We start from the raw sequence: 57,128 nt of genomic DNA, 5'->3' as shown, positions 1-57,128 counted from the left end.
GTTCCTCTGTCCGTTGCTGGGGGGCCAGGCCGCTCCCACGACGGTCCGGCTGGGCCTGGTGCTGGCGCTGTCGCTCTTCCTGCACATCGAAGCGGGAGTGGCGTTCAGCGGCACGGTGGAGACGCCGGTGGTGATGGCGGCACTCGTGGTTCGCGAGCTGGCCTACGGAGTTTCCGTGGGGCTCGTCTCCGCACTGCCCTTCGACGCGGCGAGGATGGGGGGCCGCTTCATCGACCTGTTCCGGGGAACCTCCGCGGAGGCGAGTCTGCCGCAGGCGGGAAGCCGCGAGTCCGCCACGGGGGATGTGCTGTACCACCTGCTGGTGGCGAGGGTGGTGACGGGGGCGCTGTTTCCAGTGGTCATCTCGGCCTTGCTGCGCGGCTTCGGGGTGGTTCGGTTGGGCGCCTACGTACCCACGGAGGCTTCGGCCCTGCACGTAGTGGTGATGGTGGGCGGCGCCATGGCCACGGGGCTCGCGGTGGGGGCCCCGGTGGCCGCCGCATCGCTCGCGGTGGATTGCTTCCTGGGCATGGCCTCCCGGGCCGCGGCGCAGGTGAACCTCCAGGAACTGGGGGCGCCTCTGCGCATCCTCGGAGGCGGGGCGCTGCTGTGGCTGGGCGTGGGACTGCTGTGTGAGCGGCTGCTCGCGGGCGTGGCCTCGACGGAAGGGGCGCTGGCGCTGCTAGGCGAGGTCTCCCGATGAGCGGCGAGAAGACGGAGCAGCCCACCGCGAAACGGCTGCGGGATGCGAGGCGCAAGGGCCAGCTTCCTCGCAGCCGGATGTTGTCCTCCAGCGCGGCGACGCTGGGCGGACTGCTGGGCTTCATCGCGTTCGCACCCGAGGGCTTCGCGCGGCTGCGGGACTGGGCCGCGCGGCTGATGCTGGAGCAGACCCTCGCGGGCGCATGGGAGGAGGGGGCCTGGATTGCTGCCCGGCTGTGCGGCCCTGCCCTGGGCGGAGCCTTCGTGGCATCGCTGGCCGTCTCTTTCACCACCGTGGGCTTCGAACTGGACGCGCGCCATGCCGCGCCGAAGCTCGAGCGCATCAACCCCGCCGCGGGTTTCAAGCGACTCTTCAGCGTCCGGCCGTTGGTTGAGTCGGGTAAGGCGCTGCTCGTGGCGGCACTGCTGGGCCTCATCGTCTGGAACGAGGTGGAGACGGTTGGCCCTGATGCCCTGCGGTCCGCGTGGCTCGATGGAACCCGCGGACTGGAGTTCCTGATCGGCAGGCTGGCGGCGCTGGTGACGCGACTCGCGTGGGTGGTGCTGGGGTGCGGCGCCGTGGACTACGCGCTCGCCCGACGAAGGCACCAGCGCGAGCTGATGATGACCCGCGAAGAGGTCAAACGGGAGCACAAGGAAAGCGAGGGCGACCCGCGCCACAAGGGGCAGCGGAAGGCCCTGCATCGGCAACTGGCTCAAGGCGGTCCGGCACGCGGGGTGCAGAAGGCCACCGCAGTGATCGTCAACCCCACGCACATCGCGGTCGCGCTCCGCTACGACGCGGGCGAATGCGACGCGCCCTACCTCGTGGCCAAGGGCCGCGAACAGGACGCGCTCGCGCTCAAGGAAGAAGCTCGCCGGCAGGGCATCCCCGTGGTCCGGGACGTGCCGCTGGCCCGCAGCCTCATCCACTTCGACGTCGGAGAGTCCATCCCCGAGGAGCTGTACCAGGCGGCGGCCGTCGTGTTGCGGACCGCGATGGAGTTGCGCGAGCCGGACGACCGTCCACGGAGCCAGACGTGATGCCGCCATTCCTGAAGGTCTTGCTGAAGGCCCGCCAGTCCTCGGACGTCGTGCTCGCGGTGGCCATGGCCGCGGTGCTGGGGGCGCTCATCATCCCGCTGCCCGCGTGGCTCCTCGACGTGGGGCTCGCGGTGAACCTGGCCGCGGCGGTGGCGCTCCTGGTCGCGGCGCTGAATGCGAAGGACGCGCTGCGGGTGACGTCGTTCCCCACGTTGCTGCTCTTCACCACGCTGTTCCGGCTGTCACTCAACGTGTCGTCCACGCGGCTGGCGCTCTCCGAGGGCCATGCGGGCGAGGTCATCCAGGCCTTCGGCGAGTTCGTGGTGCGCGGCGACTACGTGGTGGGCGCGGTGGTGTTCGCCATCCTCACGCTGGTGCAGTTGCTGGTGGTGACCAAGGGCGCCGAGCGGGTCGCGGAGGTGTCGGCCCGCTTCACGCTGGACGCCATGCCCGGCAAGCAGATGTCCATCGACGCGGACCTGCGCGCGGGCGCCATCGACCAGACGGTGGCCCGGCGGCGCCGGCGCGACCTGGAGCGAGAGTCCCAGATGTTCGGCGCCATGGACGGCGCGATGAAGTTCGTGAAGGGAGACGTCGTCGCGGGGCTCGTCATCGTCGCGGTGAACCTGTTGGGGGGCACCCTCATCGGCGTCCTGCAGAACGGCCAGTCCTTCTCCGAGGCCGCCGCCACCTTCGCCCTCATCGCCATCGGCGACGGGCTCGTGTCCCAGGTGCCCTCCTTGTGCATCGCGGTGGCCGCGGGCCTCGTCGTCACGCGGGTGGCGTCGGAAAAGGAAGAGGATTCGCTCGGGACGGAGATTGGTTCCCAGTTCTTCGGCGACTACCGCACGCTGACCACCGTCGCGGGCCTGTGTGTCGCGCTGGCCTTGATGCCGGGCATGCCGCACCTGACCTTCCTCGCCCTGGCGGCGGGCCTCGGAGGGCTCGGGTATGCGCTGCGGCGTAAGGCCCAGGCGCCGGAGAAGCCCGCGTCGAAGGACGGCACCGCCCAGGGGGGCGCGGAGGCGGCCGGAGCCGCGGGCAGGCCGCCGGAAAGCGCGAAGGCGCCGGTCGGGGTGACGCCGCTCACGCTGGACCTGTCCGCGCAGCTGACGCCGCTCGCGGAGGCCGACGGAGGCGCCTTCGTGCATACGGTGCTGAACGCCGTGCGCGACGAGCTGTTCTTCGAACTGGGCGTACGCATCCCCGGCATCCGGGTGCGCACCCACGCCGCCTACCTGGGGCCGGGCGAGTACCGCATCCTCCTGGACGAAGTGCCCGCGGGTGGCGGCGTGGTTCAGCCCGGCGCCCTGTACGCGCTCGTGCCTCCCGGTGAGCTGGCCTTCCTGGAGGTCCAGGCGGAGGCGTCGGTGGAGCCCGCCAGCGGACGGCCCATCAGCCGCGTGGGGGAAGGGGCCCGCTCCCGGCTGGAGCTGGCCCAGGTGCCGCTGCGCAAGGCTTCGGAGCTCATCGCGGACCACCTGCGGGCCGTGCTCCGCCTGCGGGCCGCCGCACTGCTGGGACTCCAGGAGGTGCAGGGGCTGCTGGAAGGGCTTGAGGCCCAGTCACCCGTGCTGGTGAAGGAAGCACTGCAGAAGGTGCCGCTGCCGCTGCTGGTGGACGTGCTGCGGCGGCTCGTGCAGGAGCAGGTGAGCATCCGCGACCTGCGCGCCATCCTGGAGGCGCTCGTGGCGCCTACCACCGAAGGGGACGCGACCGCCCTGGCCGAGCGCTGCCGTCAAGCCCTGCACCGCTACCTGAGCCACCAGTTCGCGCCCACGGGCCCGCTGTATGCGTACCTCGTGGATCCGGAGGTGGAGGAGGTGCTGCGCGCCAGCGGTCCCCGGGGGCCCGCGCCGGAGCCGGAGCGCATCATGGAGATTCTGGAAGGGGTGCGGCAGATCGCCAACGGGGGCCGGGCGGTGCTGCTCGCGGCCCCGGACATCCGCCGCCCGCTGCGCAAGCTGTGCGAGGGCCCGTTCCCGGACGTGGCGGTGCTCACCTACGGCGAGCTGGACGGGGACCTGCAGATTCGCCCCATCGGCCGTCTGGCGCCGGTCGCCGTGGGGCGGTGAGGCCTAGAGGGTGCCGGTGCCGCTGCTGCCCTTGAACTCGGAGGAGGGCGGCAGATCCGACTGGGCCTGCAGCGGCGCGGGGCGGTTGACCCGGTCGCGCAGCTCCTTGCCGGTGCGGAAGAGCAGGCCGCGCTTGGGCTTCACCGGGATGACCTGACCCGTCTTCGGGTTGCGGCCCTGGTATCCCTGGTAGTTCTTCACGTGAAAGGCGCCAAGCCCGCGGATCTCGATGTTCTCCCCGCGGCAGAGGGCGTCCTTCATCGACTCGAAGATCGTCTCGATGGTCGCCTCCGCCTGCTTCTGGGTCACGCCTCGTTTGGCAACGAGGATGTTGATCAGATCGGACTTGAGCATCGGACGCTCCCGCAAACCCCGTGACCCCTTGGTGACAGGGCTCTCTGGCCCGTGGTCGAGTCGCGAATACATAACAGAACACCTCCTCCTTGCAAGCCGGGTGGGCTCCCAACCCTCTAAAAACGTTACGGATTTCCGCCAGCGACCGCTGCCTTGGGGGCCTCGGGGGCGGGCGGGGCAAGCAGCCCCGGTCGCAGCGGTATCACGAGGTCCAGCCACCGGGTGCGGCGCAGCAGGTCGACCCCGGCACAGTCGGCTGCCTGGAACAGGGGTTCGAACTGTTCGAAGCCCGGGGCCTTGGGACCCGTCCAGGTCTCCGGGCCGCCGGTGATCATCACCCCGTGCACCGCGAGCGTGAGGTCGGCGAGCGTGAGCTCCGCGGGGTCCTTCGCAGGGCGCAGGCCGCCCCGGCGCCCTCGCTCCAGCAGGCGGGCCTCCACCATCCGGTCCACCACTTCGTGCACCAGTGACTCCGGCACGCGCAGCCGCGTGGCCAGCTCCCGCGGCAGGGGCGGCGTGAGCCCATCCACCCAGCACAGGGTGACGTCCTGGGCGACGCGTGCGCCCACCAATTCATGCGCGCGCGGGTGGCTGCCAAAGGCGAAGAGGGAGCCTCGGAAGGAGACGTGCTCCACCGCGTAGGACAGCCGGGCGCCGAACAGCATCACCAGCCAGCTCACGTACACCCAGGCCAGGAACAGGGGCAGGGCGCCCAGCGACGCGTAGAGGGGGTTGTAGAGGAAGCTGCGCGCGGCGAACTCGGCGTACACCTGCTTCGCCAGCATCCATCCCAGGCCGGCCACCAGTCCGCCCGCCAGCGCCGAGCGCACGCGCACGTGGGCGTAGGGCGTCCAGAGGTACAGCAGCGTCAGGCTGCCCATGGCGATGAGCGTGGTGCCCACGGCGATGAACAACGACGCCGAGGGCGCGTAGGTCTGCAGCAGCACCCGGACACGGCCCGTGCCGGAGAAGGAGATGGCCAGGAAGATGGGGCCCAGGAGCAGCAGCCCCGCGTAGATGGACAGGCGCGTCAGCCACGGGCGCTGGCGGCGGATGCCCCACAGCTCATTCACCGCGCCGTCGATGTGGCGCAGCAGCGAGCCCGCGGACAGCAGCACCGCGAGGAAGCCCACACTGCCCACCGCGATGGAGTCGCCCGGGTGAAGGAACCGGTCGAGCAGGGCGGCGGACTCCTCGCTGACCCCTGGCGCCAGCACTTCGGAGATGACGAAGCGCAGCTTCCGCTGGAACTGATCCTGGTGGAGCGTGCGCAGCAGCACGATGCCCACGGTCAGCAACGGCACCAGCGAGAACATGCTGATGTACGTGAGCGCGGCGGCACGCAGGCGCAGGTTCTCGCCCATGAAGCCGCGCGCCACGGTGCGCCCCGCGATGAAGATGTCCGCCGCGAAGCGGCCCGCTGACGTAGCCCCGATGGGCGCCCACAGACGGGTCGCGGTCTGAAGCGCCCACGCTCGCGCTCGGACCAGGGGACGGCGGACGCGCCAGGACAGCTTCCGGAACATCCTCACCGCTGCCTCCTGGCGTGCTTCCAGCCGGGTGCGGCCAGGTCGCGGGAGTCCAGCAGCGTGCGAAGGCGCGGAGGCAAGCGGTTCATCCCAGGCGATTCAAATGGGCCGGGGAGTGGACGACCCCCGGTGTGGAACTGCCACCGTAGCCAAACTTCGCCCCGGCGAACCAGCCCGCCCCCAGTGCTGGAGCGGACGTTGTCGGCACATTCACGGGCCTCGTCCGCCTGCCTGCCCACCGTGCGGGAGGCCTGCGTCTGGCTCGATGCGCCTCGCGGTCATCGGTCCAAACCCGGAAGGGCTGGCTCCAATGCAGAAGGCCCGGCGGGGTGTGCACCCACCGGGCCTTCGCTGTCACTCACGGACCGGACTCATCGGGTCCGGTGCCGCTCACGGGCTCAGCCTTCGCTGCCCCCGCCGGACGGCTCCGATGAGCCTCCACCGGACGACGCGGGAGGCGTACCCCCGCCATTGCCGCCGTTGTGGCCACCATTGGAACCGCCTCCGCGCTCGCCGCGCTCGGACCGCTCCCCACCCCGGTTCTCACCGCCGCCGCGCTCGCCGCCACGGCCCTCACCGCCGCGGCGCTCGCGGTCTCCGCCCCGGTTGCGTTCGCCGCCGCGCTCGCTGCGCTCGGGACGCCGGCCCTCGCGACGGTCTCCGCCGCCGCGCTCGCCTCCGCTACGGTTCTCACCGCCACCGCGGTTCTCACCACCACCGCGGGCCTCACCGCCGCCACGGTTCTCACCGCCGCCGCGCTCACGGTCGCGGTCCCGGCCGCCGCCACGACGGCCCTGGTCCTGCCGGCCGCCGTAGTTGTTCTCCGGACGGCGCTGCTGCATCGCCAATTCGCCGTCACCGGAGCCCGGCGACGAGGCCACCATGTGCTCGGGGCCCGTGGCCGACCGGCCGTAGATGTCGTACTGCTCGCGGTGGTAGTTCTGCTGCGCCTTCACCTGGATGGACTTGTTGTACCGGTCCATCAGGTGCCGCAGCTCGTTGCGCTCCTCGCCCTGGAGCAGCCGCGCGACCTCCGCGTTGCAGTTGATGACGAGCGTGGAGTCCTTGTAGCCCGGCGCCTCGCGGCGGATCTCCCGGAAGATTTCGTACGCGACCGTGGTCGCCGTCTTCACGAAGCCCTTGCCGTCGCAGTACGGGCAGTCCTCGTGCAGCACGCGGCCAATGGACTCGCGCACGCGCTTGCGCGTCATCTCCACCAGACCCAGCTCGGAGATGCGCAGCACGTTCGTCTTGGCCTTGTCGCGGCCCAGCGCTTCCTGCAGCGACTTGAAGACCTTGTCGCGGTTCTGCGCCTTCTCCATGTCGATGAAGTCGCAGATGATGATGCCGCCGATGTTGCGCAGCCGGAGCTGGTAGACGATCTCCTTGGCTGCCTCGACGTTGATCTTGGTGATGGTCTCCTCGAGGCTCTTCTTGCCGACGTAGCGTCCCGAGTTGACGTCGATGGCGGTGAGCGCCTCCGCCTGGTCGATGATCAGGTAGCCGCCGCTCTTCAGCCACACCTTGCGCTGGGTGGCCCGCTGCAGCTCCTGCTCAATCCCGTAGGCGTCGAAGACGGGCTCGTCCGTTTCATGCAGCACCACGCGGTCGCGCAGCGCGGGGTCCTGCGCGGTGACGAAGCCCTGGATGCGCTCGTACTCCTCCGCGTCGTCCACGACGAGCTTCTCCACGTCGTGGGCGAACAGGTCGCGCGTGGCGCGCAGGATGAGGTCCAGGTCCGGGTGCAGCAGGCCCGGTCCGCCGCGCTTCTCGTTGCGGCGCACCACCTGGTTCCACACCTCGATGAGGAACCGGATGTCGCTCTCCAGCTTCTCCTGGGGAACGTTCTCCGCCACGGTGCGCACGATGAAGCCCGTGCCGGGCGGCCGCAGCCGGTCCACGATTTCACGCAGCCGGCGGCGCTCCTTCTCGTTGGAGATGCGGCGGCTGATGCCCACGTGGTCCACCGTGGGCATGAACACCAGGTGACGGCCGGGGATGGAGATGTGCGACGTGAGCCGCGCGCCCTTCGTGCCGATGGGGTCCTTGGAAATCTGGACCACCACCTCCTGGCCCACCTTCAGCAGGTCTTCAATCTTGTCCGTCTTGCGCTGCTTGGGCTTCTCCTTCGCTTCCTCGTCGCGCTTCTCGCGGCGGGGCGGCTCCTGGCGGCGCTTGTCCTTTTCCTTCTCGCGGCTGCGCGGCTCGCGGGCCTCGCGCGCTTCACGAGGCGTGCGGCGGCGGCTCGGCGGCACTGCCCTCCGTGGGCGCGGCGCCGGACTCGGCGAGGGTGGCGACGGTGACGCTCTCCGCGGGCGTCTCCTGCACCACCGCGGGGGCTTCCAGCTCGGGCGAGCCGTTCTCCGTCAGCGGCACCGCCACGGCGGCGGTGGACACCGCGACCTGCGGCTCCTGCGCGGCACCTTCGGCCGGGGCGGCCACGGGCTCGGCGGACGCGGCGGGCTCGGACGAAGCCTGGGCCTCCACCGGCGTCGGGGCGGCCTCTGGAGCCGGCTTCACGGCCTCGGGCGCGGCCTCATGCGGCTCGCCCTGGGGGACGGCGGCCTGGGCCTGGACGTCCAGGGCCAGCGCGCCGTCGTGGGCCAGCACCGGCTCCGGGGGGGCCGGAGCGGCCTCCGTGCCGGCGGGCAGGGCGTGCGTGGCGTCCGGGACGGTGGCGGCCGCGAGCTCCACGGCGTCGGCCTCGGACTCCGTGGGGACCTCCGGGGCGTCCTCGTGCTCGCCCTCGGTCAGCTCGAACTGGGCGCGGGCGAAGTCCGGGTCGTAGACGACGTCGCTGACATACAGGAAGGCGGCCTTCTCCAACCCGATGTCGACAAAGGCCGCCTGCATGCCGGGGAGCACCCGGACGACGCGACCCTTGTAGATGTTTCCGACGACGCCCTTGTCCTTCTTACGCTCGAGGTAGAACTCCGCGATATGGCCGCCCTCGACGAGCGCCACCCGGGTCTCCCGACCCGCGGCATTGATGACGAGCACACTGCTCATGGATGAATCCTGGTAGCGCGCGCGGTAGGGGGGACCTCACCGGACGGGAGGCGGCGAGACGCCACACCTCCGAGCACGCTGCGATGGGGGAGGCGGCCAGAGGCCCCCCGGCGTGTGCACGCCACCCGGAAGACCCGGAGGGAGAACGCATCACCTGGGTGGGGGCCGAGGACATCGCCGCCTGCTCCTCCGAGTTCATGTCGCCCCGCATTGCGACCGGCACCGTGCCGGGGGGGCTGCTTCTCTTCACGCGCTCGAGGCTTCCCCCACGCCCGTGCCGTCCGCCCCCTCTTCCACACCCGGTCGGTGCCCGTCATGTGGGTCACCTTGGGGGGGCGTCTGGGGGCCCCGGAGCAGCAGGGGCATCCGGAGGAAACCGGAAGCGCAACCCGTCGAAATTCCTGCCTGGGCCTGATGTCCCGCCAACGCGGGGCGTCACACAACCACCCAGAAACACGGAGAGTTTTCCACGCCCCTCCAGGTGTGTAAAGGCCCGATGCGCCCGTTCATCCACTGTCGGGCAGATGGAGGGCAGGCCCACCCGCCGGGTCCCCGGGCGCTCGGAAACGGACGTTCAGGCCTGGGCAGGGGCCTGCTTGCGCCCTTCCGGCTTGTCCAGCTTCCCTCGCGGACGGCGCACCAGCCGCAGGCCGGTCCAGGTCTCGTCGATGATGCAGATCTTGTTGTCCACGAGGCCAATGTCGAGCGCCGCCTGGCGCACGAAGTCCTCGGACAGCCGCGTCTTCACGCCCTCGCCGGCGGGCCAGCAGACCCAGATGCCGCCGTTGAGGGTGGTGGCGCGCGACAGCGCGGGCAGCCGCTGCACCAGCTCCGTGGCGTCGGAGGTGAAGAAGAGGATGACGTCCAGCCCCGTCTGGGCCGTGACGAGGAACTCCACCCCGTCCGGCAGCGGGTTGAGCTTCTGCACGAAGCCCCGCGGGGGGTTGATGACGGAAACCTTGGTGCCGGACCGGATGCCCAGCATGGCCGGCAGGGAAGCCAGGGCGTAGGGCGTCATGATGTGCGCTCCACGGTGAAGGTGCGGAACTCGCCAGTGGATTGCCCGTCAGTGCGCGCCACGTCCGTGACGCGCGCCATGCGGGGACCTGAGTGACACCAGCGGATGAAGTCTTCCAGCGCGCCCGGTTCGCCTTCCACCGTGGCCTCCACGGAGCCATCGCTCCGGTTGCGCACCCAGCCTGACAGGCCGAGGCGCAGCGCCTCCTGGCGGGCGCTCTCCCGGTAGGAGACGCCCTGGACCGTGCCCTGGATGCGCAGGGACACCCGGCGCTGCGTGCTCATGCCTCTGGCCTCATGCTCTGACGTCCCCTTCTAGCAGCTTCAGGAACGCCTGCTCATCCAGGATTCTTACCCCCAATTCCTGCGCCTTCTTCAGCTTGGTGCCCGCGTCCTCGCCGGCGACGACGAAATCGGTCTTGCGCGAGACACTTCCGGAGACCTTCCCCCCGCGCCGTTCGATTTCCTCCTTGGCCTGCTCGCGCGCAAGCCCCGCCATGGTGCCGGTGAGCACCACCGTCTTGCCCACGAAGGGGCCGCCCGTGGCGACCGCCGGGGGCGCCGGCCGCACGCCCGCGTCCAGGAGTGCCTGGATGGCGGCCTGGTTCTGCGGCTCCTGGAAGAAGGTGTGGATGACCTGCGCCATCACCGGACCCACGTCCTTCACCCGGCTGATGTCCTCCAGGCTGGCCGTGAAGAGCGACTTCACGTCCGGGAAGGCCTCCGCCAGGGCGCGCGCCGTGGAGTCGCCCACGTGGCGGATGCCCAGTGAATACAGGAAGCGGCGCTGGGTGGTGTCCTTGCTGCCCTCGATGGAGGCCAGGATGTTGTCCGCGCTCTTCTCCCCCATGCGCTCCAGCTTGAGCAGCGAGTCCCGGGTGAGCGCGTACACGTCCGCGAACGTCTTCACCTGCCCGGACGTCACCAGCTGCGTGGCCAGCTTGTCGCCCAGGCCCTCGATGTCCATGGCGATGCGGCTGGCGAAGTGGCGCACCTTCTCCACCAGCTGCGCGGGGCAGGACGCGCCCGTGCAGCGGATGATGGCGCCATCCTCGTCCTTGGCCGCCACCGCGCCGCACACCGGGCAGTGGGTGGGGAAGGTGAAGGGCTGCGAGTCCTCCGGGCGCTTGGACAGCACCACGGAGACGATCTCCGGAATCACGTCCCCCGCGCGGCGCACGAAGACGGTGTCGCCCTTGCGCACGTTCTTGCGGCGCAGCTCGTCCTCGTTGTGCAGCGTGGCGCGCGACACCGTCACGCCGCCCACCTTCACCGGCTTCAGGTGCGCCACCGGCGTGAGCGCGCCCGTGCGGCCCACCTGGATGCCGATGTCCTCCACCGTGGTGGACTCCTCCTCCGGCGGGAACTTGTAGGCCACGGCCCAGCGCGGGCTCTTGGACACCTGGCCCAGGCGGCGGCGCAGGTCCTCGTCGTCCACCTTCACCACCATGCCGTCCACTTCGAAGGGCAGGGCGTGGCGGCCCTTCATGGACTCGTCGTAGCGCTGGCGCACCCCGTCGGCGCCCTCCGCGGGCTGGTAGCGGTTGATGGGCAGGCCCAGCGTCTTGAGGTACTCCAGCTTCTGCGTGTGCGTCTTGAAGGCGGGCACGCCGTCGCCGGGCACGCATTCGTAGAGGTAGACGGACAGGGGCCGGGCGGCGGTCTCCTTGGGGTCCAGCTGGCGCAGGCTTCCCGCGGCGGCGTTGCGCGGGTTGGCGAAGAGCGACTCGCCTTCCTCCTCGCGCTTCTCGTTGAGCTTGCGGAAGTCCTCCTTGCGGATGAAGACCTCGCCGCGCACCTCCAGCCGCTTGGGCACCTTCACGCCGTCCTGGGGGAACAGCTCCAGGGGCAGGCTCTTGATGGTGCGCAGGTTGGCCGTGACGTCCTCGCCGGTGGTGCCGTCGCCGCGCGTGGCGCCCTGGACGAAGCGGCCACCCTCGAACCGCAGCGAGATGGCCAGGCCGTCCAGCTTGGGCTCGCACACGTAGCCCACCTGCGTGAGGCCCGTCAGCTTGCGGATGCGCTCGTCGAACTCCACCAGCCCGGCGTCATCGAAGATGTTCGCCAGCGACAGCATCTGCGTGGTGTGCACCACCTGCCCGAAGTCCTCCACCGCCGCGCCGCCCACGCGCTGGGTGGGCGAGTCCGGCGTGGCCAGCTGGGGGTGCTTCTCCTCCAACGCCTGGAGCTCACGCATCAGCGTGTCGTACTGCGCGTCGCTGATCTCCGGCGCGTCCAGCACGTAGTAGCGGTGGTTGTGGTGGGCCAGCTCCTGACGGAGCGCTCGGGCGCGGGCTTCGGCTTTCGGGAAGGTGTCCACGGGGTGTGTCCTTACCCCAATTCAAGGGCGCGGCCAGTTGCGCACGCCCCGCGTTGGAGGAGCACCACTCTACCGGCCCCACCTGACACGCCTGCCTGCCCTCACGGGAAGGGGAACCCGGGGACGCGTGTTGCAGCCAGGAAGGCGCATCCGCCGCCCCATTAGGCCCGGATTTCAGCTACATAGCGGATTCCCTGTTCGCAATCCCCCCGCCCTCCAGTGCAACCCCCTGAAAAACGGGACAGAGCCAGGCACGGATGCCTTGACAGCTCTGGAGGCGGTCAATAGTTTCCAGCGCGGTTCCTGGCGCAGGGGTTCCCCCGGCGCCGTCTCTTCCCAACCACAGGCCCACGCGCCCTCCGGTCCGCTCCCAGGACTTGGGTGGTGCTGCCCCCTGGAAGGTGCTTCCGAGCGCCGCGCGGACGGACCGCCGTCCCGCGTACAGCCTGCCCGAGCCTTCGGGCGATTCCCCCCCTTTTCCGTCTGTAGACCGTCATGGCCAAAGCCCGTTCCCCCCGAGAGAAGGTAGTCGAGCCCGCGTTCACCGCGGAGGAGAAGCCCCGCCGCAAGCGCGCGGCCGCGAAGGAGGCGGAGAAGCCCGCGCCCCGCTCGCGCCGTGCGCCCGCCCGTCGGGAAGAGGCTCCCGCCGAGGAGGCCGAGGCTCCCGAGGTCGTCGCGGAGGCGCCCCGCCCGGTGCTCACGCCCATCTCCCGCCCGGTGCGCGACGATGAGCTCCAGGAGCTGCGCGGCACGGAAGAGGAGCCGCACGCCGAGGAGGCCGCTCCAGCCGCGCCGCAGGAGTCCACCGAGTCCCCCGCCATCACGGAAGTCGAGCGTGACGGCACCCCGATGCAGGTCATCCGGCTCAATGACCTGAAGCGGATGAAGATCACCGACCTGTCCAAGATGGCCCACGACACGGGCATCGAGGGCTACCAGGGGCTGAAGAAGCAGGACCTCATCTTCGCGCTGCTGGGCGGCATCGCGGACAAGCGGTTCGAGGTGCACGCGGAAGGCGTGCTGGAGCTCTTGAGCGACGGCTTCGGGTTCCTGCGCAGCGCGGACAGCGACTACCAGCCGTCCCCGGACGACATCTACGTGTCGCCGTCGCAGGTGCGCCGCTTCAACCTGCGGCCCGGCGACACGGTGACGGGCCCCATCCGCCAGCCCCGCGAGGGCGAGCGCTTCTTCGCGCTGCAGAAGGTGGACAAGGTCAACTTCGCGGACCCCATGTCGGACGCGGCGCGCGAGCGCATCCTGTTCGACAACCTCACGCCGCTCTATCCGACGCGCAAGCTCAAGCTGGAGCACGAGTCGTCGGAGATGACCACGCGCATCATCGACATGTTCTGCCCCATCGGTCTGGGCCAGCGCTGTCTCATCGTGGCGCCTCCGAAGGCCGGCAAGACGGTGCTGCTGCAGAACATCGCGCACGCCATCAGCCGCAACCACCCGGACGTCTACCTCATCGTGCTGCTCGTGGACGAGCGCCCGGAGGAAGTGACGGACATGGAGCGCAGCGTGCGCGGTGAGGTGGTGTCCTCCACCTTCGACGAGCCCGCCACGCGTCACGTGCAGGTGGCGGAGATGGTCATCGACAAGGCGAAGCGCCTGGTCGAGCAGAAGTACGACGTGTGCATCCTGCTGGACTCCATCACCCGTCTGGCGCGCGCCTACAACACGGTGGTGCCGGCGTCCGGAAAGATTCTCTCCGGCGGCGTGGACGCCAACGCGCTCCACAAGCCCAAGCGCTTCTTCGGTGCGGCCCGCAACATCGAAGAGGGCGGCAGCCTCACCATCATCGGCACGGCGCTCATCGACACCGGCAGCCGCATGGACGAGGTGATTTTCGAGGAGTTCAAGGGCACGGGTAACTCCGAAATCGTCCTGGATCGGAAGTTGATGGAGAAGCGCATCTTCCCAACGCTCGACATCAACAAATCCGGTACCCGCAAGGAGGAACTCCTCTTGTCTCAGGCGGACCTGGTGCGCATTACGGCGTTGCGCCAGGTGCTCCACCCCTTCACCCCCATCGACGCGATGGAGTTCGTGCTCAAGCACATGCGTCCGACGGCGGCGAACACGGAGTTCCTGGGCTCGATGAACCGGTAGTCACCTCCGGCCCAAGGAGCCCCATATGCGTCGTGCCCACCTCCTGCGTTTCGTCGCCCGCGCTGTCGCGGGCCTCACCCTGGGGTTGCTGCCGGGGTGCGACATCGGGGTGGAGGACCTGCCGCTGGAGGACACCCCGCCGGTGCTCTCCAGCCAGGTCTGCTACGACGACTCGGACTGCGTGGCGAACACGTGCTGTGGTGAGGGCACCGCCATCACCCACCGCGACGTGGGACCGAACTGCGCGGGCGTGCGCTGTGACGGGACGTGTCCTCCCAACAGCGTGGACTGCGGCCGCTGCATCCCGACGTGCCGCGAGGCGCGCTGCGCCGCCGCCTGTCAGTAGCGGGCGCCCGCACTCCCCGGGGTTTCAGCCGGTCAGGCCGCTGGGGCCACGTCCACCGGCGGGTCGCGCAGCGGCAGCGTCACGCGGAAGGTGGTGCCGCCGCCCGGCGTGTCCTCCACGTCGATGCGGCCCTGGTGCGCCTCCACCACCTGACGTGACACCCAGAGCCCCAGGCCCAGGCCGCCGTAGTGGTGCGTGGACACGGCGCGCTCGAAGCGCTGGAAGATGCGCTCGCGGTCCTCCGGCTTGATGCCGATGCCGTGGTCCACGACGGACAGGCGCACCACCTCGCCGTCCGGTTGCAGCGTCACGTCCACCGGCCGGCCCCGGCCGAACTTCAGCGCGTTGGCGACCAGGTTGTGCACCACCTGGGAGATGCGTGACGGGTCGAAGGCGCCCATCACCGGGCCCTTCACGTCCACGGTGAGCGGCGTGCCGTCGCGGCGCGCCTCTTCCTCCGCGAAGCGCGTCACCTCCACCAGCAGGTCGCCCAGGTCCACGTCCGTGCGGGTGAGCTTCAGCCGGCCGCTGGTGATTTGCGACACGTCCATCAGCACGTCCACGAGCGTCGCCAGCCGCCGGATGAAGGACCGGGCCTGCTTCAGGCGCTCCAGGGCCTTGGCGGGCGCGTCCTTGCCCAGGCCCCGCTCCACCAGCTCCAGGTGCAGCTGGAAGGCCGCCAGCGGCGTGCGCAGCTCGTGCGCCGCCACGGAGAGGAAGTCGTCCCGGGCGCGCAGCGCTTCGGCCAGCCCTTCCGCGCGGGCGCGCTCGTCGGCCATCTCCCCGCGCATCCTCGCGAGCTTGAGGTTGGACGCGATGCGCGCGAGCAGCTCGCCGGCGGAGAAGGGCTTCACCAGGTAGTCGTCCGCGCCGGACGTCAGGCCCTGCACCGTGGCCTCTTCGCCGGCCTTCGCGGACAGCAGCAGGATGGGCAGCTCGCGCGTGCTGGGCGCGGCACGCAGCGCGCGCAGGAGGCCCATGCCGTCCAGCTTCGGCATCATCACGTCCGACAGCACCAGGTCCGGCGGCCGGGCCAGCGCGGACTCCAGGCCCTTCTCGCCATCCGTCACCGCCTCCACGTCGTACTCGGAGGAGAGCACGCGCTGGATGTAGTCGCGCATGTCCCGGTTGTCGTCCACGAGCAGGATGCGCGGGCGGGGCGCCGGGTTCGAGGCCTGGTCCTCCGCGGACGGCGGGTGGTGGTGCGAGGACTGGGTGCGGTCCTTGGGCTTGGAGACGCTCCACAGCAGCGCCTCCTCCACGTAGGCGGACGTGGCCTCGCGCGCCGCGGAGCGCGGCCGGGCGGTGGTGCGGATGCGCTCCGGCGGCAGGTGCGCATGGCCCAGCGGCAGCTCCACCGTGAAGACGCTGCCCACGCCCTCCGTGCTGCGCGCGGACACGGCGCCGCCGTGCAGCCGCGCGAACTCCTGCACCAGCGCGAGCCCGATGCCGCTGCCCTCCACGGTGCGCGACGGCGAGCCCGGCACGCGGTGGAAGCGCTCGAAGAGGCGGGGCAGTTCGTGCGCGGGGATGCCCGAGCCGGTGTCCTCCACCTCCAGCGTCACCCGCTGCCCGGACTCGCGCAGCCGCAGCGTGACGCCGCCCTGGAGCGTGAACTTGAACGCGTTGGATACCAGGTTGAGGACGATCTGCTCCCACAGGTCCGGCGCCACGTAGACGGGCTGGGACAGGGGCGGACAGTCCACCGTGAGCTTCAGGCTCGCGCGTTCCATGGCGGAGCGGAAGCTGGCCGCCGCGTCCTTCGTCAGCGCGGACAGGTCCGCGGGCACGAAGCGCTCCTCCTTGGGGCCCGCCTCCAGCTTGGACAGGTCCAGGAGCGCGTTCACCAGCTTGAGCAGGCGCCCCGCGTTGCGGTGCACCCGCTCCATCTCCTTGCGGACCTCGTCGGACAGCGGGCCCGCTCTCCCGGCGAGCAGGTCCTCCGTGGGGCCCAGCATCAGCGTCAGCGGCGTGCGGAACTCGTGGCTGACGTTGGCGAAGAACTCCGACTTGAGCCGGTCCAGCTCTCCCAGTTGCTCGTTCGCGACGCGCAGCTGCTGGTTGGCCTCTTGAATCTGCTGGGCGCGCCGGAAGATTTCGCCCTCCATCTCATCCGCGCGGGCCCGGAGCGCGGCGTGCTGGCGGCTCTGCTCGTCGTCCGGGTGTCTCTGGTGGATGAAGTCGGTGACGTCCTCCACGCGGTGGATGATGTGGCGCAGCGTGCCGTCCTCGCCGAACACCGGGGAGTTCAGCGGGCTCCAGTAGCGCAGCTCGAACCCGCCCTCGGCCCCGAGGCGGGGGATGTCGTACTTCTGGACCGCCATCGCGTCCGGGGCGCCCGTCTTCACCACGCGCTCCAGCGACGCGCGCAGGTTGGTCACCCCGCTGGCCCCCGCTTCCTGGGGGTTGTCCGGGAAGACTTCGAAGATGTGGCGGCCCAGGATGTCCTCGCGCCGCGTCCCCGTGGCGTGCAGGTACGAGTCCGTCACCGCGACGATGACGAATCCCGGCGTCAGCACCAGGTACGGGTTGGGCGAGGCTTCGAACAGGCTCCGGTAGTCCGGGGCCGGTGAGGGGCTGGGGGGCATCACACGTCCTCAGATGCGGAGGAGTGCCTGGAATTAGTCATCCGGCCCCGGGATGGCCAGGGGGGAAAGTGGGAGAAAACCCCCTGTTTTCAACCGTGGACGCTTCAGGCGGCGGGGGCCGCGTCCGTGGAGGCGACCGCCTGCTGGGAGACGGTGGCCACCAGCGGGGGCGGCTGGGCCTTGATGCGCGCGTAGTCGAAGCAGGCCACCGCGATGGAGGCCACCGGCACCGCGAACAGCGCGCCCCAGAGGCCGAAGAGCTTCTCGCCCGCGATGAGGGAGAAGGCCACCACCACGGGGTGGATGCGCGCGGCCTCGCCCATGATCTTCGGGTTGAGGAAGTACGCCTCCAGCGCGTGGATGCCGATGATCCACAGGAGCAGCGCCACGCCCTTCTGGAACCCATCCGCCAGCGCGATGAGCACGATGGGCACCGAGCTGATGATGGTGCCGAAGATGGGGATGAGGCTGAAGAGCGTGGCGATGGTGGCCAGCAGGAAGGCGAACTTCACGCCGAACAGCAGCAGGCCCACCAGCGTGAGGCCGCCGTTCACCAGGCAGATGGTGACCTGGCCGCGAACGACGCCGGACAGCGACTTGTCGATGCGGGCCACCAGCGTCTTCGCGTCAGGCAGGAACTCCGCGGGGATGAGCGTGCCGAAGTAGCGGCGGATGGCCTGCGCGTCGATGGAGAAGAACGCGGCGACCATCAGGATGAAGAACAGCATGAAGACGCCGGTCAGCACCTCCGTGACGATGCGGCGCGACACGTTGACGATGTCCCCCAGGTTCTCCTTCGCGAACGACGTCGTGCGCGCCACCGCGTCCGTGAACATCTGCTCCAGGTCCAGCGCCAGGCTGAATCCGCCGGTAGCGCCCGCCGCGCCCTCCATGGCCCGGTCCGACAGGGCCACGGGGATGCCATACACGTTGAGCCACTCTTCCGCGCGCTGCGCGAGCGTCTGCACGTGCTCCGGCGTGAGCGCGCTGGCGAAGCCGGCCATCTCGCGGCTGATGCGCGCCACCTCGCGGTAGAGCTGCGGCACCAGCGCGATGAAGAAGAGGTACACCGCGAGGAAGAAGCCCGTGTAGATGAGCAGGATGGCCACCCAGCGCGGCACGTAGCGGCCGGCCACCTTCAGCCGCGTGATGCGCGCCACCAGCGGCTGCACCAGGTACGCGATGAGCGCCGCGCCCGCGAAGGGCATCACCACCGAGCGCAGGGCGAAGAGCGTCACCGCGAGGGCCACCCACAATCCGGCGAGGAGGAGCAGGCGCTTGCGGCGTTCGTCGGGGGCGGTGGCTTCCACGGGCTGCGACATGCACCCGGGCTTAGGGCAGCAGCCTCCCTCCTGACAAGCTCCCGACTTAAAGCTTCTGGTGGGCCCGGGCTCCTATGCCCCCCAAGGGTCGGGAATGGCCTGGAATGGACTCAGGCAGCCGGTCAGGCCTGGGGCAGCCGGGCCCGCTCGCCCAGCCGGGCCTCCAGCCGGTCCAGGCAGTCGCGCATCAGGGGGCGCTTGATGCGGCCCTGGGTGGCCTCTCCCAGGCCCAGCATCTGCTCCGTCAGCCAGCGAGTGAGGAAGAGCAGGGGGACGCGGTCGTCGGGGACCAGGCCCCGCTCCAGGTAGCGCTTGTTGCGGACGTAGTCGTCGAAGGCGTCGAACTCGCGCGCCAGGTCCCACTTCGCCAGCCGCAGGGCCTCCGTGTAGACGGCCGGGTCGGGGCGCCGGGTGGCTTCCTGGAACAGCGGGGCGAATTCCCCCAGGGTGGCCGGGTCCAGGTCCTGAACGGGCGGGGGCCAGGACTCCAGGTCCTTGGCCAACAGCCGTGACACCTCCTCCAGCAGGTGGTCCAGGAGGGTGACGGGCTTGAGGTCGAAGAGGTGGTCCCAGCGCGAGGGCATGTGTCAGGGGCTGGCTGCGGCGGCGGGCAGGGCCACCGGAAGGAGAGGGGAGGGCAGCGCCGTGACGGACGCGGGCGCCGGGGCGTCAGCATAGCCCAGGGCCAGCTCGCGCTGGATGACCTCCCACACGGCCCGGCGCGTGAGCAGCTCGCCGTGGGGCACCACGCCGGACAGCTCCACGTTGAAGACGTTGGGCTGGCCGTCCACGTCCAGCACGGAGGAGGGATAGCGCGCGATGACGTCGTCGCGCGAGTAGATGGACGTGAGCCGCACGTGGCGCGGGAAGGCGCCCACGCTCAGGTCCTTGATGAAGCGCGATGACGGCGTGAGCTGCCACATGCTGCGGCTGAACCAGCCCAGCGTCGCGCAGCCCAGGTAGGCCATGCGCGTGCCCCGGTGCGGTGTGCCCAGCGTGATGAGGCTCTTCACCCGGGCATCCCCGCCCAGCCGCTTCACGTAGTACGTGCCGATGAGGCCGCCCTTGGAGTGGCCGATGATGGTGAGCGGCCCCATGCCCGGGTGGCGCTCGTAGAGCCGGTCCACCTTGCCCTGGACCTTGCGCGCCAGCTCGTCGATGCGGTGCGTGTTGAAGCGGTCCATGGTGCCACCCAGGTGGATGGACCAGACGCAGTAGCCCTCGCGGCGCAGGCGGTGCTCCAGCACCTCCAAAACTCGGCGCGTGCTGAAGAAGCCGTGCAGGAGGAGCACCGGCTTCTGGCAGTGCTTGAAGTCCGTGCGGCGCACGACCTGGTTGCCGCGTGGATCCAGATCCACGTAGCTGGCCAGGTACTTCAGGTGGCACTTCAGCCTTCGGTACTGCATCACGAACGGATTCATCCCCAGCCCCCGTCCTGGAACACGGAGCAAGCTAGGGAGCGGGTCACCCCACGGCCCGGATCAGCGCGCGTCCGGTCAGGTGAAGTGTTGAAGGAAGTTCATCAGCACCCGGTGCGCGAACGGCGTCGGGGTGATGCCGGACAGGAGCCGGGGGACGTACTCGCCCCCGGGGACGCCCTTTTCTTGTGCGAGCGCGTCCAGCTTCTCCTCGCGGGCGAGGATGACCGCGCGCATGGCGTCCGTGGGCATCTCCGGGTGGAACTGCACGCCGCGCACGTTGGGGCGGAACGCGAGCGCCTGGTTCGCGGTGTTGGCGTTGCCCGCGAGCACCGTGGCGCCTTCTGGCAGGCGCGAGACGATGTCCTCGTGCGTCGCCTGCACGGCGAAGCGCTCCGGCAGGCCGGTGAACAGCGGATCCGCGCGCCCTTGCGGTGAGAGCGACACCTCCACGGTGCCCGTCTCGCGGCCGTTGGGATTGCGCGCCACCTTGCCGCCGTAGGCTTCAGCGAGCAGCTGTTGGCCAAAGCACACGCCGAGCACGGGGATGCCCTGCTCGCCCGCCTCCACCATGAAGGCGCCGGCCCGCTCCATCCACGGCTCGCGCTGCGTCACCGACAGGGGGGAGCCCGTCATCATCACCGCGTCGTAGCCCTTCGCGTCCTTCGGCAGGGGCGCGCCCTTGTGCACCGGAAGGATGTCGAAGCGTTGGCCCGACAGTCCGATGGTTTGCAGAAACCACCGCTCATAGTCGCCCACGGAGAGCTGGACGGAGGTCGCCGCGTCGCCGGCTTTCAGCAGGAGGACGTTCTTCATGGGGGCAGCTTGCCGCGTCATGCCCTCATTCCTACCGTGTCGAGCCGTCCGTGTCCGGTGCCCGCCACTTCCAGGCCGCTTGTGCGCCGTGCTCACCCGAGGCTTCGCCATGACCGACGCTCGTTCGCTCACTCCCAAGCTCCCCGTGCTCAAGCTGCTCATCGACGGGCAGCAGGTGGACCCCATTGAAGGGGGCACCTTCGCGGTGGTGAACCCCGCCACCGGCCAGAAGCTGGCGGACGTGCCCGCCGGCACCGCCGCGGACGTGGACCGCGCGGTGAAGGCCGCGCGCCGCGCCTTCGAATCCGGACCGTGGGGGAAGATGACCGGCCGCGAGCGCGGCAAGCTCATCCGCAAGCTGGCGGACCTGCTCTACGAGCGCCGCGAGGAGTTCGCGCTCGTCGAGTCGATGAACAACGGCAAGACGTTCAAGGACGCCATCCGGGGGGACGTGGCGCCGGGCGCCGCGACGCTCGCGAACTTCGCCGACCTGGCCGGCACCATCATGGGCGAGGTGCTGCCCGTCGACGGCCCCTTCCACACCTACGCGCTCAAGGAGCCGGTGGGCGTGGTGGGCATCATCGTTCCGTGGAACTACCCCACGTGCATGCTGGGCTGGAAGCTGGGGCCCGCGCTGGCCTCCGGCTGCACGGTGGTGGTGAAGCCGTCCGAGTACACGCCGCTCACCGCGCTGAAGCTGGGCGCGCTGGCGCTGGAGGCGAGCTTCCCGCCCGGCGTCATCAACGTCGTCACCGGCCTGGGTGACCCCGCGGGCGAGGCGATTGCCCGGCACCCGGACGTGGACAAGATCTCCTTCACCGGCTCCGGACGCACCGCGCGCCGGCTGCTCCAGGCGTCCGCCGCGAGCAACCTGAAGAAGCTGACCCTGGAGCTGGGCGGCAAGAGCCCGCAGATCATCTTCCCGGACGCGGACTTCGACCGCGCGGTGGAGGCGTGCTTCTGGGGCATCTTCGGCAACAAGGGTGAGACGTGCAACGCGGGCAGCCGCGTGCTGGTGCACGAGAAGGCCTACGAGGCGTTCGTCGCGAAGCTGGCGCAGAAGGCCGGCACCATGAAGGTGGGCGATCCGCTGGACGCGACCACGGAGATGGGCGCGCTGGTGAGCCAGAAGCAGATGGACATGGTGCTGGGCTACATCGAGAGCGGCAAGCAGCAGGGCGCGAAGCTGCTCGCGGGCGGTGTGCGCGACACGGAGGGCTTCAAGGCGAAGGGCTGCTTCGTGAAGCCCACCATCTTCGGCGACGTGAAGCCGGACATGAAGATTGCCCAGGAAGAGATTTTTGGCCCGGTGCTCAGCTGCCTGCGCTTCCGCGACGACGCGGAGGCGATGACGCTGGCCAACAGCACGCAGTACGGCCTGGCCGCGTCCATCTGGACGGGGGACGTGGCCAAGGCGCACGCGCTGGCGAAGCAGGTGAAGAGCGGCGTGGTGTGGATCAACTGCTTCAACGAGTTCGACGACGCGGCGCCCTTCGGTGGCTACAAGGAATCCGGCTGGGGCAAGGACCTGGGCCACCACGCGCTGGACGGCTACCTCCAGACGAAGGCCGTGTGGACGAAGCTGCCGTCCCCCTGACTTCCGCGCGCTCTTTTCCATCCACCGCTCCACCGCCGCATGACGAAGAAAAGGAAGGTCCCGATGGCATCGCGTCCCAAGGCCAAGGTGCTCACCCATCCGGCGATGGCCCGCCGGGCTCGCGCGAAGGAGCGCGGCGAGGGCGTGCCGCGCGCGGTGCCCGCTCAGCAGGGGGACATGGACTCCCTGCGCCGGTGGATGGACGAGAAGGGCGTCCGCAAGGTGAAGCTGGGCGCCATCGACGTGGATGGCGTCTTCCGCGGTAAGTACGTCTCGCTGGAGAAGTTCTACAGCGCCGCGAAGAGCAACATGGGCTTCTGCGACGTCGTCTTCGGCTGGGACCTGGGCGACGAGCTCCTGGACAACACCAAGGTCACGGGCTGGCACACGGGCTACCCGGACACGCCCGCGAAGGTGGACCTGTCCACCGCGCGCATCATCCCGTGGGAGCCGGACACCGCGGCCTTCCTGCTGGACTTCGTGAACCCGGACGGCACGCCCTTCGAGGCGAGCCCGCGCCAGCTGCTCCAGAAGATGGGCCAGCGCGCGCGCAAGCTGGGCTTCCTGCCCAAGTTCGGCGCCGAGTACGAGTTCTTCCTCTTCAAGGAGGGCCCGCAGAGCCTGCATGAGAAGGGCTTCAAGAACCTCACGCCGCTGACGCCGGGCATGTTCGGCTACTCGTGGCTGCGCACGTCCATGAACGCGCCGCTGGTGCACGCGCTCATCGACGGGTGCAACGCGTACGGGCTCAACATCGAGGGCTTCCACACGGAGACGGGCCCCGGCGTCTTCGAAGCGGCCATCCGCTACGACACGCTGGAGCTGGCGGCGGACCGCGCGGCGCTGTTCAAGACGGTGGTGAAGGAGATCTGCGCGAAGCACGGCGTGTCCGCGTGCTTCATGGCGAAGGTGGACCCCAAGCTGCCCGGCTGCTCCGGCCACGTGCACCAGTCGCTGTGGAACCTGAAGGGGGAGGACAACCTCTTCCACGACCCGTCCCAGAAGCACGGAATGAGCAAGCTGATGCGGCACTACATTGGCGGGCAGGTGGCGCTGATGCCGGAGCTGACGGCGCTCTACTGGCCCACCATCAACAGCTACAAGCGCAGCGTGGAGAACACCTGGGCGCCCACCACCGCGACGTGGGGCCTGGAGAACCGCACCTGCGCCATCCGCGTCATCGGCGACAGCGGCAAGTCCATGCGCATCGAGTACCGCCAGCTGGGCGCGGACATGAACGCGTACATCGGCATGGCGGTGAGCCTGGCCGCGGGCCTGTGGGGCATCGAGAACGAAATCGAGCCGCCCGCGCCCGTGCTGTCCAACGCCTACGAAGCGAAGAACACGAAGCCGCTGCCCCGGAACCTGAAGGACGCGGTGGCGCTCTTGAAGAACAGCGAGCGCGCCCGCGAAATCCTGGGCGAGGGCTTCGTCGACCATTTCGTGCGCACCCGCGAATGGGAGGTGCGCCAGTACGAACGGGCGGTCACCTCCTGGGAGCTGGAGCGCTACCTGGAACTCATCTGAAGGAGGACCTTCCATGAAGCCTTTCGACATTCCCTCGGAGCCGCGTGTCACGGAGATGTCGTGGCCCACGCGCATCGTGTTTGGCGCGGGCGCGCTCCAGCGGTTGCCCGCGCACGCCTCGCGGTTGGAGATGAAGCGCCCGCTGCTGGTGACGGACGCGGGCGTGGTGAAGGCGGGCGTCGCCACGCGCGTCACGGACGTGCTCAAGGCCGCGGGCATGGACTGCGCGGTGTTCGACCGCGTGGAGCCCAACCCCACGGAGCGTGACGTGTTCGCGGGCCTGGAGGCGTACCGCGCGCACAAGGCCGACGGCATCATCGCCCTGGGCGGTGGCAGCGCGCTGGACGCCGGCAAGCTGGTGCAGTTGCTCACCACGCACGAGCCGCCGCTCAGCCGCTACGACGACGCGAAGGGCGGCGACCAGTACGTGCGCGACGACCTGCCTCCGCTCATCGCCATCCCGACGACGGCGGGCACGGGTTCGGAAGTGGGCCGCTCCGGCGTGGTGACGCTGGCGGACACGGGCCGCAAGACGGTCATCTTCAGCCCGTACCTGCTGCCGAAGGCGGCGGTCATCGACCCGGAGTTGACGCTGGGCCTGCCCCCGTCCGTCACGGCGGCCACGGGCATGGACGCGCTCACCCACTGCATCGAGGCGTACGTCGCCAACGGCTTCCATCCGCTCGCGGACGCGGTGGCCATTGACGGCGTGATGCGCGTGGGGCGCTCGCTGGTGACGGCGGTGAAGGAGGGCCGCGACCTGGCGGCGCGCACGGACATGATGGTGGCCGCGATGGAGGGCGCCATGGCCTTCCAGAAGGGCCTGGGCGCGAGCCACGCGCTGGCGCACGCGCTCACGCCCATCTCCAACGTGCCGCACGGCCTGGCGAACGCCATCGTGTTGCCCGCGGTGATGGAGTTCAACCGCGCGGCGAGCACGGCGCGGCTGGCGCGCATCGCCACGGCGCTGGGAGACACGTCCAACGCGCGCGAGGAGGTGCTCGCCGCGAACGCCATCGACCGCGTGCGCAAGCTGGCAGCGTCCGTGGGGATTCCGGCGCGGCTGCGCGACGCGGGCGTGCAGGAAAAGGACCTGGAGCACATCGCGCAGAAGGCCTTCCTGGACGCGTCTCACCAGGGGAACCCACGCTCCGTGACGGAGGCGGACCTGCTGGCCATGGCCCGCGAGGCGTACTGAAAAGCGGCTTCACGCAGGCTTGATTTCAGAGTGTTTCAGCGGGGCCTCTTCCGAGGGAAACGGGAGGGGCCCCGTGCCTTTGGAGCGGTGAATCAACCCGGGCCTCCCCCGTCAGTAGGTTCAGAACGCAGCACAACGCGGTTCACGGAGGCAGGTCATGAAGGCAATGCTCAAGAAGATGGTGGTGGCTGTGGCGCTCGTCGCGAGCTCCCCGGTGATGGCGGCGGACTTCCACGCTGCCACCCCCCTCGTGAGCCGCCAGGACCAGTCCCGCATGGAGCGCGAGCGTCAGGAGCGTGAGCGTCAGGCCCGGCTGGAGCGCGAACGGCATGAGCGGATGCGTCAGGAGCGCGAGCGTCAGGCCCGGCTGGAGCGCGAGCGGCAGGAGCGGGAGCGGCAGGCGCGCATGGAGCGCGAGCGCCAGGAGCGCGAGCGTCAGGCCCGGCTGGAGCGTGAGCGTCAGGAGCGCGAGCGGCTGGCGCGGATGGAGCGTGAACGGCAGGAGCGGGCGCGGTTGGCCCGGCTGGAGCGCGAGCGGCTGGCGCGGCGTGACCGGGCCCCCGCGTACAACGGTGGCTGGCTGAACTAGGCAGCGCCAGCGTCACAGCCTGAAGCAGCGCGGAGGCCCGGGGGCGGAGATTCCACCCTCGGGCTTCTTCGCGTCTGGAGGTCAGTGGGCCGTGGGTTCCACGGGCCGCTCGCGCGTGCCCGCGTCTGGAGCGGTGCCGGCGTCGGACGTCACCACGACGCCCGTTGCCTCGGGTTCAACCGTCTCCGGCGTGAACTCCAGTGTCTCCATGTAGATGCGCCCCGGCAGCCGCAGGTCCATGGCGGTGATGTGCTCGCGGTCGCGCAAACCATAGAGCTGTTGCGCCACCCAGCCTGTCGGCACGGGTTCATCGGAGAAGACGACGTAGACGCGGACCTTCCCCTCCTGCACCGGCACGCGGAAGCTGGTGTTCGCGACGGGCCGGTTTGCGTCGCAGCGGATGGAGCGCTTCTCGCGCGTGAGCGTGAGCTGCCGGATGACGCCTTTCTCGGACGTCGTGAAGAGCATGCAGTAGGGGAGTTGTCCCCCAAGGGGGATGATCTCCATCGTCGTGGGGCCCGTCCGTTTCACCTGGGCACGCATCAGCTTCACGGGCGGCTTCGCGTCGTCGCAGCTCACGAAGCCCGCGCCCAGCGCCATCACCGTCAGCAAGCCCGCCCAGCGCGTCACGTGTTCCTCCCCCGGGAAGGTGGAATGGCAGATACCGCGAGCCTGCCCTGACCTAACACGGCGGGCGTGTGCGGTGGCCATCGGCGGCATGGCGGAGGCGGACCCGCTGGCCCATGGCCCGCGAGCGGCTGGCGCGGCGTGACCGGGCCCCGGCGTACAACGGCGGCTGGCTGAACCAGGCCGCTGCGGCGACACAGACTGAAGCAGCACGAAGGCCCGGGGGCGGAGGTCCACCCTCGGGCTTCTTCGCGGCTGGAGGTCAGTTGTCGGCGGGCTCCACGGACAGCGTGCTGGTGCCCGCATCCGGGGCCGTGCCTCCGTCGGAGGTCACCACGCCGCCCGCGCCCACGATGACGCCCGTCGCTTCGGGCTCGCCCGTCTCCGGCGTGAACTCCAGTGTCTCCACGAAGATGCGCCCCGGCAGCCGCAGGTCCATGGCGGTGACGCGCTCGCGGTCGCGCAGGTCGTAGAGCTGCTGCGCCACGGAGCCCGCGGGCACGCGCTCGTCGGAGAAGAAGATGTAGACGCGCACCTTCCCCTCCTGCACCGGCACGCGGAAGCTGGTGTTCGCGACGGGCCGGTTCGCATCGCAGCGGATGGAGCGGTTCTCCCGCGTGAGCGTGAGCTGCCGGATGACGCCCTTCTCGGACATCGTGAAGAGCATGCAGTAGGGGAGCTGTCCCTCGACGGGGATGATCTCCATCGTCGCGGGGCCCGTCCGCTTCACCTGCGCCCGCTCCACCTTCGCGGGCGGCTTCGCGTCGTCGCAGCTCACGATGCCCGCACCCAGCACCATCACCGTCAGCAAGCCCGTCCAGCGCGTCATGTGGTTCTCCCCCGGGAAGGTGGAATGGCCTACACGGCGAGCCTACCCCGGCTCCACGCCTTCCCGTCCTGTCCGCTTTTCGTGGAAGCCTGGGGGGCCGCCGAGTGCACGGTCGTGCACATGGCTTCCTGCGTCATCACCGCCCGGGACTACTCCGGGCGCTGGTAGACGATGACCTGCGGCGTTTCGTCCAGGTACAGCCCGGTGACGGGCGTGCGCGTGCCGAAGGCCTGCCACGTGAGGAACTCGTGCTCGCGGAACTCCTGGTGGTACTGGTACGCGACGATGTCCGCGTCGAACGGGCTGTTCACCGGCCGCACGTCCGGACGCAGCATCCCGTTGCGCTGGTAGTCGCGGAACGAGAAGCCGTTCACCTCGTGCAGGTAGATGCGTGCACCCGGCTTCGCGTGTTCGTTGATCCACGGCAGCACGCCGGTGACGTGGCTGGACCAGAACTGCCGCTGCATCCCCAGCGTCGCAGCGCCCGGCAAGCCGCCCGCCAGCTCCGAGTACGCGGCCGTGCCGTACGGGAACACCCGCACCGACCCCAGCAGCGCGGGCACGAGCAGCAGCGCGAACACCGGCACCGTCACCGCCAGCGGTGACACCGAGGGACGCCGGGCCTTCAGCACCTCCCACACCGCGAAGCACCCGCGCGCCACCGCCGCGCCCGCGAGGATGCCCAGGAAGGTCATGGACGGGAACCAGTGCTTCACCCCGCCGAAGTGCGGCACCTGCGGGTGGCTGATGATGAGGATGGACGTCACCGCGTTGACGCCCACCAGCGCCTCGGAAGCCGTGGGCATCCGCACCCACTCCCGCGTGCGGGCGCTCAGGCTCAACAGCGCCCGGCCCACGAGCGCGACGAAGCCCGTCACCATGGGCGCGAAGAGGCTGGTGGGCACCGTCAGCGCCGTCTTCACCAGCACGTAGGTGAGCGGGAAGGGCGGCCCGCGCATCAGCGTGCCCAGGTAGAACCAGGCGTAGTGGTTGTGCGTCGCGTGGAAGGCCAGGTACCACGCGGTGCGGTCCACCGGCGCGTGCCAGAGGTAGGGCCAGTGCAGGTAGAAGAGGACGGGGCCCAGCACCGCCATGGCCGCCAGCGGCACCAGCGCCCGCGTCACCGGCAGGCTCACGTGCTTCAGGTCCCGCAGCAGCACCCCGCTGCCCACCGCGAGGCCCACGAAGAACAGCGTGTGCGGGCTCAGGAGCAGGAACTTCTTCTGGAACGCGGCGGGCCCGCCCAGGAACACCACCAGCAGGCCGTAGAGCACCGCCACCGCGGCGTACAGCCCCACGAAGCGGACCGCCCGTACGCGGGCCTCCGGGACGCCCTCGCTCACCTGCCACGCGCGCCACAGCGCGAACGGTGACAGCACGAAGGGCATGAAGAGGGCGTTGTGCTTCGTGGCGATGGCCAGGCCGAATGCCACGCCGCACGCGATGCCCCAGCGGGTGCTCTCCAGTGCGCGCCAGAAGCAGTACACGACCAGCAGCCACATCGCGGCCACCGGCAGGTCGAAGCACGCCAGCTCCGCGTTGAAGTACTGGCGGGGCACCAGCAGGAAGGAGAGGGCGGCGAACCACCCCGCGGTGCGGCCGTACAGCGCGCTGCCCAGGAGGAAGCACAGCGCGGGCACCAGCGCCGCCATCGCGAACGCGGGCAGCCGGTACGCCGTCGCGTCGCGCATGAGGCCCAGCGTGTCGTGGAAGAGCAGGTGGCTCAACCCGAACAGCGTCTTCATCAGCACCGGGTGCTCGTGGTTGTAGTCCCACGCGCGCACGATGGCGCTGTCCGTGAACGCCTGCGCGGGCGAGTGCAGCAGCAGCCGGAACCACTGCGAGTAGCCCTCCGCCGCGGCGAAGTAGACGCTCTCGTCACGCGTGAAGCCCACGGCGGCTTCCGTGCTCCACAGCGCCGCGAACGCCAGCACCCACAAGGCCAGGGCCGTGAGCTTCTCCTCGCGCGTGGCGGGGCGTCCCGTCAGCGGGAGTGACACCGGAGCCTGCACCGGAGCTGTCATGGCCTCACCCCCACCGCGGGCTCCAGCGCCATCACGTCCAGGCACACCTGCCGCGACTCCGCGTTGTCCGCCTGCACCCAGACCTTCACCGTGCGCGGCGGCCCAGGTGGCAGCACCACCTCCGCCTTCTGCACGCCCTCGCGGCCCGGGGGAATGGGCACGTTCAACAGCCGCTCGCCCGTGGCCGCGTCATCCACGCCCAGATAGGACGTGCTCAGGCGCGGGTCCTTCGGGTGCGCGAACTCGAAGATGATGCCGCCCTCCAGCCTCAGGCCCATGCCGGACGGCACGTTGGCGAACTCCGCCACCAGCCGCTGCGCGCCTCCCGGCGCATGCATCCACAGGCAGTGCCGGGGCTCGTAGAGGATTTCGTGCCACTCCGGCGCCACGTACAGGTGCGGCGGGCCGGGGCAGCGGTGCACCTTGCCGTCGAAGGGGCAGTCCCGGCGCGAGCCGTCCGGCTGCTCCAGGTACACGCGCGCCGCGCTCACGGCCTCGCTCGCCACCCAGTGGCGGGGACGGTAGCGGCCGTTCTCGTAGAGGCGCAGCGACAGCGGGCCCATGCGGGCTTCGGGGTTCAGCGCCTTGCGTCCGGGGAGGAAGGCCGCGTCGAACGCGCCCACGTCGGAGCGGGGAAGCTCCGGCTGGCCCAGCACCCAGATGCGCGGGTGCGCGCCCAGGTCCGCGCCGTCCGACTCCAGCCACCCGTACACAGGGACGGATGGGGGCACGAAGAGACGGGCGCGCTCGGTCCACCAGGGAAAGAGCAGCACCGCGTCCCCGGGGCGTGCGTCGCGGGCCAGCACGTCCGCCACGGCGCGCTCGTCCGCGTCCGTGGGCAGCCGGCCTGGAAGCCGCAGCTGGAAGACGAGGCACCACAGCGCGACGAGCAGCAGGGCCCCCAGTTCCACCAGGGGCAGGGCGCGCAGGGCCTTAGGACTTGGCAAGACGGATCTTCTGCTCGCTCTTTTCGCGGCAGAAGGTGCAGAAGATGTGGTCGCCCTGGTTGAAGGACGGCGTCCAGGGTGGGTACATCGAGCAGCGCGGATCCAGGCAGTGGTGCAGCTCCCAGAGCGTGCCCAGCTGGTGCAGCGCGTGCCGCGCGATGGGCTTGAAGTCCTTCTCCAGGTCCTTGAACGGCGCGATGGAGAGTACCGCCCGGTCCTTGCCGTACCTCGCGAAGCCAGACGTGGGCGCCTTGCCGCTGGGCAGGTCCCGGTCCTTCAGCTTGCGCGAGGTGAGCAGCAGCACCTTGTCGTCCTTGTAGGCCCGGATGCCCTTCACCTCTTCCAGCAGCTTCTCCGCGTCCAGGGGCTCGGACATGCCCGCGGGGACTTCCGCGGAGCCGCTGTGCTCGCTGCCCACGCCGAAGGCCGTGTAGAGCGTGCGGTTGAACTTGGCGAGCTGCTTGTCGTCGAAGGGGTCCAGCGTCACGACGCGAATCACGGGGCGTCACCTCGGCGGGAAGGCCCTCGCGGTGCCGGGTGCGCGCTTGAGGCGCGACGCGGGCACCGGGAGGGCCGTGGAGTCCTGCGGTTCACTCGTCCTCGGCCGGCTTGGCCTTGGGCGGACGGCCGCGCTTCTTGGGAGCGGCGGGCTCCGCGGGCGCGGCGCCTTCCGGCGGCCTGGCCTTGGGCGGACGGCCACGCTTCTTCGGAGCGGCGGGTTCGGCGCCCTCCGCCGCCACCCCTTCCGGCTTCGGCTTGGGCGGACGGCCGCGCTTCTTCGGGGCGGCGGGCTCGCCACCTTCGCCTTCGGCCGGCTTGGCCTTGGGCGGACGGCCGCGCTTCTTCGGAGCGTCCTCGGACGACTCCTCGCCGCCTTCCTCCTCGGCACCCTCCTCGGAGGACTCCTCCTCGGATTCGGACTCGGCCTGCGGCTCCTCATCAGAGGGCAGGTCCAGCTCTCCGCCCTCCAGACCCATGAGGTCGCCGTCCAGGTCCATGTCGTCCTCGTCGCCACCGGGCCGCGCGAACTCCGCGGCGGTGCGCTTGGGACGCTCCTTCCCGGGCGGGAAGAGGACGATGTCGATGGAGTCCTCGGCGTTGGCCTCGGCGGTGCCCAGCGCGGCGGCGACCTCCGATACCAGCAGGTGCCGGGCATTGTCGTAGAGCTCGCGCTCCTTGGTGGGCAGCGGACGCAGCTCACTCAGGACCTGGAGGCCCTTGACGACCTCCGCCAGACCCAGGATGCCGCCCTGGGTCATGCGGTCCAGGTTGGTGCGCGCGCGCTGCTTCCAGTCGAGGTCCGCCTTGTCGCTGTCCGAGCGGAGGAATGAGTAGATCTCCTCCACGTCCGACGGACTGGCGACCTTGCGCACACCGATGGAAATGATTTTTCCCTGCGGCACCATCACGACCGCGCCGTCTTCCTCGCGGCGCATGGTGACGAAGGTGAGGCTCTGTCCCGCCACTTCCTTCACATCGATGGCGGCGACGCGACAGACCCCCTGGTTGGGGTAGACGACCCGGTCTCCAACCTGGAGCTGGAGTGCAGCGGACCCTTCTGGCATGGCCCCCTCGTGGGCGGGTGGATGATCACCGAAGCGAGCGACCGGTCGTAGCACCGTGCCTCGCCGGATGCCACGAGATTACCGGGGAAGCATTGTCATCCGGTTGGCATTGCGCTGCGCTTCCAACAGCTTGGCCATCACCTCGTGCGCCTGCGAGTCCAGAACAGCGTCGATCTGGGCGTCGGTCGGCCCCTCGTCCGCCGTGCTTCCGGGCCGCGCGTCCACGCGGGTGGAAAGTCCCACCGTGGCCATCACCGCGATTCCCAGGCCCAGCACCGCCAGCAGCTTCTTCATGAGCGTCCTCCGTGGCGGCCCAGGGTAGGGGCGGCGCCCGGATGATCAATTTTTCGGCTACAGGCCGCGGGCATCCTGTAGCGGCCCGTCGCGCGCGCTACTGGTGCAGCGGCGCCACTGGCGTCACCTCCAGCGTGAGGCCGCCGGCGTTGTCGTTCACGTCGTCGTCCGGGAACGCGAGCCGCAGCCAGCTGGCGCCGCGCATCACCGTGGGCTGGTTGACCTCCAGCACCTCCAGCGTGCCCGGGGCCATGGCCGGGGACGGTCCCGCGCCGTGCAGCGCGAGCACGCCGCCCACCTCTCCGCCGCCGAAGCCCCGCGTGCGCGCCGGTTCCTGCGCCGCGCGCACGACCACGCGGTAGGTGGTGGACGGATCCAGCTCCCTGAGCGTGAAGCCGTCGTGGGGGGACAGCGAGACGGCGTGCCGGCGCGCGTCCAGCAGCAGCGTGGTGATGGCGCCGCTCGCCTGTTCCCGCACGTGCACCTGGAGGGCGCCGCGGTTGTCGTCGGGCCGGTCGTCCCAGAGGAACACGTAGAGGACGGAGGCGTCGCGCACCAGCACCTCGTCCGCGCCCACCAGGCCGAAGCTGTCGCGCGCGGCCAGGGCCGTGCCGCCCTCCAGGAAGTAGACGGCCTGGGCCACCGGCAGCGGGCCGCCCACCGACACGCGGCCCTCCACGCGCAGGCCGTAGGTGCGGGAGGGATCCAACCGCATGCGCGCGGCCTGGGACGGGGGCACGCGCAGGGCATGCGCCACCGCGCTGAGCGCGAACGGGCCTCCCGTGGAGTAACGGGCGCCGGAGACGGGCGCGTCGTCCTTCCCCGCGCGGGGCGGGGCGCGCGCCGCGGCCGGATGCTTCGGCCCGAGCCGGGCGTGGACCGCCAGCGTGGTGCCGCGTTCCGCATGCACGCGCTGGCTGAAGGGCACCATGCCCGGCAGCAGCACCTCCAGCACGTGCTCGCGGTCCGACGGCAGCTGGGTGATGAGTGTGGGCGTCGTCTCCGCCAGCGTCCGGCCATCCACGCGGATGGTGGCGCCCGCGGGCGAGGAGCTGAGCTCCACCGCGAACGTGTTGGGGCCGCCCATGACCAAGCCCAGCCACGTGGCCACGAGCGCGGCCACCACCACCGGCGCGCCGCGCACCGCCCAGCCGCGCAGGGAGCGGTGCCACGCGGGCGGCGGGATGGGCGGCATGGCCTGCGGGGGCAGGGGCTGCGTCGTCAGGTCGCCCCGGGGTTCGCCATGGGGCTCCCCCCAGGCTTCGGAGACGTGGCGGGGCAGCTCCGGCGGCGTCGGCACGGGCGGCGGCTCGGCGATGCCGCTCCAGCGGCCCACCCGCGCGATGAACTCACGCGGCAGCTGCACCGGGCGGCCGGCCTCCACGAGCTCCGGCTCGAAGAGGTAGCCCATGAAGTGGCCCAGGTCGCTGGCGGACACGTCCGGCGCGGTGACGTGGAGCTGCCGCGTCAGCGCCTCCGCGAAGGCCTGCGCGGTGGAGTAGCGCTGCTCCGGGCTCGTGGCCATCGCGGTGAGCAGGATGCGCTCCAGCGTGGCCGGGATGCCCGGCGTCCACTCGCGAGGCCGGGGGAAGTCGCCCTGGGCAATCTTGCGCAGCACGTCCTGGAGTGAGCCCTCGAAGGGGCGCCGCCCGCAGAGCATCTCGTAGAGGACCGTGCCCGCGGCGAACACGTCCGTGCGCGCATCCAGCGCCTCGCCGCGCGCCTGCTCCGGCGCGAAGTAGACGTACTTGCCCTTCGCCGGGTCTGGCTTCGTGTCGCTGCGTCCGGCGAGCCGGGCCCGCGCGATGCCGAAGTCCACCAGCTTCACCTGCCCCTCGAAGGAGAGGAGCACGTTCTGCGGGCTCACGTCCCGGTGGACGATGTGCAGCGGACGGCCGTTGTCGTCCAGCCGCGTGTGCGCGTACGCAAGGCCGCGCAACATGTCGATGGCCACCAGCACCGCCAGCGGCGGCGGCAGCGCGGGCAGCCCCTTCTCCCGCGCGCGGCGCAGCACGTGCGAGAGCGGGTGGCCGTCCACCCACTCCATCGCGAGGAAGTACTCGCCCTCCACCTCCCCGAAGTCGAAGATCTGCGCGATGTTGCCGTGCGACAGCCCCAGCGCGATGCGTGCCTCGTTGATGAACATGGACACGAACGCGCTGTCATCCGCGTAGCCGGGGAGGATCTTCTTGATGACCACCGGCTTCGTCACGCCCGCCACCGCCGTCATCCGCGCGCGGTAGATCTCCGCCATGCCGCCCGTCGCGATGCGCTCGAGCAGCTTGTACTTTCCGAATTGGAAGCCGGCGGAAGGCTGCGGCACGTTCGAATCGGCTCCTGTGGAGGGGAGGCCTTCGGAAAAACCGCGAGAAGCTATCATGAGGCCATTCAGACGCTCCGGGTGGAATATTCCGCTACGCTCGCCAGCCTGTTCCCGTAACCCTGCATTCTTCCTCCTGCTCATGGGCTGCCTGTCATCGGGCGGCTGTCGCGAGCCCTCGCCCCCGGAACCGGCACGCGCGGCGTCCGCGGAGGCCCCACTCCGCGAGGAGGCAGGGGCCCGTCCGGCGGCTTCCACGGACGCAGGCACCTGGGCGAACGCGACCGTCGCGCCCGTGTCCGCGCCCGCCTATGGCGAGCCCCTTCCGGACGACGTCGTCCGGTTGGAGCTGGCGGGAGACGCGGTGCGGCTGGGCAAGGAGACCTTCGTTCCTGCACGGGAGGCGGGCCGGTTCGCGGAGCGGGTGCGGGGCAGGGACGTGCTCATCGGGGTCGAGGACGCGGACACGTTTCTCGCACAGGTGTCCGACACGCTGGCGGCGCTGCGCACGCAGGCGGCGGACGTGTGGCTCCAGCATCCGGATGCGCCCGTGGCCTACCGGCTGGTGCTTCGTGATGAGCAGGGCTTCCGTGCGTGGCTGGAGGAGGTGGCGCCCGGCAAGCTGCGCATCATCCAGCGCGCGGACGGCTTCGAGCTGACCACCAGCGTGGGCAAGCTGCCGGGGCCGGACCGCAACGGCCCGTCCGTGCCGGTGCGCGGTGGGCGCCAGGACATCGCGGCGTTGCGACGGGAGCTGGCCCGGCTGAAGGGACGCTTCACCACGTCGGACGACCTGTGCCTCGTCCCCTCGTTCGGCACGGAGGTGGTGCAGGTGGCGCGGGCGCTCGGCGGTACGTACGTCGCGCCGGAAGAGGGGCTCTTCGACACGCTCTGCCTCGTGTACCCCACGCCGAGGGCCGCGCCGGATGCGGGTTCCCCGTAAGCAAGGGCGCTGAACCCTCCGGCCTGGCTGCCGGGCACGCACCCTGCGTGGATTCCTCAATCTGTTGAGGGGGTGGGGCCGAGCCGCTACTACCCCTGGCGGTCCGCGCGCCCTAATGTGCCGCGCGCCTTTTTTCTGAAGGCATCGGAGGGCAATGCTCCCTCCCCGGAGGTCGTCGATGGTCGCCGCAACCGAGCCCGCTTCCCGTCCCCAGGATGTACTCGCTGGGGCGACGTTCCTGTTCCAGGAGGTGGGCGCCACCCGCATCCTCACGCCGGAGGCGTTCTCCGAGGAGCAGCGGCTCTTCTTCAAGACGGCGCTCCAGTTCTGCCGTGAGCAGGTGCTGCCCCAGGCCGCGCGCATCGAGGGCAAGGACAACGCGCTCTTGCGCGACCTCTTGCGCCGCGCGGGCGAGCTGGGCCTCTTGAGCGTGGACATCGCGGAGACGTACGGCGGCACGGGCCTGGACAAGACGACGTCGCTCCTGCTCGCGGAGGCCATGAGCCTGCAGGGCTCCTGGTCGGTGACGTCCAGCGCGCACACCGGCATCGGGTCGCTGCCCATCGTGTGGTTCGGCAACGAGGCGCAGAAGGCGAAGTACCTGCCCAAGCTCGCCACGGGCGAGTGGGTGGCGGCGTACGCGCTGACGGAGCAGGGCAGCGGCAGCGACGCGCGCGGGGCGAAGACGAAGGCGGTGAAGTCCGCCGACGGCAAGCACTACGTCCTCAACGGCTCCAAGCTCTACATCACCAACGCGGCCTTCGCGGACGTGTTCGTCGTCTTCGCGCAGGTGGACGGCGACAAGTTCACCGGCTTCATCGTGGAGAAGGACACCCCGGGCCTCACCGTGGGCCCGGAGGAGCACAAGATGGGCATCCGCGGCTCGTCCACGTGTCCGCTCTACTTCGAGGACGCGCAGGTGCCCGTGGAGAACCTGCTGGGCGAGCTGGGCAAGGGCCACCGCATCGCCTTCAACATCCTCAACTACGGCCGGCTCAAGCTGGGCGCGGGCGTCATCGGCGGCATGAAGCTGCAGCTGCAGAACGCGCTCAAGTTCGCGCAGGAGCGCAAGCAGTTCAAGGCGCCCATCGCCACGTTCCCGCTCATCCGCGAGAAGCTCGCGCGCATGGCCTCGCTCGTCTACGCGGTGGAGAGCATGACGTACCGCACGGCGGGCCTCGTGGACGGGCGCCTGGCGTCCAAGGAGCGCTCGGACGCGGACTACGACGCGCACGTCATCGCCGCCATGGAGGAGTTCGCCACCGAGGCCTCCATCATGAAGGTCTTCGGCTCGGAGGCCCTGGGCCACCTGGTGGACGACGCGGTGCAGGTGCACGGCGGCGCCGGCTACATCGAGGAGTACCCGGTGGAGCGCGCCTACCGCGACGCGCGCATCAACCGCATCTTCGAGGGCACCAACGAAATCAACCGCATGCTGATCACCGGCATGCTGCTCAAGCGCGCGGTGAAGGGGGACCTGCCGCTGTTCGCGCAGGCGCGCTCCGTGGCGGAGGAGCTCAGCCGGGGCGAGCGTCCCCGCGCGGGCCGCCAGGACGCGCTGGCCCACGAGGAGATCGCCGCCGAGTGCGCCAAGCACCTGGCCATCCACGGGATGCGCCTGGCCGCGGAGACCTTCGGCACGGAGCTGGACAAGCACCAGGAGGTCATGGCCGCGCTGGCGGACGTGGTGATGGACGCGTACGCCCTGGACTCCATGGTGACGCGCACCCGCCAGGCCGCCACCGGCGGCGTGCTGGACCCCATGCGCGTGGCGCTGGTGCGGCTGTACGCGATGGAGTCCACCACGCGCGCCTTCGAGCGCACCCGCCGCGCGCTCTGCGCCACGCTCAAGGGCGACGCGCTCGCGCTGGAGCTGAAGCGCCTGACCGCGCTGGACGCCTTCACGCCGTATGACCCCGCGGAGCTGCGCGAGACGATTGTCGCGGGCCTGGAAGAGGCCGGCGGCTACCCGTACAACCCGCTGTAGGCCGCGCGCCGGAGCGCGGGTGCCCTGGACGAAGCGTCAGGGCATCCGCGACACGGCATCCAGGCCGAAGCTGACCCGGGCCCGCCAGGGCGCGGGCGGCAGGTGCTCCAGCACCATCAGGGCCTCCAGCCGCTGGAGCATGTCCGGCCGCAGGCGGCCGAACGTCGCGCCGAAGCCCGGCGTCACCGCCTGCGCCACGCCCTTGCGCGGCACCGTCGACGTCCACGCCACCTCGCCGTGGAGCAGCAGCGGGCCCTCCTGCATGTCCATCTCCATGAGGAAGGGCGTGCCCACCTGCACCTCGCGGGGCAGGGTGGGGGCCTCCACCTCCAGGCCCACACCGCCCCGGGAGATGTCGCGCACGAAGAAGGAGGGGACGCGGGCGTCGCCTTCCAGCGCGCGCACGTGCAGCGGGATGCGCGGGAAGCGGCGCAGGCCGTTCTGCTCCTCCTGGGCGAAGATGTGCTGGAGCACCGCGTCCAGCGGGCTGCGATCCTGTGAGCCGTCGTAGCGCACGGTGAGCAGGAAGCGCTCGCCGGGGCGCGGCTCCACCCGGATGACCTCGCCCAGCACCTCCACCGGACGCGGCATGCCGGCCGCGTGCAGCTCGAAGGTGAAGCGGGTGCCCGGCGGCAGGGCCTTGCGCGTCTCCAGGGTGACGCCGCCTTGACCCACGCTGCGGGTGTACTCGCCGACCAGCGACTGCGGCGTCTTGTAGGCCACCTTCAGTCGAACGTTCGTGTTCACGCGTCCGGCACTCTCAGCCTGGGAGCGGAAAAACTCAAGTTTACCCCACCCCCAAAGGTAGGCCGTCCGGCACGTGCCCTGGGGGATGTCCGGCGCCGGGCGCGCGGTGTTCCAGCCTGTTGCGCGCTTTCTTGACCCCCCTGGGGGGGGCGCGTATGTATGCCGGCCGTTGAGGGGTAAGAAGTGGGAAGGAGTGGTGGTCCGTCCCGTGCTGGGCTGAAAAGGTGGATCGTCCCGCGTGTTCCGAGGCGTCTATGAGCACCAGATCGACGCGAAGGGGCGCACCAGCCTCCCGGCCAGGCTGCGGGAGACGTTGGTGGGCGCCTACGACGAGCGGCTCATCGTCACCACGGCCCTGGACCCCTGCCTCCACGCCTATCCGGTGCGGGAGTGGGAGGCGTTGGAGACCGCGCTCGCCCGGCGCAACCCCATGGAGCCGGGGGTCAAGACGTTGATGCGGCTGTACGTGGCCAGCGCGCAGGAGTGCCCGTTGGACAAGCTGGGCCGGTTGCTCATCCCGCCGTCGCTCAGGACGTACGCGAAGCTGGAGAAGGAAGTGGTGTGGGCGGGGATGGTGAAGGTGATTGAGCTTTGGAGCCAGGAAGGCTGGGCGAAGGCGCAGGAGGACGCGCGCCAGGAAGCCACCTCCCAGGACGTGTTGAGGGTGCTGGGCGAGCTGCGCCAGCCGTAGCCAGGAAGTCGACAGCCTCGAGTTCGCAGGAGAAGGGTGGGCAGGCGCATGGACCAGGTGCAGGAGGTTCGTCGGAACAGGGCGGTGGTGGCGGCGTCCGAGCGCGTGGAGACGCTGATGCTGGAGGGCGAGCTGGAGGAGGCGGACCTGCTCAAGCTGTGCGAGGACCTGATGCACCGGCTGCACCGGGGCACGCGCCAGGTCGTCCTGGACTTCGCGGACGTGTCACACCTGAACTACCGCGGCGTGCGTCCGCTGATGGCCCGCACGGAGGCGTTCCGCCGCTCCGGTGGGGACGTGAAGCTGTCCGGGCTGTCGCCGTACCTGGCCGCCATCTTCCGCGCGGCCGGCGCCCATGACGCCTTCGAGCTGTACCCGCACATGAACGACGCCCGGGCCGCCTTCCAGCTCTCGCGCGCTCCCTTCGTCTGACCCGCACCCAAGGCCCCCCTCCCGTGGACTTCCAGCACCAGACCGTCCTGCTCCACGAGACGGTGGAGCTGCTGAACCCGGCGGAGGGCAAGGTGATCCTCGACGGCACGCTCGGCGGCGGTGGCCACACCCAGGCGCTGCTCGCCCGGGGCGCCACCGTGGTGGGCGTGGACCGGGACCCCGTGGCGCTGGCGGCGGCCACCGCCCGCATGGGTGGCAACGCGCGCTTCCAGGCCCGGCAGGGCAACTTCGCGGACCTTTCCCGTGTCGCGCAGGACCTGCTCCCCGTGGACGGCGTGCTGGTGGACCTGGGCGTGTCCTCGCCGCAGCTGGACGTGGCCGAGCGCGGCTTCTCCTTCATGAAGGACGGCCCGCTGGACATGCGCATGGGCGACACCGGCATCACCGCCGCGGAGCTCATCGCCGAAACGGACGAGCGCGACCTGGCGAGGCTGCTCAAGGACTACGGTGAAGAGCCGTTCGCGCGGCCCATTGCCCGGGAGCTGAAGAAGGCGCTGCCCCAGCGCACGCTGGAGGCCGTGGAGGTGGTGAAGCGCGCCGTGCCCCGCAAGGCGTGGCCGGACCGCATCAACGTGGCCACCCGCACGTTCCAGGCGCTGCGCATGGCGGTGAACGGGGAGCTGGAGGCGCTGGACGCGCTGCTCGCCGCGCTGCCCTCGCTGCTCAAGGTGGGCGGCCGCGCCGCGGTCATCTCCTTCCACTCCCTGGAGGACCGCAAGGTGAAGGAAGCCTTCCGCGCCCTGGTCGGTGGGTGCACCTGTCCGCCGGGCTTCCCGGTGTGCGTGTGCAACAGCCAGGGTGACTTCGCCCTCGTGTCCAAGAAGGCCGTCGCGGCTTCCGAAGCGGAAGTCGAGGCCAACCCCCGCTCTCGCAGCGCGCACCTGCGCGCGGTGGAGAAAATCCGATGAGCAAGGCCCTCTCGCGTCCCTCCGTGTCCGTGGCCGGCGTGCTGATGCACCTCTTGCCCGCCGTCATGCTCTTCACCCTGTTCGCTGGCGTGGGCATCCTCCACGTGACCAGCCGCGTGCTCGTGGTGGACATGGGCTACCGCCTGTCCAACGCGGAGGGCGAGAGCCGCTCGCTCACCCGGGAGAACGACCGGCTCAAGCTGGAGCTGGCCACGCTCAAGGCCCCGGGGCGGCTGGAGCGCGTGGCGCGTGAGCAGCTGGGCATGGCCATGCCCAAGGGCGGCGCGGTGGTGTCCATCGCCGACGAGCGCGTGAAGGACTCGCGCACCGCGCAGGCCCGGAGCAGCGCCCCCGCCGTCCGCGTGGCGGAGCGGGGGACCGGGCGGTGAGGGACCTGAAGAGCGCGCGGATTCCGGAGTCGAACACGAAGGGGCTCAGGCTGCGGGTCCAGCTGCTGTTCGGGCTGTTCCTCGCGCTCCTGGGCACGGCGTTCGGCCGCGCGGTCTACCTCCAGGTCTTCCAGCAGGAGAAGCTGCGCGGCCTGGCGCAGGACCAGTACGTCCGGCAGATCGACATCCCGGCCCGGCGCGGGGACATCTTCGACCGGCGCGGCACGCCGCTCGCGCAGAGCGTGGAGGTGGACTCCATCTGGGTGGACCCGTCCATGCTCCCCAACGTGCCCCAGGCGGCGCGGCAGCTCGCGCGCGCGGTGCACCTGGATGGCAACGACGTGGCCGCGCGCCTGTCCCGCGCCAAGCGCTTCGCGTGGGTGAAGCGCCAGGCGAAGCCCCAGGAGGTGGAGGCGGTGAAGGCGCTGGGCCTGCCCGGCCTGGGCTTCATGAAAGAGCCCAAGCGCTTCTATCCCCAGCGAGAGCTGGGCGCGCACATCGTCGGCATGGTGGGCACCGACGGCCACGGCCTGGAGGGCCTGGAACTCGCCTTCGAGGACGAGCTGTCCGGGCAGAACTCGCGCACCTCCGGCTTCCGGGACGCCAAGGGCCGCAAGCTGATGGTCCAGGGCGCCCTGGATCCGCTGGAGCGCCAGGGCGCCGCGGTGACGCTCACGCTGGACCGCCACCTCCAGTACGTCGCGGAGAAGGCGCTGGCCAAGGCCGTGGACGACGCCAAGGCGGTCGCGGGCATGGCGGTGGTGCTGGACCCTCGCACCGGGGAGCTGCTGGCGCTGGCCAACAACCCGCGCTTCAACCCCAACACGCCGGAGGACGGCGTGAAGAACGCCATCCGCAACCGCGCCGCGCTGGACGCCTTCGAGCCCGGCTCCACGATGAAGGCCTTCGTGGTGGCCGCCGCGCTGGAGCAGAAGACCATCACCCCGGACACGCTCTTCTTCTGTGAGAACGGCGCCTTCCGCATCGGCCGCCACACCGTCAACGACACCCACCCGCACGGCTGGCTCAACGCGCAGGGCATCCTCCAGGTGTCCTCCAACATCTGCGCCGCCAAGGTCGCGGAGGCCCTGGGCCGGGAGAAGATGGTGGCCGCCTACCACGCCTTCGGCTTCGCGGAGCGCACCGGCCTGGCGCTCACCGGGGAGAGCCGCGGCGTCATCCCGTTTCCGAAATCGGACATCTCCCTGGCCACCCAATCCTTCGGCCAGGGCATGACCTCCACCGCCGTCCAGCTGGCGGCGGCCTATGGCGCGCTGGCCAACGACGGCGTGCTGATGCGCCCGTACCTCGTCTCCAGGGTCGTGGACCCGGACGGCGTGGTGCTGCTGGAGAACCAGCCCACGGAGCTGCGCCGGGTCGTTTCCCAGAGGGTGGCGCGGCAGGTCGTGGGCATGCTTGAGAGCGTGGTGGTCAAGGGAGGGACCGCGCCCAAGGCCGCCATGGACGACTACCGGGTGGCCGGCAAGACGGGCACGGCGCAGAAGGCGGACCCCGTGGCACGGGGGTATTCCGACAAACGCATTGCGTCGTTCGCGGGCATGGTGCCAGCCGAGGCACCACGCGCCGTGATTCTCGTGGTGGTGGACGAACCCAAGACAGACGTATACGGGGGGAACGTGGCTGCCCCTGCCTTCAAGGAAATCGCTACCGCTGCCATGGCCCACCTGGCCGTGCCCCCGTCCCGGACGGTGGCACCCGCCGAGGTGGCCGCGGCCGCCGCGCCCGTGGTGCCCCCTCCGGCACCGAAGGCGTTGGCGAAGGCCGTGCCCGTCCGGGCCGGCCTGGAGGTTGCGGTGACCGAGACCCCGGAGCCCGGCACGGTGCGTGTGCCGGACGTCCAGGGTCAGGCAGGACGCGAAGCCGTGGTGAAGTTGCTCGCCGCGGCGTTGGAGCCACAGCTGCAAGGCAGTGGACGAGTCGTATCTCAGACCCCCCCCGCCGGTGCGCTGGTGGAGAAGGGGGCCCGGGTGACGCTGGAACTGGCGACGCGGCAATGAGGCCGTGTCCTTTCCAGGCCCCGCATCAGCAATGCGTGTGAAGGGGAAGAGATGAAGCTGACGGATGTCCTCGCAGGGTGTGGAGCCGAGCAGACCTCGGGCGGCCGTTCCGCGGTCGACGTCACGGGAGTGACGCAGGATTCGCGGCGCGTGAAGCCGGGGGATCTCTTCATCGCCGTGCCGGGCCTGAAGGAAGATGGGGCCCAGTTCATTGGCGAAGCCGTGTCGCGCGGTGCCGTGGCCGTGGTGTCGGAGAAGCAGGGGCAGTCCTCGCAGGTGCCGTTCTTCAAGGTGAGCAGCGCGCGCAAGGCGCTGGCCCTCATCGCGGCCAACTTCCACGGCCGCCCCGCCGACAAGCTCACGCTCCTGGGCGTCACCGGCACCAACGGGAAGACGACGACGACGTACCTGCTGGAGGCCATCCTCGCGACGGCCGCCATGTACACCGGCTCCCCGGCGCCGGGCGTCATCGGCACGCTGGGCTACAAGTTCGGTGGCAAGACGACGGAGCTGGCCAACACCACGCCGGACCCGTTGGATCTGCACCGCATCTTCCGCGAGATGGTGGACGCGGGTGTGGAGACGGTGGTCATGGAGGTCTCCAGCCACGCGCTCGCGCAGGAGCGCGTGCACGGGCTCACCTTCAAGGCCGTGGGCTTCAGCAACCTGTCCCGCGACCACCTGGACTACCACAAGGACCTGGAGGAGTACTTCCAGGTGAAGCGCAAGCTCTTCGTGGAGAACCTCTCCGCCACGGGCACCGCGGTGGTGAACGGCGACGACACCTTCGCCAGCCGCATCTACAACGAGCTGCGCGGCCAGAAGCGCATGGCGTGGAAGTTCAGCCGCACGGGCGCGGGTGAAATCTCCGCCGCGGACGCCGCCTACTCGCTCAAGGGCATCGAGGCCACCCTGAAGACGCCCGCGGGCGACATCAAGGTCAAGAGCAAGCTCCTGGGGCCCCACAACCTGGAGAACATCATGCTCGCCGCCGGCATCGCGCTGGGCGCGGGCATCAGCCGCTCGGACGTGAAGAGCGGCATCGAGCTGGTCTCCCAGGTCGCCGGCCGCATGGACCGCGCGGAGAACCACCGCGGCGGTCCCGCGCCGGCGGTGCTGGTGGACTACGCGCACACGGATGACGCGCTCAAGCGCTCCATCGAGGCGGCGCGCACGCTGGCCAAGGGCCGCGTCATCGTCGTCTTCGGCTGCGGCGGTGACCGCGACAAGGGCAAGCGCCCGCTGATGGGCACCGTGGCCGCGGAGGGCGCCGACCTGGTGATGGTGACCAGCGACAACCCGCGCACGGAGGACCCGGAGGCCATCATCGCGGAGGTGACGCCGGGCCTGGAGAAGGGCGGCCTGCGCCGCATCTCCGCGGGCAAGGCGAAGGTCGGGGAGAAGGGCTACCTCGTGGACGCGGACCGCCGCGCCGCCATCGAGCAGGTCATCAACCTGGCCAAGGACGACGACGTCGTCCTCATCGCCGGCAAGGGCCACGAGACCTACCAGACGGTGGGCACGGAGAAGCTCGCGTTCGACGACCGTGAAGTCGCCGCGCGCGCGCTGGCCAACCGCATCCCGGGCTGACCCTCCTTCAAGGCCAACACCCCCCCTCCATGGCCGCTCGATTCTCCGATGACGAGGTGGTGCAGGCGACGGGTGCGACCCGTCGCGGGGAGCCCGTTGACGCGGGCTTCCCCGCCGTCTGCACCGACACGCGGTCGCTCACCCCGGGGTGCCTCTTCGTGGCGCTGCAGGGTGAGCGCTTCGACGCCCACGACTTCGTGGACGGAGCCCAGCGCCAGGGAGCGGCCGGGGCGGTGGTGAAGCGGGGGAGGGCGCTGCCGGCCCTGCCCCCGGGCTTCGCGCTCTATGAAGTGGAGGACACCCTGGCCGCGCTCGGCGGGCTGGGGGCGCTGCACCGCCGCCGCTTCCGGATTCCGGTGGCGGCGGTGGGGGGCTCCAACGGGAAGACGACCACCAAGGAGATGGTGGGCGCCATCCTGGCCACGCGCGGCCCCGCGCTGAAGACCGAGGGCAACTTCAACAACGAGGTGGGCGTCCCGCTCACGCTCTTCCGGCTGGAGCCGTCCCACGTGGCGGCCGTCATCGAAGTGGGGATGAACCAGCCGGGCGAAATCGAACGGCTCACCCGCAAGGTGCAGCCGGACGCGGGTGTCATCACCGTGGTCCAGCCGGAGCACCTGGAGGGGCTGGGCAGCCTGGAGGGCGTGGCGGAGGCGGAGGGCGAGATGTTCCGCGAGCTCTTGCCCCAGGCCACCGCCGTCGTGAACCTGGATGACATCCTCATCGTGCACCAGGCCGCGCGCAGCGGCGCGAAGCACCTGACGTTCGGCCGGGCGGAAGGGGCGGACGTGCGCCTCACCGCCGTCCACACCCTGGGCCGCGACGGCATGGTGGCCACCGTGCGCTACGGGGGGAAGGACTGGCCGGTGCGCCTGCACTTCGTGGGGCCGCACAACGCGCAGAACGCGACGGCGGCGTTCGCGACGGCGCTGGCCCTGGGCTACTCCCCGGAGGAGTGCGTGAAGGGCCTGGAGTCCGCGCGGCCGTACGCGCGCAGGCTCAACATCGTGGACGGCCGCAACGGCGTCACGGTGGTGGACGACTGCTACAACGCCAACCCGGCCTCCATGGAGGCCGCGCTCGTCACGCTGGGCACGCTGGTGCCCGAAGGCGGCCGGGCGGTGGCGGTGCTGGGCGACATGCTGGAGCTGGGCGCGGGCGAGGCGCAGGAGCATGCCCGGCTGGGTGAGCTCGTCGCGCGGCACGCGAAGCTGGTCGCGTTCTTCGGCCCCCGTTCGGCGGGCGGTCTGGGGAGCGCGGACATGGGAGATTCCGCCGCACACTTCACCGAAGTGGAGCCATTGGTGGCGTGGTTGACGCCCCGGCTGTCACCCGGTGACGTGGTGCTGGTGAAGGCCAGTCGCGGCATGCGATTGGAGCGCGTGGTGGCGGCCCTCACGGGCGCGGCACCCCCCGGAGGGAGTCACTAGTGCTGTACCTTCTGTACGAGCTCATCCAGAACACCGAAGCCGGGCGCGTCCTCAACTTCCTGCGCTACCCGACCTTCCGCATCATCGCCGCGGGCGTCTTCGCCCTGCTCCTGGGGATGCTCATCGGGCCGCGCCTCATCGCGCGGCTGCGCCTGAAGCAGCACGGGCAGAGCAACGTGCGCGAGGACACCCCGGACACGCACCAGAAGAAGAAGGGCACGCCCACCATGGGTGGCGCGCTCATCCTCATCTGCATCGCGGCGGGCACCCTGCTGTTCGCGGACCTGAAGTCCCGCGGCGTCTGGGTGATGATCCTCCTCACCTTCGGCTACGGCTTCATCGGCTTCCTGGACGACTGGCTCAAGCTGTCCAAGCGCAACTCCAAGGGCCTGGCGGGGCGCAAGAAGATGGTGCTGCAGACCGTCTTCTACCTCATCGCCATCTTCGGCCTGATGTGCACGTGGACGAAGGCGGACGGCTCCTTCGGGCCCACGCTGCTCATCGACACGCGGCTCACGCTGCCGTTCGTGCCGTCCCATTGGTTCAACCCGGACCTGGGCTGGTTCTATGTCGTCTTCGCGTGGATCGTCATCGTGGGCACGTCCAACGCGGTGAACCTCACGGACGGCCTGGACGGCCTGGCCATCGTCCCCACCATCGTGTCGGCGGTGACCTTCTGCGTGCTCTGCTACGTGGCGGGCACCACGCTGCACATCGCGGACACGGAGACGGTGAACGGCGTCGCCAGGCTGACCGCCACGCCGCTGTACCGCTACCTGGGCATCCTCCAGGTGCCGGGTGGCGCGGAGCTGGCCGTCTTCTGCGCGAGCATCGTGGGCGCGGGCATCTCCTTCCTCTGGTTCAACACCTACCCGGCGTCCGTGTTCATGGGCGACATCGGCTCGCTGGCCCTGGGCGGCGCGCTGGGCGCGCTGGCGGTGTTCTCCAAGAACGAAGTCGTCTCCGCCATCATCCACGGCATCTTCTTCGCGGAGGCGCTCTCCGTGATGATCCAGGTGGCGTCCTTCAAGATGACGGGCAAGCGCGTCTTCAAGATGGCGCCCGTGCACCACCACTTCGAGCTCAAGGGATTGGCCGAGCCGAAGATCATCGTGCGTTTCTGGATTGTCGCCATCCTCTGTGGTGGCGTGGCGCTGCTGTCCCTGAAGCTGCGCTAGTCGTTTTGCCCCCTGTCGTTGCTCCCGTAGACGAGGTCGGCCCGCCCCATGAATCCCTCGCTGTCCGGTCGGAAGGTCGCGGTGTTCGGGCTGGCCAAGAGCGGCGTCGCGGCGCTCCGGCTGCTCGTGCAGCAGGGCGCGCAGGTGACGGCGCTGGACGCGCGCTCCGAGGACGCGCTCGGTGACCTCGCGAAGGAGCTGCACGCGAAGGGCGTGACGCTCGTCACCGGCGCCACGCCTCCGGGGCTGCTCACCCGCCAGGACCTGGTGGTGGTGAGCCCGGGCGTGCCGCTGTCCCTGCCGGAGCTGGAGGCCGCGCGCACGTCGGGCGTCCCCGTGTGGGGCGAGATTGAGCTCGCGGGGCGCTTCCTCACGGGCACGCGCTTGCTGGGCATCACCGGCACCAACGGCAAGAGCACCACCACGGCGCTCACCGGCGAGCTGTACGCGAAGGCGGGCCTGCGCACCTTCGTGGGCGGCAACCTGGGGCGTCCGCTGGCGGAGGCCGCCATGGCCCCAGGGGACTGGGACGCGCTGGTGGTGGAGCTGTCCAGCTTCCAGCTGGAGGGCATCCACCAGCTCAAGCCCACGGGCGCGGCCATCCTCAACCTCACGCCGGACCACCTGGACCGCTACGCCAACCACGCCGAGTACGGCGCGGCCAAGGCGCGCATCTTCATGAACCAGGACGGTGGCAGCGACTTCGCGGTGGTGAACGCGGACGACGCGGCGGTGATGGGGTTGGCCGCTTCCGCGCGCGCGCCCGTGTACGGCTTCAGCCTCACGGGCCGCCCGGTGGTGGACGCGCCGAAGCTGGCGGGGCTGGCCATCGCGCGGCCCGGCGGCTTCGAGCTGGAGTTCGCGGGCGAGTCCTACACCCTCACCAACCGCTCCCTCCGGGGCGCGCACAACGCGCAGAACGCGATGGCGGCTGCTCTGCTGGCGCGGCTGGGCGGCGTGGCTCGGGACGCGGTGCAGGCGGGCCTGGACAGCTACCCGGGCCTGGCGCACCGGCTGGAGAGCGTGCGCGTGCTGGACGGCGTGGAGTGGGTGAACGACTCCAAGGCCACCAACGTGGACTCCGTGCTGGTGGCGCTCAAGGCGTTCGCCGGTGACGTGTGGCTCATCGCGGGCGGCAAGGGCAAGGGCGCGCCGTACGCGCCCATGGTGGAGGCGGGGCAGGGGAAGGTGAAGGGCGTGCTGACCATTGGCCAGGACGCGGACGCGCTGGCGCGGGCGTACGCGAACGACGCTCCGGTGCACGCGTGCGGCACGCTGGACGCGGCGGTGGCGAAGGCGCGCGAGGTCGCGAGGGCAGGGGACACGGTGCTCCTGTCCCCGGCGTGCGCGTCGTACGACCAGTTCAAGAACTTCGAGGACCGGGGCGACACGTTCAAGCGCCTGGTCGGGGCGCTCTGACCGTGATGAAGACCTCTCCTCCGGCCGCCCCCGTGCGGTTCGATCCGATCCTGCTGTGCGCGGTGCTGGCGCTCGTGTCGCTGGGCCTGGTGATGACGTACTCGGCCAGCGCGGTGCTGGCGCAGGACAAGCTGGGTGACAGCCTCTACTTCCTCAAGCGGCAGTTGTCCGCCGCGGGCCTGGGCCTCGTCGCCATGGCGGTGGCCATGAAGCTGGGGTGGCGGAAGCTGGCGCGGCTGGCGTACCCGCTGCTGCTCGTCTCCATCGTGCTGCTCATCGCGGTGGCCATCCCCGGCATCGGCACCACGGCGGGTGGCGCGCGGCGGTGGATCCGCCTGCCGGGCTTCAGCCTCCAGCCGGCGGAGGTCGCCAAGTTCGCGTGGCTCGTCTACCTGGCCTACTCGTTGGCGAAGAAGCGGGAGAAGGTGGCCACGTTCTCCATCGGCTTCCTGCCGCACCTGGCCCTGTGCGGCATCCTGGTGTTCCTGTGCATGCTCCAGCCGGACTTCGGCAGCAGCGTGCTGCTGGTGTTCATGCTCTTCGTGCTGCTGTTCGCGGCGGGCACGAAGCTGAGCTACCTCGTGGGCTCCATCCTGCTCGCGCTGCCGCTGGCGTTCGTCGCCATCGCGACCAGCCCCTACCGCATGAAGCGCATCCTCGCGTTCCTGGACCCGTGGGCCCACCGGCATGACGTGGGCTACCAGGTGGCGGAGTCGCTGATGTCCATCGGCTCCGGCGGCATCACCGGCCTGGGGCTGGGGGACGGCCGGCAGAAGCTGTTCTTCCTGCCGGAGGCGCACACGGACTTCATCTTCTCCATCCTCGGTGAGGAGCTGGGGCTCATCGGCGTGGGGCTCCTGGTGGTGCTGTACGCCATCGTCCTCTGGCGCGGCATCCGCGCGGCCCTGGCGGCGGGGGAGACGTTCGGCACGTACCTGGGCCTGGGCATCAGCTCCATCATCGCGTTCCAGGCCACGGTGAACATGTGCGTGGCCATGGGGCTGTTGCCCACGAAGGGCCTGACGCTGCCGTTCGTGTCCTACGGCGGCACGTCGCTGGTGGTGCTGATGGGCTCCGCGGGCGTGCTGCTGTCGCTTTCCGCGAACACGCAGGGCGCGGCGCGGCCGGTGCGCACGGGCACGACGGACCTGCGGGAGGTGACGGCGTGAAGGTGCTCATCGCGGGCGGCGGCACCGGCGGTCACCTGTTCCCGGGCATCGCGCTGGCCGAAGAGGTCGTCACGCGCCACCCGGCCAACGAAGTGGTCTTCGTGGGCACGGAGAAGGGGCTGGAGGCGCGCGTGGTGCCCAAGGAGGGCTACCCGCTGGAGTTCGTGAAGGTGCAGGGGCTCAAGGGCAAGGGGCTCTGGGGGCTCCTCAAGGGGCTCATCGCGCTGCCCATGGCGTTCCTCGCGTCGTTCCGCATCCTGTCGCGCCACAAGCCGGACGTGGTGGTGGGCGTGGGCGGCTACGCGAGCGGGCCGGTGGTGCTGGCCGCGTGGATGATGGGCATTCCCACCGCCATCCAGGAGCAGAACGCGCTGCCGGGGCTCACCAACAAGGTGCTGGGCCGCATCGTGAAGGTCGTCTTCACCGCCTTCGAGGAAGCGCGCGCGTTCTTCCCCGAAGCCAAGGTGCAGATGATTGGCAACCCCATCCGCCGGAAGCTGATGGACAACTACCTGCGCAGCAGCGCCGCGCACGAGAAGTTCTCCGTCCTCATCTTCGGCGGCAGCCTGGGCGCGCGCGGCCTCAACAACCGCGTGCTGGACGCGCTGGACTCGCTGGGGGACGTGAAGGAGCAGATCGCCATCGTCCACCAGACGGGGAAGCTGGACCTGGAGACGGTGAGGAAGGGCTACGCGGACAAGGGCTTCGCGGGCGTGGCCCAGGTGGTGGAGTTCATCGACGACATGTCCTCCGCGTACGCGCAGGCGGACCTGGTCATCTGCCGCGCGGGCGCCACGTCGCTGGCGGAGCTGACGGTCTGCAAGAAGGCCAGCATCCTGGTGCCCTTCCCGCACGCGACGGACAACCACCAGGAGGTGAACGCCCGCGCGCTGGTGGACGCGGGCGCGGCCCTCATGTTCCGCGAGTCGGAGCTCACCGGTCAGCAACTGGCGGAAGTGCTGCGCGGCCTGATGACGGACCCGGCGAAGCTCAAGCAGATGGCGAAGAAGGCGGGCATCCTGGGCCGCCCCGCCGCCGCGAAGGAACTGGCGGACGTGTGCGTGGACCTCACGACCCAGGCCTGGGGCCCGGGCGGACGGGACCGCGGGCAGAAGGACGTGAAGAAGGCACCCGGGAGCAAGGCATGAGCAAGACCGTCAGCAACAAGCCCGGCAGCCTCTACAAGACGCGCCACGCGGCGCACGTGCACTTCGTGGGCGTGGGCGGCATCGGCATGAGCGGCATCGCGGAGGTGCTGCTCAACCTGGGCTACCGCGTGTCCGGTTCGGACCTGCGCGAGAGCGACATCACCCGCCGCCTGGCGAAGCTGGGCGCCACGCTCTACGAGGGCCACAAGGCGTCCAACCTCGTCCACGCGGACGTGGTGGTCATCTCCTCCGCGGTGCGCAAGGACAACCCGGAGGTGGTGACGGCGCGCCAGCGCAAGATTCCCGTCATCCCTCGCGCGGAGATGCTCGCGGAGCTGATGCGCCTGAAGTACGCGGTCGCCGTCGCCGGAAGCCACGGCAAGACGACGACGACGTCCATGGTGGCCACGGTGCTATCCGCGGCGGGCCTGGACCCCACGGCGGTGGTGGGCGGCAAGGTGAACGTGCTCGACTCCAACGCCAAGCTGGGCAAGAGCGAGCTGATGGTGGTGGAGGCGGACGAGTCCGACGGCAGCTTCCTCAAGCTGCATCCGTCCATCGCGGTCGTCACCAACATCGACCCGGAGCACATGGACCACTACGGCGACCTGGACACGCTCCAGTCCGCGTTCGTGGAGTTCTGCAACCGGGTTCCCTTCTACGGCCTCAACGTGCTGTGCCTGGACAACCCCAACGTCCAGGCGCTGCTGCCGCGCATCGAGAAGCGCTTCGTCACCTACGGCAGCTCGCACATGGCGGACTACCGGCTGGAGGGCATCTCGCTGGACGGCTTCACCACCACCTTCCGCGCCTTCCGCCGCGAGGAGGACCTGGGCGAGTTCCGCGTGCGCATGGTGGGCGCGCACAACGCCTTCAACGCGCTGGCGGTGGTGGCCATCGCGGAGGAGATGGACATCCCGCTGGAGACGGTTCGCGGCGCGCTGGCGGAGTTCGGCGGCGTGCAGCGCCGCTTCACCGTGCGCGGCGAGGTGGGCGGCATCACCGTGGTGGACGACTACGGACACCACCCCACGGAGGTCATGGCCACGCTGTCCGGCGCGCGCAGGGCCTTTGGCCGCCGGGTGGTGGCCGCCTTCCAGCCGCACCGCTACACGCGCACGCACGACCTGATGAAGGAGTTCGCCACCGCGTTCAACGACGCGGACGTGCTCTTCGTCACCAGCGTCTACGCGGCGGGCGAGGAGCCCATCCCGGGCGCCACCGGCGACGCGCTGGCGGACGCCATCCGCGCGCACGGCCACCGCGACGTGACCTTCGTGGAGAAGCGCGCGGACGTGGCGAAGGCGCTCCACGAGCGCGTGCGCGAGGGCGACCTGGTGCTGACGCTGGGCGCGGGCGACATCACCCAGGTGGGCCCGGACCTGCTCACCCTGATGGGCGCGGCGAAGGGCGGGTAGGGGATGGAGCCGGGCGAGGTGACACCGCTGGCGGCGCGCGTGGCGCGTCTGCCGGGCCTGGACGTCAAGCCGGGCGAGCCCCTGGCGCCGCTCATCAGCGTGCGCGTGGGCGGCCCGGCGGAGGCCCTGGTGCGTCCCCGTTCACCGGACGCGCTGGTGGACCTGCTGCGCCTGGCCCGCGACGAGGGCATCCCCGTGACGGTGCTGGGCGGCGGGGCCAACACGCTGGTGGGCGACGGCGGCGTGCCGGGGCTCACCGTGAAGCTGCCGCCGGATTTGTTCCCGGAAGCGCTGGACGTGGGCCCGGACGACGGGCGGGTGACGCTGGGCACGGGCGCGGCCATTGCCCGGCTGGTCAACGTGATGCGCGCGCAGGGCCTGGTGGGCGCGGAGTTCCTCGCGGGCATTCCCGGCACCCTGGGCGGCGCCGTCACCATGAACGCGGGCACCAAGAACGGCGAGTGCTTCCGCGTGGTGGAGGCCATTGAAGTGGCCACCGCGGACGGGGTGGGGTGGCTGGACAAAGCGCAGGTGCCGCACACCTACCGTCACGCCACGCTGCCCGCCGGAGGTATCGTCACCCGCGTGCGCTTCCATCTTCCCAAGGGCGATGTCGTGGCCAGCAAGGCGGCCATGGACGCGGACCTGGGCTACCGCAAGCGCACGCAGCCCTTGAGTCAGCCCAACTTCGGCAGCGTGTTCACCAACCCGCCGGGCGACCATGCCGGGCGGCTGATTGAACTTGTCGGCCTGAAGGGGCACACCCTGGGGCGCGCGCAGGTGTCCACCCTGCACGCGAACTGGATCGTCAACCTGGGCGGCGCGGCCGCTCGGGACGTGCGGGGCCTCATCACCCTGATGCAAGAGCGGGTACAAGAGGCCACCGGCATCGTCATGCACCCCGAAGTCAAAAGCGTTGGAGTCTTCTCCCCATGACCATCGGTCCCCGAGGCTTCACCCCCGCTGAGTTGAAGGCGAAGCGCGTCGGCGTGCTGTACGGCGGCCTCTCCAGCGAGCGCGAGGTGTCGCTGCGCACGGGCGCCGCGGTGTCGGGCGCCCTCAAGGGGCTGGGCTACGACGTGGTCGAAATCGACGTGGGCAAGGACCTGCCCGCGCGCCTCATCGCGGAGAAGGTGGACGTGGCGTGGCTCGCGCTGCACGGCCGCTTCGGCGAGGACGGCTGCATCCAGGGCCTCCTGGAGGCCATGTTCATCCCCTACACCGGCAGCGGCGTGATGGCGTCCGCGGTGGGCATGGACAAGGTGTACGCGAAGGAGATCTTCGTCGCGCGCGGCATCCCCACGCCGCCCTACCGGGCCTTCGACTCGGCGGAAGGCGCGCTCGCGGAGGCGGACCGGCTGCCGTTCCCCTTCCCGGTGGTGGTGAAGCCCAGCCGCGAGGGCAGCAGCGTGGGCGTGCACATCTGCAAGACGCGCGAGGACTACACCGCCGCCGTCCAGGACGCCGCGAAGCACGCGGGCACGCTCCTGGTGGAGCAGTTCATCAAGGGCCGGGAAGTGCAGGGCGGCGTGCTGGACAACGAGGCGCTGGGCGTCATCGAGGTCAAGGCCGCGCGCGAGTTCTACGACTACGAAGCGAAGTACAAGGCCGGCAGCGGTACTCAGTATCTCTTCCCCGCGCCGCTGCCGCCGGACCTGTACGCGCGCGTGAACGAGGTCTCCCTGGCCGCGCACAAGGCGCTGGGGTGTTCCGGCGGTTCGCGCTCGGATGTCATCGTCACGGAAGCCGGTGACGTGTTCCTGCTGGAAATCAACACGCTGCCCGGAATGACGGCCTCCAGCCTCCTGCCCAAAATCGCGGCGGGGCGGGGCATCGACTTCCCGGCCCTCTGTGAGCGGCTGCTCCAGGGCGCCTCGCTCAAGGCCTGAGCCGCTCCGCGTTGTTCTCTGGAGTTCCGGGCCCTTGCAGGGCCGGGGTGTCCCTTCAGGCCGCTACAGCGACGTGCCTGTAGCCAAAAACTGGCGTGGTTCGACGTCCGCACGCAGCATGCGCCTCCCCTAGTCATGGCCTTCGGAAAATCCAAGAACCGCCGCCGTCTGGACGCCGCACCGCGCAACGACGCGGTGAAGGGTGCCGTCCGTTCGCACGGGCCGTCGGTGGCGAAGGCGCTGGGCCTGGCCGTGGCGACGGCGGGGCTCATCTGGGGCAGCATCGAGCTGCGTGCGTGGGCGGTGGTGTCGCCGCGCTTCGCGCTGGAGTCGGTGAACTTCTCCGGGCTGGAGCGGGCGTCGCGCCCGGAGCTCTTGAAGCTGTCGGGGCTCGCGGCGGGGCAGAACCTGTGGACGCTGGACCCGGCCGCGCTGGCGCGGTCCATGGGCCAGCACCCCTGGGTGCGCACGGTGGAGGTGACGCGGCGGTTTCCGCGCGGCGTGTCCGTGGAGGTGACGGAGCACGCACCCGCGGCGCTGGCGGTGCTGGGCGACCTGTACGTGCTGGACGACGAGGGCGAGCCCTTCAAGCGCGTCACCCCGGGGGACGGGCTGGACCTGCCGCTCGTCACCGGCATGGAGCGCGATGCGTACGTGGCGGACCCGGACGGGGTGCGCTCCAAGTTCCGCGAGGCGCTGGATGTAACCCGTGCTTATGCGCGGCTGTTGCCCGGACGATCCGAGCGGCTTTCTGAAGTGCGCCTGGAGAACACCGGGCTTGCGCTGGTGACGGCGACGGGGCAGGAGGTGCGCCTCGGCGCGGGCGATACGGAAGTCAAGCTCCAGCGGCTGGCGCGCGTTCGACGCGAGCTCAGCACAAGGGGGCTTGCGGCCGCGATCATTCGCCTGGATAACCGTGCCCGACCGGGTTGGGTGGCGGTGAGGCTTTCGAGTGGGTCCGACTCCGTGCGGAGCGGGGACTCGACGCAGTGAGGATGCTTCCTTCACGAAAGTGAGGGAGCCTGGGAGGATTCATGGCGAAGCAGAAGTCGGGGGAGATCATCGTCGGCCTCGACATCGGCACGACGAAGATCTGCGCCATCGTCGGCGAGCTGACCGATAGCGGTATCGACATCATCGGTATCGGCACGCATCCGTCGAAGGGATTGCGCAAGGGCGTCGTGGTCAACATCGAGGCCACGGTGTCGTCCATCCGGCGCGCCGTGGAGGAAGCCGAGCTGATGGCCGGGGCGGAGATCTCCCACGTCTACACGGGGATCGCCGGCGGCCACATCAAGGGCTTCAACTCCCAGGGCATCGTCGCGGTGAAGGACAAGGAGGTCCGCGACGCGGACATCGCGCGCGTCATCGACGCCGCGAAGGCGGTGGCCATCCCGTTGGACCGGGAAGTCATCCACGTCCTGCCGCAGGAGTTCATCATCGACGACCAGGGCGGCATCAAGGAGCCCCTGGGCATGGCCGGCGTGCGCCTGGAGGCCAAGGTGCACATCGTCACGGGCGCCGTCTCCAGCGCGCAGAACATCGTCAAGTGCGCCAACCGCACGGGCCTGAACGTCTCCGACATCGTGCTCCAGCCGCTCGCTTCCGCTGAAGCCGTGCTGAGCGAGGACGAGAAGGAGCTGGGCGTGTGCCTCGTCGACATCGGCGGCGGCACCACGGACATCGCCATCTTCTCTGGCGGCTCCATCGTCCACACGGCCGTCATCGCCCTGGGCGGCAACAACCTGACGAGCGACATCGCCATCGGCCTGCGCACCCCCGCGCACGAGGCCGAGCGCATCAAGCAGAAGTACGGCTGCGCGCTCGCGTCGATGATCAACAAGGACGAGACGATTGAAGTGCCCAGCGTGGGCGGCCGTCAGCCGCGCGTCCTGGGCCGGCAGATCCTCTCGGAGATCCTCGAGCCGCGCGTGGAGGAAATCTTCCAGCTCGTGCACCGCGAGATCCAGAAGTGCGGTTACGAGGACCTGCTCGCGTCCGGCATCGTCATCACGGGTGGCTCCACGCTGCTCGCGGGCATGCCGGAGCTGGCGGAAGAGGTGCTGGGCCTGCCGGTGCGCCGGGGCATGCCGCGCGGCATTGGCGGTCTGGTGGACGTGGTGAAGAGCCCCATGTACGCCACGGGCGTGGGCCTGGTCGTCTACGGCGCCAAGCACATGGACCGCCGCATGTTCCGCATCCGCGAGGACGGCAACGTCTACAAGAAGGTGAAGGGCCGGATGCGCGAGTGGCTGGAAGAGATTTTCTAGGCGTTCCCGGCGCGGCAACGCGCTGAGTCAGGGCTCCCTTCGGGGGGCCCTTTCGCGTTTCTGGAGGGCGTGTCGGGGCAGGGGATTGACGTGTCAGGGAGGACGCTGACGCGTCAGTTCCGAACGCGGAAGAGGTTCCAGATTCCGGAATCTGGATCCGGCTTCCGGACGGCCGCCTTAAGCACGGGCAACCAGCCGTGCAAGATCCAGGATTTGGACGGATCGGGAATCCGACAGAGGATGGCTCCTGGCTTGCTAGGGGGGCCTGTGGCCCCCGAACGGATTTCTCCGTTCCCGGTGGGCCTCAGACCCTATGACTCCACAAAAGACTTCGCGGTTGCTGACGCCCCTCACGGGACTTCGCCGCTCGGCCGCAGGCCTGTTGGCCCTGCTGTGTGCCGTGCTGTTGGCGCCACCCGCGTTCGCGGAACCCGACACCTTGGGCCTGGGTACCGGCCGGAATGGTGTGCTGACGGTCAATGCGGCCAACACGATCGTCAACACGTACACGCGACTGACCGCGACCGCGAACGCGGGTGCGACGTCCGTGACGGTGACAAGCACGGCGGGCTTCGCGGCGGGCGACCTGGTGATGGTGTACCAAAGCACCGGGTTGACGGCGGTGGCCATTGGCTCCCAAACGGCCATTGATCTCTCTACGGCCCAGGTCGGGCGCTGGCAGTTCGCGCGTGTTCTTTCGCTGACGGGGACCACCCGCCTTAACTTCGTTGCTGGAACCACGCTGACCCAGGCCTTCACGGTGGGAACGACGGCGAACCTAGCTGCGCAGGTCCTCCGCGTGCCCGAGTACCAGTCCGTCACCGTCAACGCTGGTGCGAGCATCGTTGCCGCGCCCTGGGATGGTCAGGTGGGCGGCCTCGTCGTCTTCCTGTCCCAGGGAGCCGTGAACAATGCCGGAGCCATTTCCGCCAATGGAATGGGCTTTCGCGGCGGCCTCTATCGCAATGGCAACGGCGATGGCTGCACCGGCATCAATCAGGCCTATCCAGGTGGAACGTCCAAGGGGGAAGGCGTCGTCCCCGGGAACTTCAGCATCGCGGGCGTCCCTCCGACGAACACGACGGGTTACGGCAACGTCGGTAACGCGGGTGGCGGTGGCATCTGCCACAACTCCGGTGGAGGTGGCGGTGGAGCCGCCGGGGCAGGTGGACGTGGCGGTCGGACCTGGAGCGGCGACAACGGTGGCGGGGCATCCGCGTCACGCGATGTGGGCGGGCTGGGTGGCGTGCCGATGAACTTCAGCGCCGTTGATCACCTGCTCTTCGGTGGCGGCGGCGGCGCCGGACATAGC

46 protein-coding genes and 2 pseudogenes (1 of these 48 running past the window's edge) are annotated in these 57,128 nt (G+C 70.2%); 28 read left to right on the top strand and 20 right to left on the bottom strand.

What is annotated here, in order from left to right; all coding sequences use genetic code 11:
• The 3 genes in view from D7W81_RS03110 to D7W81_RS03100 are tightly spaced (each overlapping or abutting the next) and all read left to right on the top strand, a layout consistent with a single transcriptional unit that may run on beyond the window.
• Positions 1-703 carry the 3' portion of an EscT/YscT/HrcT family type III secretion system export apparatus protein gene (locus D7W81_RS03110; protein ID WP_120553806.1) on the top strand. It extends 92 nt beyond the left edge of the window, so the window shows 703 of its 795 coding nt (coding positions 93-795); its start codon lies beyond the left edge, outside the window; its stop codon occupies positions 701-703.
• Positions 700-1,746: an EscU/YscU/HrcU family type III secretion system export apparatus switch protein gene (locus D7W81_RS03105; protein WP_120553805.1), complete on the top strand. Its 1,047-nt coding sequence runs from the start codon at positions 700-702 to the stop codon at positions 1,744-1,746. The genes D7W81_RS03110 and D7W81_RS03105 overlap by 4 nt, the downstream gene beginning before the upstream one ends.
• Positions 1,746-3,821 carry a flagellar biosynthesis protein FlhA gene (locus D7W81_RS03100; RefSeq protein WP_120553804.1) on the top strand — a complete coding sequence of 692 codons (2,076 nt, stop codon included), beginning with the start codon at positions 1,746-1,748 and terminating at the stop codon, positions 3,819-3,821. Before D7W81_RS03105 ends, D7W81_RS03100 begins: the two co-directional genes overlap by 1 nt.
• Positions 3,822-3,824: 3 nt before the next feature.
• Here the strand turns inward: D7W81_RS03100 and D7W81_RS03095 are convergent, their stop codons facing one another.
• From D7W81_RS03095 to ligA, 6 genes and pseudogenes are all read right to left on the bottom strand, one after another.
• Positions 3,825-4,175: an HU family DNA-binding protein gene (locus D7W81_RS03095; protein WP_043321998.1), complete on the bottom strand. Its 351-nt coding sequence runs from the start codon at positions 4,173-4,175 to the stop codon at positions 3,825-3,827.
• 125 nt (positions 4,176-4,300) lie between these two features.
• The gene (locus tag D7W81_RS03090; RefSeq protein ID WP_167508027.1) at positions 4,301-5,701 is read right to left on the bottom strand and encodes a YhjD/YihY/BrkB family envelope integrity protein; all 1,401 of its coding nucleotides are present in this window, start codon (positions 5,699-5,701) and stop codon (positions 4,301-4,303) included.
• Positions 5,702-6,102: 401 nt separating this feature from the next.
• Positions 6,103-8,713 (bottom strand): annotated as a pseudogene (locus tag D7W81_RS44010) (Rne/Rng family ribonuclease).
• Between the two features lie 574 nt (positions 8,714-9,287).
• A complete protein-coding gene (locus tag D7W81_RS03080) occupies positions 9,288-9,731 on the bottom strand; it encodes a DUF3052 family protein (protein WP_014398919.1) in 444 nt (147 codons plus the stop codon).
• Positions 9,728-10,015, bottom strand: coding sequence for an acylphosphatase (locus D7W81_RS03075; RefSeq protein ID WP_120553803.1), 288 nt, complete (start codon positions 10,013-10,015; stop codon positions 9,728-9,730). The genes D7W81_RS03080 and D7W81_RS03075 overlap by 4 nt, the downstream gene beginning before the upstream one ends.
• A 10-nt stretch (positions 10,016-10,025) precedes the next feature.
• Positions 10,026-12,050, bottom strand: a complete 2,025-nt coding sequence (ligA, locus tag D7W81_RS03070; RefSeq protein WP_120553802.1) for an NAD-dependent DNA ligase LigA — start codon at positions 12,048-12,050, stop codon at positions 10,026-10,028.
• A 495-nt stretch (positions 12,051-12,545) separates the two neighbouring features.
• Here ligA and rho point away from each other — a divergent pair, with 495 nt between their 5' ends.
• Together rho and D7W81_RS03060 are read left to right on the top strand one after the other, a co-directional pair.
• Entirely contained in the window at positions 12,546-14,162 is a 1,617-nt protein-coding gene (gene rho / locus D7W81_RS03065) for a transcription termination factor Rho (protein ID WP_120553801.1), read from the top strand.
• A gap of 25 nt (positions 14,163-14,187) precedes the next feature.
• Complete coding sequence (locus tag D7W81_RS03060; RefSeq protein ID WP_120553800.1) at positions 14,188-14,508, top strand: hypothetical protein; 321 nt, start codon at positions 14,188-14,190, stop codon at positions 14,506-14,508.
• A gap of 32 nt (positions 14,509-14,540) precedes the next feature.
• Here D7W81_RS03060 and D7W81_RS03055 read toward each other — a convergent pair whose 3' ends face one another.
• From D7W81_RS03055 to D7W81_RS03035, 5 genes are all read right to left on the bottom strand, one after another.
• Positions 14,541-17,096, bottom strand: coding sequence for an ATP-binding protein (locus D7W81_RS03055; protein WP_120553799.1), 2,556 nt, complete (start codon positions 17,094-17,096; stop codon positions 14,541-14,543).
• A 104-nt stretch (positions 17,097-17,200) separates the two neighbouring features.
• Entirely contained in the window at positions 17,201-18,418 is a 1,218-nt protein-coding gene (locus D7W81_RS03050) for an AI-2E family transporter (protein ID WP_120553798.1), read from the bottom strand.
• Positions 18,419-18,540: 122 nt separating this feature from the next.
• The gene (locus D7W81_RS03045; RefSeq protein WP_120553797.1) at positions 18,541-19,002 is read right to left on the bottom strand and encodes a hypothetical protein; all 462 of its coding nucleotides are present in this window, start codon (positions 19,000-19,002) and stop codon (positions 18,541-18,543) included.
• Between the two features lie 3 nt (positions 19,003-19,005).
• Positions 19,006-19,839 carry an esterase/lipase family protein gene (locus D7W81_RS03040; RefSeq protein WP_120553796.1) on the bottom strand — a complete coding sequence of 278 codons (834 nt, stop codon included), beginning with the start codon at positions 19,837-19,839 and terminating at the stop codon, positions 19,006-19,008.
• 75 nt (positions 19,840-19,914) lie between these two features.
• The gene (locus D7W81_RS03035; RefSeq protein ID WP_120553795.1) at positions 19,915-20,652 is read right to left on the bottom strand and encodes a glutamine amidotransferase; all 738 of its coding nucleotides are present in this window, start codon (positions 20,650-20,652) and stop codon (positions 19,915-19,917) included.
• Positions 20,653-20,761: 109 nt separating this feature from the next.
• Between D7W81_RS03035 and D7W81_RS03030 the strand changes: the two genes are divergently transcribed.
• From D7W81_RS03030 to D7W81_RS03015, 4 genes are all read left to right on the top strand, one after another.
• Positions 20,762-22,249, top strand: coding sequence for an aldehyde dehydrogenase family protein (locus tag D7W81_RS03030; protein WP_120553794.1), 1,488 nt, complete (start codon positions 20,762-20,764; stop codon positions 22,247-22,249).
• A gap of 63 nt (positions 22,250-22,312) precedes the next feature.
• Positions 22,313-23,776, top strand: coding sequence for a glutamine synthetase family protein (locus D7W81_RS03025; protein WP_208721135.1), 1,464 nt, complete (start codon positions 22,313-22,315; stop codon positions 23,774-23,776).
• Between the two features lie 13 nt (positions 23,777-23,789).
• Entirely contained in the window at positions 23,790-24,974 is a 1,185-nt protein-coding gene (locus tag D7W81_RS03020; protein ID WP_120553793.1) for an iron-containing alcohol dehydrogenase, read from the top strand.
• A gap of 157 nt (positions 24,975-25,131) precedes the next feature.
• Positions 25,132-25,563 carry an ATP-dependent DNA helicase gene (locus D7W81_RS03015; RefSeq protein WP_120553792.1) on the top strand — a complete coding sequence of 144 codons (432 nt, stop codon included), beginning with the start codon at positions 25,132-25,134 and terminating at the stop codon, positions 25,561-25,563.
• An 81-nt stretch (positions 25,564-25,644) separates the two neighbouring features.
• Here D7W81_RS03015 and D7W81_RS03010 read toward each other — a convergent pair whose 3' ends face one another.
• The 8 genes from D7W81_RS03010 to D7W81_RS02975 form a co-directional block, all read right to left on the bottom strand.
• Positions 25,645-26,193: a hypothetical protein gene (locus D7W81_RS03010; RefSeq protein ID WP_120553791.1), complete on the bottom strand. Its 549-nt coding sequence runs from the start codon at positions 26,191-26,193 to the stop codon at positions 25,645-25,647.
• A gap of 259 nt (positions 26,194-26,452) precedes the next feature.
• On the bottom strand, positions 26,453-27,019 hold the full coding sequence (locus tag D7W81_RS03005; RefSeq protein WP_120553790.1) for a hypothetical protein: 567 nt from the start codon (positions 27,017-27,019) through the stop codon (positions 26,453-26,455).
• Positions 27,020-27,168: 149 nt separating this feature from the next.
• Entirely contained in the window at positions 27,169-29,043 is a 1,875-nt protein-coding gene (locus D7W81_RS03000; protein WP_208721133.1) for an ArnT family glycosyltransferase, read from the bottom strand.
• Positions 29,040-29,990 carry a hypothetical protein gene (locus D7W81_RS02995; RefSeq protein ID WP_120553789.1) on the bottom strand — a complete coding sequence of 317 codons (951 nt, stop codon included), beginning with the start codon at positions 29,988-29,990 and terminating at the stop codon, positions 29,040-29,042. Before D7W81_RS02995 ends, D7W81_RS03000 begins: the two co-directional genes overlap by 4 nt.
• Complete coding sequence (locus tag D7W81_RS02990; protein WP_120553788.1) at positions 29,977-30,489, bottom strand: zinc metalloprotease; 513 nt, start codon at positions 30,487-30,489, stop codon at positions 29,977-29,979. Before D7W81_RS02990 ends, D7W81_RS02995 begins: the two co-directional genes overlap by 14 nt.
• 91 nt (positions 30,490-30,580) lie before the next feature.
• Positions 30,581-31,555, bottom strand: a complete 975-nt coding sequence (locus D7W81_RS02985; protein WP_120553787.1) for a CarD family transcriptional regulator — start codon at positions 31,553-31,555, stop codon at positions 30,581-30,583.
• Positions 31,556-31,633: 78 nt separating this feature from the next.
• The gene (locus D7W81_RS02980; protein WP_120553786.1) at positions 31,634-31,849 is read right to left on the bottom strand and encodes a hypothetical protein; all 216 of its coding nucleotides are present in this window, start codon (positions 31,847-31,849) and stop codon (positions 31,634-31,636) included.
• 97 nt (positions 31,850-31,946) lie between these two features.
• Positions 31,947-34,172 carry a serine/threonine-protein kinase gene (locus D7W81_RS02975; RefSeq protein ID WP_120553785.1) on the bottom strand — a complete coding sequence of 742 codons (2,226 nt, stop codon included), beginning with the start codon at positions 34,170-34,172 and terminating at the stop codon, positions 31,947-31,949.
• A 139-nt stretch (positions 34,173-34,311) separates the two neighbouring features.
• On the opposite strand from D7W81_RS02975, the gene D7W81_RS02970 reads away from it, so the two are divergent.
• Positions 34,312-35,112, top strand: a complete 801-nt coding sequence (locus D7W81_RS02970) for a hypothetical protein (protein WP_120553784.1) — start codon at positions 34,312-34,314, stop codon at positions 35,110-35,112.
• A gap of 178 nt (positions 35,113-35,290) precedes the next feature.
• The gene (locus D7W81_RS02965) at positions 35,291-37,099 is read left to right on the top strand and encodes an acyl-CoA dehydrogenase FadE (RefSeq protein ID WP_120553783.1); all 1,809 of its coding nucleotides are present in this window, start codon (positions 35,291-35,293) and stop codon (positions 37,097-37,099) included.
• 36 nt (positions 37,100-37,135) lie between these two features.
• Here D7W81_RS02965 and D7W81_RS02960 read toward each other — a convergent pair whose 3' ends face one another.
• Complete coding sequence (locus tag D7W81_RS02960; RefSeq protein ID WP_120553782.1) at positions 37,136-37,846, bottom strand: PilZ domain-containing protein; 711 nt, start codon at positions 37,844-37,846, stop codon at positions 37,136-37,138.
• Positions 37,847-38,084: 238 nt separating this feature from the next.
• Between D7W81_RS02960 and mraZ the strand changes: the two genes are divergently transcribed.
• The 17 genes and pseudogenes from mraZ to D7W81_RS02875 form a co-directional block, all read left to right on the top strand.
• A complete protein-coding gene (gene mraZ, locus D7W81_RS02955; protein WP_120553781.1) occupies positions 38,085-38,537 on the top strand; it encodes a division/cell wall cluster transcriptional repressor MraZ in 453 nt (150 codons plus the stop codon).
• 48 nt (positions 38,538-38,585) lie between these two features.
• Positions 38,586-38,969 carry an STAS domain-containing protein gene (locus D7W81_RS02950; protein WP_120553780.1) on the top strand — a complete coding sequence of 128 codons (384 nt, stop codon included), beginning with the start codon at positions 38,586-38,588 and terminating at the stop codon, positions 38,967-38,969.
• A 23-nt stretch (positions 38,970-38,992) separates the two neighbouring features.
• A complete protein-coding gene (gene rsmH / locus D7W81_RS02945; RefSeq protein WP_120553779.1) occupies positions 38,993-39,898 on the top strand; it encodes a 16S rRNA (cytosine(1402)-N(4))-methyltransferase RsmH in 906 nt (301 codons plus the stop codon).
• The gene (locus D7W81_RS02940; RefSeq protein ID WP_120553778.1) at positions 39,895-40,287 is read left to right on the top strand and encodes a cell division protein FtsL; all 393 of its coding nucleotides are present in this window, start codon (positions 39,895-39,897) and stop codon (positions 40,285-40,287) included. Before rsmH ends, D7W81_RS02940 begins: the two co-directional genes overlap by 4 nt.
• Positions 40,284-42,305, top strand: a complete 2,022-nt coding sequence (locus tag D7W81_RS02935) for a penicillin-binding protein (RefSeq protein ID WP_120553777.1) — start codon at positions 40,284-40,286, stop codon at positions 42,303-42,305. Before D7W81_RS02940 ends, D7W81_RS02935 begins: the two co-directional genes overlap by 4 nt.
• A 51-nt stretch (positions 42,306-42,356) precedes the next feature.
• A complete protein-coding gene (locus D7W81_RS02930) occupies positions 42,357-43,895 on the top strand; it encodes a UDP-N-acetylmuramoyl-L-alanyl-D-glutamate--2,6-diaminopimelate ligase (RefSeq protein WP_120553776.1) in 1,539 nt (512 codons plus the stop codon).
• Positions 43,896-43,924: 29 nt separating this feature from the next.
• A complete protein-coding gene (locus D7W81_RS02925; RefSeq protein ID WP_120553775.1) occupies positions 43,925-45,325 on the top strand; it encodes a UDP-N-acetylmuramoyl-tripeptide--D-alanyl-D-alanine ligase in 1,401 nt (466 codons plus the stop codon).
• On the top strand, positions 45,325-46,503 hold the full coding sequence (gene mraY / locus D7W81_RS02920; protein ID WP_120553774.1) for a phospho-N-acetylmuramoyl-pentapeptide-transferase: 1,179 nt from the start codon (positions 45,325-45,327) through the stop codon (positions 46,501-46,503). The genes D7W81_RS02925 and mraY overlap by 1 nt, the downstream gene beginning before the upstream one ends.
• Before the next feature lie 48 nt (positions 46,504-46,551).
• Positions 46,552-47,922 carry a UDP-N-acetylmuramoyl-L-alanine--D-glutamate ligase gene (gene murD / locus D7W81_RS02915; protein ID WP_120553773.1) on the top strand — a complete coding sequence of 457 codons (1,371 nt, stop codon included), beginning with the start codon at positions 46,552-46,554 and terminating at the stop codon, positions 47,920-47,922.
• A gap of 5 nt (positions 47,923-47,927) precedes the next feature.
• Complete coding sequence (gene ftsW / locus D7W81_RS02910) at positions 47,928-49,091, top strand: putative lipid II flippase FtsW (protein WP_120553812.1); 1,164 nt, start codon at positions 47,928-47,930, stop codon at positions 49,089-49,091.
• Positions 49,088-50,239 carry an undecaprenyldiphospho-muramoylpentapeptide beta-N-acetylglucosaminyltransferase gene (gene murG, locus D7W81_RS02905; protein WP_120553772.1) on the top strand — a complete coding sequence of 384 codons (1,152 nt, stop codon included), beginning with the start codon at positions 49,088-49,090 and terminating at the stop codon, positions 50,237-50,239. Before ftsW ends, murG begins: the two co-directional genes overlap by 4 nt.
• Entirely contained in the window at positions 50,236-51,657 is a 1,422-nt protein-coding gene (murC, locus tag D7W81_RS02900) for a UDP-N-acetylmuramate--L-alanine ligase (RefSeq protein ID WP_120553771.1), read from the top strand. The genes murG and murC overlap by 4 nt, the downstream gene beginning before the upstream one ends.
• A gap of 3 nt (positions 51,658-51,660) precedes the next feature.
• Positions 51,661-52,593, top strand: coding sequence for a UDP-N-acetylmuramate dehydrogenase (gene murB, locus D7W81_RS02895; RefSeq protein ID WP_120553770.1), 933 nt, complete (start codon positions 51,661-51,663; stop codon positions 52,591-52,593).
• A complete protein-coding gene (locus D7W81_RS02890) occupies positions 52,590-53,546 on the top strand; it encodes a D-alanine--D-alanine ligase (RefSeq protein ID WP_120553769.1) in 957 nt (318 codons plus the stop codon). The genes murB and D7W81_RS02890 overlap by 4 nt, the downstream gene beginning before the upstream one ends.
• Before the next feature lie 135 nt (positions 53,547-53,681).
• Positions 53,682-54,539, top strand: coding sequence for a cell division protein FtsQ/DivIB (locus D7W81_RS02885; RefSeq protein ID WP_120553768.1), 858 nt, complete (start codon positions 53,682-53,684; stop codon positions 54,537-54,539).
• Between the two features lie 41 nt (positions 54,540-54,580).
• Positions 54,581-55,816, top strand: a complete 1,236-nt coding sequence (gene ftsA, locus D7W81_RS02880) for a cell division protein FtsA (protein ID WP_014398878.1) — start codon at positions 54,581-54,583, stop codon at positions 55,814-55,816.
• Positions 55,817-56,153: 337 nt separating this feature from the next.
• A pseudogene (locus tag D7W81_RS02875) lies at positions 56,154-57,128 on the top strand (adventurous gliding motility protein AgmC); the annotation flags it as partial.

It is taken from the genome of Corallococcus aberystwythensis (assembly GCF_003612165.1).
GTDB lineage: Bacteria > Myxococcota > Myxococcia > Myxococcales > Myxococcaceae > Corallococcus > Corallococcus aberystwythensis.
This window is presented reverse-complemented; position numbering and strand designations above follow the sequence as displayed.

Coding starts and splice junctions, on each gene's coding strand:
- D7W81_RS03105 (WP_120553805.1), top strand. CDS start 700: ATGAGCGGCGAGAAGACGGAGCAGCCCACCGCGAAACGGCTGCGGGAT.
- D7W81_RS03100 (WP_120553804.1), top strand. CDS start 1,746: ATGCCGCCATTCCTGAAGGTCTTGCTGAAGGCCCGCCAGTCCTCGGAC.
- D7W81_RS03095 (WP_043321998.1), bottom strand. CDS start 4,175: ATGCTCAAGTCCGATCTGATCAACATCCTCGTTGCCAAACGAGGCGTG.
- D7W81_RS03090 (WP_167508027.1), bottom strand. CDS start 5,701: ATGTTCCGGAAGCTGTCCTGGCGCGTCCGCCGTCCCCTGGTCCGAGCG.
- D7W81_RS03080 (WP_014398919.1), bottom strand. CDS start 9,731: ATGACGCCCTACGCCCTGGCTTCCCTGCCGGCCATGCTGGGCATCCGG.
- D7W81_RS03075 (WP_120553803.1), bottom strand. CDS start 10,015: ATGAGCACGCAGCGCCGGGTGTCCCTGCGCATCCAGGGCACGGTCCAG.
- rho (WP_120553801.1), top strand. CDS start 12,546: ATGGCCAAAGCCCGTTCCCCCCGAGAGAAGGTAGTCGAGCCCGCGTTC.
- D7W81_RS03060 (WP_120553800.1), top strand. CDS start 14,188: ATGCGTCGTGCCCACCTCCTGCGTTTCGTCGCCCGCGCTGTCGCGGGC.
- D7W81_RS03055 (WP_120553799.1), bottom strand. CDS start 17,096: ATGCCCCCCAGCCCCTCACCGGCCCCGGACTACCGGAGCCTGTTCGAA.
- D7W81_RS03050 (WP_120553798.1), bottom strand. CDS start 18,418: ATGTCGCAGCCCGTGGAAGCCACCGCCCCCGACGAACGCCGCAAGCGC.
- D7W81_RS03045 (WP_120553797.1), bottom strand. CDS start 19,002: ATGCCCTCGCGCTGGGACCACCTCTTCGACCTCAAGCCCGTCACCCTC.
- D7W81_RS03040 (WP_120553796.1), bottom strand. CDS start 19,839: ATGAATCCGTTCGTGATGCAGTACCGAAGGCTGAAGTGCCACCTGAAG.
- D7W81_RS03035 (WP_120553795.1), bottom strand. CDS start 20,652: ATGAAGAACGTCCTCCTGCTGAAAGCCGGCGACGCGGCGACCTCCGTC.
- D7W81_RS03030 (WP_120553794.1), top strand. CDS start 20,762: ATGACCGACGCTCGTTCGCTCACTCCCAAGCTCCCCGTGCTCAAGCTG.
- D7W81_RS03025 (WP_208721135.1), top strand. CDS start 22,313: ATGGCATCGCGTCCCAAGGCCAAGGTGCTCACCCATCCGGCGATGGCC.
- D7W81_RS03020 (WP_120553793.1), top strand. CDS start 23,790: ATGAAGCCTTTCGACATTCCCTCGGAGCCGCGTGTCACGGAGATGTCG.
- D7W81_RS03015 (WP_120553792.1), top strand. CDS start 25,132: ATGAAGGCAATGCTCAAGAAGATGGTGGTGGCTGTGGCGCTCGTCGCG.
- D7W81_RS03005 (WP_120553790.1), bottom strand. CDS start 27,019: ATGACGCGCTGGACGGGCTTGCTGACGGTGATGGTGCTGGGTGCGGGC.
- D7W81_RS03000 (WP_208721133.1), bottom strand. CDS start 29,043: ATGACAGCTCCGGTGCAGGCTCCGGTGTCACTCCCGCTGACGGGACGC.
- D7W81_RS02985 (WP_120553787.1), bottom strand. CDS start 31,555: ATGCCAGAAGGGTCCGCTGCACTCCAGCTCCAGGTTGGAGACCGGGTC.
- D7W81_RS02980 (WP_120553786.1), bottom strand. CDS start 31,849: ATGAAGAAGCTGCTGGCGGTGCTGGGCCTGGGAATCGCGGTGATGGCC.
- D7W81_RS02970 (WP_120553784.1), top strand. CDS start 34,312: ATGGGCTGCCTGTCATCGGGCGGCTGTCGCGAGCCCTCGCCCCCGGAA.
- D7W81_RS02965 (WP_120553783.1), top strand. CDS start 35,291: ATGGTCGCCGCAACCGAGCCCGCTTCCCGTCCCCAGGATGTACTCGCT.
- D7W81_RS02950 (WP_120553780.1), top strand. CDS start 38,586: ATGGACCAGGTGCAGGAGGTTCGTCGGAACAGGGCGGTGGTGGCGGCG.
- D7W81_RS02940 (WP_120553778.1), top strand. CDS start 39,895: ATGAGCAAGGCCCTCTCGCGTCCCTCCGTGTCCGTGGCCGGCGTGCTG.
- D7W81_RS02930 (WP_120553776.1), top strand. CDS start 42,357: ATGAAGCTGACGGATGTCCTCGCAGGGTGTGGAGCCGAGCAGACCTCG.
- D7W81_RS02925 (WP_120553775.1), top strand. CDS start 43,925: ATGGCCGCTCGATTCTCCGATGACGAGGTGGTGCAGGCGACGGGTGCG.
- murD (WP_120553773.1), top strand. CDS start 46,552: ATGAATCCCTCGCTGTCCGGTCGGAAGGTCGCGGTGTTCGGGCTGGCC.
- ftsW (WP_120553812.1), top strand. CDS start 47,928: ATGAAGACCTCTCCTCCGGCCGCCCCCGTGCGGTTCGATCCGATCCTG.
- murC (WP_120553771.1), top strand. CDS start 50,236: ATGAGCAAGACCGTCAGCAACAAGCCCGGCAGCCTCTACAAGACGCGC.
- murB (WP_120553770.1), top strand. CDS start 51,661: ATGGAGCCGGGCGAGGTGACACCGCTGGCGGCGCGCGTGGCGCGTCTG.
- D7W81_RS02890 (WP_120553769.1), top strand. CDS start 52,590: ATGACCATCGGTCCCCGAGGCTTCACCCCCGCTGAGTTGAAGGCGAAG.
- D7W81_RS02885 (WP_120553768.1), top strand. CDS start 53,682: ATGGCCTTCGGAAAATCCAAGAACCGCCGCCGTCTGGACGCCGCACCG.
- ftsA (WP_014398878.1), top strand. CDS start 54,581: ATGGCGAAGCAGAAGTCGGGGGAGATCATCGTCGGCCTCGACATCGGC.